At 54.1% G+C, this 55247-nt stretch carries 61 protein-coding genes, 2 tRNA genes, 3 pseudogenes and 1 riboswitch (2 of these 67 running past the window's edge); of the genes and pseudogenes, 35 read left to right on the top strand and 31 right to left on the bottom strand.

What is annotated here, in order from left to right; translation table 11 throughout:
• Positions 1-260 carry the final stretch of a shikimate dehydrogenase gene (gene aroE, locus Q3O12_RS10595; RefSeq protein WP_301670364.1) on the top strand. The gene continues 550 nt to the left of window position 1, outside the view, so 260 of the gene's 810 nt are visible here — the last part of the coding sequence; the start codon falls outside the window, past its left edge; its stop codon occupies positions 258-260.
• Between the two features lie 2 nt (positions 261-262).
• Complete coding sequence (mtgA, locus tag Q3O12_RS10590) at positions 263-964, top strand: monofunctional biosynthetic peptidoglycan transglycosylase (protein ID WP_301670363.1); 702 nt, start codon at positions 263-265, stop codon at positions 962-964.
• A gap of 206 nt (positions 965-1170) precedes the next feature.
• On the opposite strand, the gene Q3O12_RS10585 is transcribed toward mtgA, so the two are convergent.
• The 6 genes from Q3O12_RS10585 to Q3O12_RS10560 all read right to left on the bottom strand — a co-directional run bounded on the left by Q3O12_RS10585 (position 1171) and on the right by Q3O12_RS10560 (position 4909).
• Positions 1171-1246: transfer RNA gene (locus tag Q3O12_RS10585), tRNA-Phe, on the bottom strand.
• Positions 1247-1436: 190 nt separating this feature from the next.
• A complete protein-coding gene (gene lptB / locus Q3O12_RS10580) occupies positions 1437-2171 on the bottom strand; it encodes an LPS export ABC transporter ATP-binding protein (RefSeq protein ID WP_301670383.1) in 735 nt (244 codons plus the stop codon).
• Between the two features lie 73 nt (positions 2172-2244).
• Positions 2245-2775 (bottom strand): lipopolysaccharide transport periplasmic protein LptA, encoded by a 531-nt coding sequence (gene lptA, locus Q3O12_RS10575; protein WP_003676538.1) that lies wholly within the window; start codon positions 2773-2775, stop codon positions 2245-2247.
• Positions 2756-3337 (bottom strand): LPS export ABC transporter periplasmic protein LptC, encoded by a 582-nt coding sequence (gene lptC / locus Q3O12_RS10570; protein WP_301670362.1) that lies wholly within the window; start codon positions 3335-3337, stop codon positions 2756-2758. The genes lptA and lptC overlap by 20 nt, the downstream gene beginning before the upstream one ends.
• A complete protein-coding gene (locus Q3O12_RS10565) occupies positions 3334-3870 on the bottom strand; it encodes a KdsC family phosphatase (RefSeq protein WP_301670361.1) in 537 nt (178 codons plus the stop codon). Before Q3O12_RS10565 ends, lptC begins: the two co-directional genes overlap by 4 nt.
• Before the next feature lie 64 nt (positions 3871-3934).
• Positions 3935-4909: a KpsF/GutQ family sugar-phosphate isomerase gene (locus Q3O12_RS10560; protein ID WP_301670360.1), complete on the bottom strand. Its 975-nt coding sequence runs from the start codon at positions 4907-4909 to the stop codon at positions 3935-3937.
• 96 nt (positions 4910-5005) lie between these two features.
• On the opposite strand from Q3O12_RS10560, the gene tal reads away from it, so the two are divergent.
• The 5 genes from tal to gluQRS all read left to right on the top strand — a co-directional run bounded on the left by tal (position 5006) and on the right by gluQRS (position 7840).
• Positions 5006-6061 carry a transaldolase gene (gene tal / locus Q3O12_RS10555; protein WP_301670359.1) on the top strand — a complete coding sequence of 352 codons (1056 nt, stop codon included), beginning with the start codon at positions 5006-5008 and terminating at the stop codon, positions 6059-6061.
• Positions 6062-6073: 12 nt separating this feature from the next.
• Positions 6074-6208: a hypothetical protein gene (locus tag Q3O12_RS10550; RefSeq protein WP_257392230.1), complete on the top strand. Its 135-nt coding sequence runs from the start codon at positions 6074-6076 to the stop codon at positions 6206-6208.
• 97 nt (positions 6209-6305) lie between these two features.
• Positions 6306-6665: an immunity 8 family protein gene (locus Q3O12_RS10545; RefSeq protein ID WP_002221979.1), complete on the top strand. Its 360-nt coding sequence runs from the start codon at positions 6306-6308 to the stop codon at positions 6663-6665.
• 4 nt (positions 6666-6669) lie between these two features.
• Positions 6670-6936 (top strand): hypothetical protein, encoded by a 267-nt coding sequence (locus Q3O12_RS10540; RefSeq protein WP_234402970.1) that lies wholly within the window; start codon positions 6670-6672, stop codon positions 6934-6936.
• 16 nt (positions 6937-6952) lie between these two features.
• Positions 6953-7840 carry a tRNA glutamyl-Q(34) synthetase GluQRS gene (gluQRS, locus tag Q3O12_RS10535; protein WP_301670357.1) on the top strand — a complete coding sequence of 296 codons (888 nt, stop codon included), beginning with the start codon at positions 6953-6955 and terminating at the stop codon, positions 7838-7840.
• A gap of 69 nt (positions 7841-7909) precedes the next feature.
• On the opposite strand, the gene dusA is transcribed toward gluQRS, so the two are convergent.
• From dusA to Q3O12_RS10500, 7 genes are all read right to left on the bottom strand, one after another.
• The gene (gene dusA / locus Q3O12_RS10530) at positions 7910-8920 is read right to left on the bottom strand and encodes a tRNA dihydrouridine(20/20a) synthase DusA (RefSeq protein WP_301670356.1); all 1011 of its coding nucleotides are present in this window, start codon (positions 8918-8920) and stop codon (positions 7910-7912) included.
• A 30-nt stretch (positions 8921-8950) separates the two neighbouring features.
• The gene (gene dtd / locus Q3O12_RS10525) at positions 8951-9442 is read right to left on the bottom strand and encodes a D-aminoacyl-tRNA deacylase (protein ID WP_301670355.1); all 492 of its coding nucleotides are present in this window, start codon (positions 9440-9442) and stop codon (positions 8951-8953) included.
• A gap of 73 nt (positions 9443-9515) precedes the next feature.
• The gene (locus tag Q3O12_RS10520) at positions 9516-10274 is read right to left on the bottom strand and encodes a peptidylprolyl isomerase (RefSeq protein ID WP_118997059.1); all 759 of its coding nucleotides are present in this window, start codon (positions 10272-10274) and stop codon (positions 9516-9518) included.
• A 69-nt stretch (positions 10275-10343) separates the two neighbouring features.
• A complete protein-coding gene (locus Q3O12_RS10515; RefSeq protein ID WP_301670354.1) occupies positions 10344-11210 on the bottom strand; it encodes a peptidyl-prolyl cis-trans isomerase in 867 nt (288 codons plus the stop codon).
• Positions 11211-11258: 48 nt separating this feature from the next.
• Positions 11259-11537, bottom strand: coding sequence for a BolA family protein (locus tag Q3O12_RS10510; RefSeq protein ID WP_301670353.1), 279 nt, complete (start codon positions 11535-11537; stop codon positions 11259-11261).
• Positions 11537-11827 (bottom strand): YciI family protein, encoded by a 291-nt coding sequence (locus Q3O12_RS10505; RefSeq protein ID WP_025458291.1) that lies wholly within the window; start codon positions 11825-11827, stop codon positions 11537-11539. The genes Q3O12_RS10510 and Q3O12_RS10505 overlap by 1 nt, the downstream gene beginning before the upstream one ends.
• 2 nt (positions 11828-11829) lie before the next feature.
• Positions 11830-12360 (bottom strand): septation protein A, encoded by a 531-nt coding sequence (locus Q3O12_RS10500; RefSeq protein ID WP_107862914.1) that lies wholly within the window; start codon positions 12358-12360, stop codon positions 11830-11832.
• A gap of 287 nt (positions 12361-12647) precedes the next feature.
• Here Q3O12_RS10500 and Q3O12_RS10495 point away from each other — a divergent pair, with 287 nt between their 5' ends.
• The gene (locus Q3O12_RS10495; RefSeq protein WP_301670352.1) at positions 12648-15380 is read left to right on the top strand and encodes a motility hub landmark protein FimV; all 2733 of its coding nucleotides are present in this window, start codon (positions 12648-12650) and stop codon (positions 15378-15380) included.
• A 117-nt stretch (positions 15381-15497) separates the two neighbouring features.
• Here the strand turns inward: Q3O12_RS10495 and Q3O12_RS10490 are convergent.
• The 4 genes and pseudogenes from Q3O12_RS10490 to Q3O12_RS10475 all read right to left on the bottom strand — a co-directional run.
• Positions 15498-15605, bottom strand: a pseudogene (locus Q3O12_RS10490) (IS5/IS1182 family transposase); the annotation flags it as partial.
• Between the two features lie 53 nt (positions 15606-15658).
• On the bottom strand, positions 15659-16075 hold the full coding sequence (gene gloA / locus Q3O12_RS10485; RefSeq protein ID WP_301666907.1) for a lactoylglutathione lyase: 417 nt from the start codon (positions 16073-16075) through the stop codon (positions 15659-15661).
• A 20-nt stretch (positions 16076-16095) separates the two neighbouring features.
• The gene (gene lapB / locus Q3O12_RS10480) at positions 16096-17265 is read right to left on the bottom strand and encodes a lipopolysaccharide assembly protein LapB (RefSeq protein WP_301670382.1); all 1170 of its coding nucleotides are present in this window, start codon (positions 17263-17265) and stop codon (positions 16096-16098) included.
• Positions 17266-17275: 10 nt separating this feature from the next.
• Positions 17276-17590 (bottom strand): LapA family protein, encoded by a 315-nt coding sequence (locus tag Q3O12_RS10475; protein WP_019272175.1) that lies wholly within the window; start codon positions 17588-17590, stop codon positions 17276-17278.
• Between the two features lie 163 nt (positions 17591-17753).
• Between Q3O12_RS10475 and Q3O12_RS10470 the strand changes: the two genes are divergently transcribed.
• The 5 genes from Q3O12_RS10470 to ilvE all read left to right on the top strand — a co-directional run bounded on the left by Q3O12_RS10470 (position 17754) and on the right by ilvE (position 22284).
• On the top strand, positions 17754-18683 hold the full coding sequence (locus Q3O12_RS10470) for a choline kinase family protein (protein WP_301670351.1): 930 nt from the start codon (positions 17754-17756) through the stop codon (positions 18681-18683).
• Positions 18683-19561: a DMT family transporter gene (locus Q3O12_RS10465; RefSeq protein WP_301670350.1), complete on the top strand. Its 879-nt coding sequence runs from the start codon at positions 18683-18685 to the stop codon at positions 19559-19561. The genes Q3O12_RS10470 and Q3O12_RS10465 overlap by 1 nt, the downstream gene beginning before the upstream one ends.
• A complete protein-coding gene (locus Q3O12_RS10460) occupies positions 19558-20286 on the top strand; it encodes an NTP transferase domain-containing protein (RefSeq protein ID WP_301670349.1) in 729 nt (242 codons plus the stop codon). Before Q3O12_RS10465 ends, Q3O12_RS10460 begins: the two co-directional genes overlap by 4 nt.
• A gap of 114 nt (positions 20287-20400) precedes the next feature.
• Positions 20401-21204 carry a LicD family protein gene (locus Q3O12_RS10455; RefSeq protein WP_301670348.1) on the top strand — a complete coding sequence of 268 codons (804 nt, stop codon included), beginning with the start codon at positions 20401-20403 and terminating at the stop codon, positions 21202-21204.
• Positions 21205-21285: 81 nt separating this feature from the next.
• The gene (ilvE, locus tag Q3O12_RS10450) at positions 21286-22284 is read left to right on the top strand and encodes a branched-chain-amino-acid transaminase (RefSeq protein WP_301670347.1); all 999 of its coding nucleotides are present in this window, start codon (positions 21286-21288) and stop codon (positions 22282-22284) included.
• A 184-nt stretch (positions 22285-22468) separates the two neighbouring features.
• Here ilvE and fabI read toward each other — a convergent pair whose 3' ends face one another.
• The 3 genes from fabI to pgi form a co-directional block, all read right to left on the bottom strand.
• Positions 22469-23254, bottom strand: a complete 786-nt coding sequence (gene fabI / locus Q3O12_RS10445; protein ID WP_002223367.1) for an enoyl-ACP reductase FabI — start codon at positions 23252-23254, stop codon at positions 22469-22471.
• Positions 23255-23408: 154 nt separating this feature from the next.
• A complete protein-coding gene (gene dapD / locus Q3O12_RS10440; RefSeq protein WP_118847082.1) occupies positions 23409-24230 on the bottom strand; it encodes a 2,3,4,5-tetrahydropyridine-2,6-dicarboxylate N-succinyltransferase in 822 nt (273 codons plus the stop codon).
• Positions 24231-24441: 211 nt separating this feature from the next.
• On the bottom strand, positions 24442-26085 hold the full coding sequence (gene pgi / locus Q3O12_RS10435; RefSeq protein ID WP_301670346.1) for a glucose-6-phosphate isomerase: 1644 nt from the start codon (positions 26083-26085) through the stop codon (positions 24442-24444).
• 317 nt (positions 26086-26402) lie between these two features.
• On the opposite strand from pgi, the gene Q3O12_RS10430 reads away from it, so the two are divergent.
• The 5 genes from Q3O12_RS10430 (at position 26403) to Q3O12_RS10410 (ending at position 30966) form a co-directional block, all read left to right on the top strand.
• Complete coding sequence (locus Q3O12_RS10430; protein ID WP_301670381.1) at positions 26403-27722, top strand: MFS transporter; 1320 nt, start codon at positions 26403-26405, stop codon at positions 27720-27722.
• Positions 27723-27963: 241 nt separating this feature from the next.
• Positions 27964-29196 carry a type 4 pilus assembly protein PilG gene (pilG, locus tag Q3O12_RS10425; RefSeq protein ID WP_096109151.1) on the top strand — a complete coding sequence of 411 codons (1233 nt, stop codon included), beginning with the start codon at positions 27964-27966 and terminating at the stop codon, positions 29194-29196.
• Between the two features lie 73 nt (positions 29197-29269).
• Complete coding sequence (locus Q3O12_RS10420) at positions 29270-30130, top strand: prepilin peptidase (protein ID WP_301670345.1); 861 nt, start codon at positions 29270-29272, stop codon at positions 30128-30130.
• 1 nt (position 30131) lies between these two features.
• On the top strand, positions 30132-30764 hold the full coding sequence (coaE, locus tag Q3O12_RS10415; protein WP_301670343.1) for a dephospho-CoA kinase: 633 nt from the start codon (positions 30132-30134) through the stop codon (positions 30762-30764).
• The gene (locus Q3O12_RS10410) at positions 30757-30966 is read left to right on the top strand and encodes a DNA gyrase inhibitor YacG (RefSeq protein ID WP_301670342.1); all 210 of its coding nucleotides are present in this window, start codon (positions 30757-30759) and stop codon (positions 30964-30966) included. Before coaE ends, Q3O12_RS10410 begins: the two co-directional genes overlap by 8 nt.
• A gap of 84 nt (positions 30967-31050) precedes the next feature.
• Here Q3O12_RS10410 and pilB read toward each other — a convergent pair whose 3' ends face one another.
• The 4 genes from pilB to ispB all read right to left on the bottom strand — a co-directional run bounded on the left by pilB (position 31051) and on the right by ispB (position 34687).
• Positions 31051-32727, bottom strand: a complete 1677-nt coding sequence (gene pilB / locus Q3O12_RS10405; protein ID WP_301670341.1) for a type IV-A pilus assembly ATPase PilB — start codon at positions 32725-32727, stop codon at positions 31051-31053.
• A gap of 442 nt (positions 32728-33169) precedes the next feature.
• Positions 33170-33241: transfer RNA gene (locus Q3O12_RS10400), tRNA-Arg, on the bottom strand.
• A 20-nt stretch (positions 33242-33261) separates the two neighbouring features.
• Positions 33262-33708 carry a DUF441 domain-containing protein gene (locus Q3O12_RS10395; RefSeq protein ID WP_301670340.1) on the bottom strand — a complete coding sequence of 149 codons (447 nt, stop codon included), beginning with the start codon at positions 33706-33708 and terminating at the stop codon, positions 33262-33264.
• 4 nt (positions 33709-33712) lie between these two features.
• The gene (ispB, locus tag Q3O12_RS10390) at positions 33713-34687 is read right to left on the bottom strand and encodes an octaprenyl diphosphate synthase (protein ID WP_061694686.1); all 975 of its coding nucleotides are present in this window, start codon (positions 34685-34687) and stop codon (positions 33713-33715) included.
• Between the two features lie 223 nt (positions 34688-34910).
• On the opposite strand from ispB, the gene rplU reads away from it, so the two are divergent.
• The 4 genes and pseudogenes from rplU to ubiM all read left to right on the top strand — a co-directional run bounded on the left by rplU (position 34911) and on the right by ubiM (position 37040).
• Complete coding sequence (gene rplU, locus Q3O12_RS10385) at positions 34911-35219, top strand: 50S ribosomal protein L21 (RefSeq protein ID WP_002216394.1); 309 nt, start codon at positions 34911-34913, stop codon at positions 35217-35219.
• A gap of 24 nt (positions 35220-35243) precedes the next feature.
• A complete protein-coding gene (rpmA, locus tag Q3O12_RS10380; RefSeq protein ID WP_002212328.1) occupies positions 35244-35516 on the top strand; it encodes a 50S ribosomal protein L27 in 273 nt (90 codons plus the stop codon).
• Positions 35517-35560: 44 nt separating this feature from the next.
• Positions 35561-35692: pseudogene (locus Q3O12_RS10890) on the top strand (IS5/IS1182 family transposase); the annotation flags it as partial.
• Positions 35693-35855: 163 nt separating this feature from the next.
• The gene (gene ubiM, locus Q3O12_RS10375) at positions 35856-37040 is read left to right on the top strand and encodes a 5-demethoxyubiquinol-8 5-hydroxylase UbiM (RefSeq protein WP_301670380.1); all 1185 of its coding nucleotides are present in this window, start codon (positions 35856-35858) and stop codon (positions 37038-37040) included.
• A 192-nt stretch (positions 37041-37232) separates the two neighbouring features.
• On the opposite strand, the gene rpmG is transcribed toward ubiM, so the two are convergent.
• Both rpmG and rpmB read right to left on the bottom strand, forming a co-directional pair.
• Positions 37233-37388 carry a 50S ribosomal protein L33 gene (gene rpmG / locus Q3O12_RS10370; RefSeq protein WP_002212306.1) on the bottom strand — a complete coding sequence of 52 codons (156 nt, stop codon included), beginning with the start codon at positions 37386-37388 and terminating at the stop codon, positions 37233-37235.
• A gap of 31 nt (positions 37389-37419) precedes the next feature.
• Positions 37420-37653, bottom strand: coding sequence for a 50S ribosomal protein L28 (gene rpmB, locus Q3O12_RS10365; RefSeq protein ID WP_002216391.1), 234 nt, complete (start codon positions 37651-37653; stop codon positions 37420-37422).
• A 206-nt stretch (positions 37654-37859) separates the two neighbouring features.
• Between rpmB and Q3O12_RS10885 the strand changes: the two are divergent.
• Positions 37860-38003, top strand: a pseudogene (locus Q3O12_RS10885) (IS5/IS1182 family transposase); the annotation flags it as partial.
• A gap of 4 nt (positions 38004-38007) precedes the next feature.
• Here Q3O12_RS10885 and farB read toward each other — a convergent pair.
• Both farB and Q3O12_RS10355 read right to left on the bottom strand, forming a co-directional pair.
• Positions 38008-39534, bottom strand: coding sequence for a fatty acid resistance MFS efflux transporter permease subunit FarB (farB, locus tag Q3O12_RS10360; RefSeq protein WP_301670379.1), 1527 nt, complete (start codon positions 39532-39534; stop codon positions 38008-38010).
• Between the two features lie 23 nt (positions 39535-39557).
• Positions 39558-40712, bottom strand: coding sequence for an HlyD family secretion protein (locus Q3O12_RS10355; protein WP_301670339.1), 1155 nt, complete (start codon positions 40710-40712; stop codon positions 39558-39560).
• A gap of 393 nt (positions 40713-41105) precedes the next feature.
• Positions 41106-41150, top strand: a riboswitch (PreQ1 riboswitch).
• Positions 41151-41153: 3 nt separating this feature from the next.
• Here Q3O12_RS10355 and queF point away from each other — a divergent pair.
• Complete coding sequence (queF, locus tag Q3O12_RS10350) at positions 41154-41627, top strand: preQ(1) synthase (RefSeq protein WP_301670338.1); 474 nt, start codon at positions 41154-41156, stop codon at positions 41625-41627.
• 74 nt (positions 41628-41701) lie between these two features.
• Positions 41702-42388 carry a 7-cyano-7-deazaguanine/7-aminomethyl-7-deazaguanine transporter gene (locus Q3O12_RS10345; protein WP_301670337.1) on the top strand — a complete coding sequence of 229 codons (687 nt, stop codon included), beginning with the start codon at positions 41702-41704 and terminating at the stop codon, positions 42386-42388.
• Between the two features lie 447 nt (positions 42389-42835).
• Here the strand turns inward: Q3O12_RS10345 and Q3O12_RS10340 are convergent, their stop codons facing one another.
• A complete protein-coding gene (locus Q3O12_RS10340; protein ID WP_301670336.1) occupies positions 42836-44128 on the bottom strand; it encodes a DD-carboxypeptidase/endopeptidase Mpg in 1293 nt (430 codons plus the stop codon).
• A 77-nt stretch (positions 44129-44205) separates the two neighbouring features.
• On the opposite strand from Q3O12_RS10340, the gene Q3O12_RS10335 reads away from it, so the two are divergent.
• Complete coding sequence (locus tag Q3O12_RS10335; RefSeq protein ID WP_301670335.1) at positions 44206-45174, top strand: hypothetical protein; 969 nt, start codon at positions 44206-44208, stop codon at positions 45172-45174.
• Between the two features lie 72 nt (positions 45175-45246).
• On the opposite strand, the gene dxs is transcribed toward Q3O12_RS10335, so the two are convergent.
• Both dxs and xerC read right to left on the bottom strand, forming a co-directional pair.
• Positions 45247-47139 (bottom strand): 1-deoxy-D-xylulose-5-phosphate synthase, encoded by a 1893-nt coding sequence (dxs, locus tag Q3O12_RS10330; RefSeq protein ID WP_301670334.1) that lies wholly within the window; start codon positions 47137-47139, stop codon positions 45247-45249.
• An 85-nt stretch (positions 47140-47224) separates the two neighbouring features.
• Positions 47225-48142 carry a tyrosine recombinase XerC gene (gene xerC / locus Q3O12_RS10325; RefSeq protein WP_301670333.1) on the bottom strand — a complete coding sequence of 306 codons (918 nt, stop codon included), beginning with the start codon at positions 48140-48142 and terminating at the stop codon, positions 47225-47227.
• Positions 48143-48325: 183 nt separating this feature from the next.
• Here xerC and fba point away from each other — a divergent pair, with 183 nt between their 5' ends.
• From fba to Q3O12_RS10280, 9 genes are all read left to right on the top strand, one after another.
• On the top strand, positions 48326-49390 hold the full coding sequence (gene fba / locus Q3O12_RS10320; RefSeq protein ID WP_002260313.1) for a class II fructose-bisphosphate aldolase: 1065 nt from the start codon (positions 48326-48328) through the stop codon (positions 49388-49390).
• A 19-nt stretch (positions 49391-49409) separates the two neighbouring features.
• On the top strand, positions 49410-49970 hold the full coding sequence (locus tag Q3O12_RS10315) for a factor H-binding protein (RefSeq protein ID WP_301670332.1): 561 nt from the start codon (positions 49410-49412) through the stop codon (positions 49968-49970).
• Between the two features lie 145 nt (positions 49971-50115).
• Positions 50116-50793, top strand: a complete 678-nt coding sequence (gene tsaB, locus Q3O12_RS10310) for a tRNA (adenosine(37)-N6)-threonylcarbamoyltransferase complex dimerization subunit type 1 TsaB (RefSeq protein WP_301670331.1) — start codon at positions 50116-50118, stop codon at positions 50791-50793.
• The gene (gene rimI, locus Q3O12_RS10305) at positions 50790-51230 is read left to right on the top strand and encodes a ribosomal protein S18-alanine N-acetyltransferase (protein WP_301670330.1); all 441 of its coding nucleotides are present in this window, start codon (positions 50790-50792) and stop codon (positions 51228-51230) included. The genes tsaB and rimI overlap by 4 nt, the downstream gene beginning before the upstream one ends.
• Positions 51224-51964: a uracil-DNA glycosylase family protein gene (locus tag Q3O12_RS10300; RefSeq protein WP_301670329.1), complete on the top strand. Its 741-nt coding sequence runs from the start codon at positions 51224-51226 to the stop codon at positions 51962-51964. Before rimI ends, Q3O12_RS10300 begins: the two co-directional genes overlap by 7 nt.
• Positions 51965-52025: 61 nt before the next feature.
• A complete protein-coding gene (gene pyrE, locus Q3O12_RS10295; RefSeq protein WP_002241948.1) occupies positions 52026-52667 on the top strand; it encodes an orotate phosphoribosyltransferase in 642 nt (213 codons plus the stop codon).
• A gap of 73 nt (positions 52668-52740) precedes the next feature.
• The gene (locus Q3O12_RS10290; RefSeq protein WP_301670328.1) at positions 52741-53163 is read left to right on the top strand and encodes an MJ0042-type zinc finger domain-containing protein; all 423 of its coding nucleotides are present in this window, start codon (positions 52741-52743) and stop codon (positions 53161-53163) included.
• On the top strand, positions 53160-54470 hold the full coding sequence (argA, locus tag Q3O12_RS10285; protein ID WP_301670327.1) for an amino-acid N-acetyltransferase: 1311 nt from the start codon (positions 53160-53162) through the stop codon (positions 54468-54470). The genes Q3O12_RS10290 and argA overlap by 4 nt, the downstream gene beginning before the upstream one ends.
• A gap of 95 nt (positions 54471-54565) precedes the next feature.
• Positions 54566-55247 carry the 5' portion of a prolyl oligopeptidase family serine peptidase gene (locus tag Q3O12_RS10280; protein WP_301670326.1) on the top strand. 1337 nt of this gene lie beyond the right edge of the window, so 682 of the gene's 2019 nt are visible here — the first part of the coding sequence; the start codon lies at positions 54566-54568; its stop codon lies beyond the right edge, outside the window.

Below are 55247 nucleotides of genomic sequence, written 5' to 3'. Positions count from 1 at the left end.
TCATCAACGGCACGTCCGGCGGCTTGAGCGGTCAGCTTCCTGCCGTCAGCCCTGAAATTTTCCGCAACTGCCGCCTTGCCTACGATATGGTTTACGGCGACGCGGCGCAGGCGTTTTTGAACTTTGCCCAAAGCAACGGCGCGGCCGAAGTTTCAGACGGCCTGGGCATGCTGGTCGGTCAGGCTGCCGCTTCCTACTCCCTCTGGCGCGGATTTACGCCCGATATCCGCCCTGTTATCGAATACATGAAAGCCCTGTAACCATGTTCCGCATCATCAAATGGCTGATTGCCCTGCCCATCGGCATCTTTATCTTTTTCAATGCCTATGTGTACGGCAACATCATCACCTACCGTGCCGTCGCGCCCAGCAAAACCGCCTTTATGTCGATGCGGATGAAGCAGTTTGAACAAGAAGGACGCAATATCGCCCTGGATTACCGTTGGGTTCCCTACGACCGCATTTCCACCAACCTGAAAAAAGCCCTGATTGCTTCCGAAGATGCCCATTTTGCCGGACACGGCGGCTTCGATTGGGGCGGCATTCAAAACGCTATCAGACGCAACCGGAACAGCGGCGAAGTGAAGGCGGGCGGATCGACCATCAGCCAGCAGCTTGCCAAAAACCTCTTCCTCAACGAAAGCCGCAGCTATCTGCGCAAAGGGGAAGAGGCAGCCATTACGGCGATGATGGAAGCTGTTACCGACAAAGACAGGATTTTCGAACTGTATCTGAATTCAATCGAGTGGCACTACGGGGTGTTTGGTGCGGAAGCCGCGTCCCGGTATTTTTATAAGATACCCGCCGCCAAACTGAGCAAACAGCAGGCGGCGAAACTGACGGCACGCGTCCCCGCCCCGCTCTACTACGCCGACCATCCGAAAAGCAAACGGCTGCGCAACAAAACCAATATCGTGCTCAAACGCATGGGTTCGGCAGAATTGCCTGAAGACGACACGGACTGAGTGCCGCCGCAATATAAAATGCCGTCTGAAATATCATTCAGACGGCATGTGCTTTCTGCCTTTACCCTACCCTCTTCTCCAAAACGCAACGGGGCGGTCATTATCGCTTTTGTCCTTCTACATAATGGTCAGACACAAAACGTGTCCGACACGGACAACTTCCCAAAAACGGCAGGCAAAAAAATAACCGCTCATCAGCGGTTTTTTGGTGGCCAGAGGCGGAATCGAACCGCCGACACACGGATTTTCAATCCGTTGCTCTACCAACTGAGCTATCTGGCCTTTGTCTGTCTCGTTAAGAGATGCGTATTAAACCAAACTTCGGGACAACACGCAAGCGGATTTGTCGATATTTTTTACCCAACCGACTAAGTCGATGTTTTAAGTTTAAATTAATTTCACAGAAAAATAGTGCAAATCGGTTTTTTGCCGTTTGTTCGGCGATGTTCTGCTTTTCAGACGGCAAAACGCTTCAATATTTGAAGTTCTCACCCAGATAAACAGAACGAACCTGTTCGTTTCCGACCAAATCATCAGGTTTTCCCGATGCCAACACCGTGCCGTCTGAAATAATGTAGGCCCGATCGCAGATGCTGAGGGTTTCGCGTACGTTGTGGTCGGTAATCAATACGCCGATACCGCGCGACTTGAGAAATCCGATGATTTTCTGGATGTCGATGACGGCGATGGGATCGACGCCGGCAAAAGGCTCGTCCAGCAAAATAAAATGCGGTTTCATGGCAAGTACGCGGGCAATTTCGACGCGTCGGCGTTCGCCGCCCGACAAAGATGGGGCAGGATTATTGCGCAAACGCTCGATATTCAGGTCGGCAAGCAGTTTTTCAACTTCGTCGTCGATGCGGCTTTTGTCTTTGGTACTGATTTCTAAAATGGCGCGGATGTTTTGTTCGACGGTCATTTTGCGGAAAATCGAGGCTTCCTGCGGCAGGTAGCCGACACCCAGGCGGGCGCGTTCGTGTATGGGCAGGTGGCGCAATTCCTGCCCGTCTAGGGTTACGCTGCCTGCGTCGGCGGCGATGAGTCCGACTATCATGTAGAAACTGGTGGTTTTACCCGCGCCGTTGGGCCCGAGCAGTCCGATGACTTCGCCGCTTTCGATTTCGAGGGAGAAGCTTTTAACGACTTGGCGTTTTTTAAAACTTTTTTGCAGGTTTTGAACAACAAGGCGGCTGACGTTTGCGCTCATAAATATCTCTTCAATATCTTCGGTCGGCATATGCCGTCCGAACCGGGTTTATGTTTCAGACGGCATTTTGAGATTATTCGGATTTTTGCGTACTCGAAGGCTGGATGATGACGCTGACCCTGCCGGATTTGGAAGCGGATTTTGCGCCGGATTTTGTGCTGCCGCTGATGGTATAGACTTCGGTTTTGGTGTTGTAGGTAATCACCGCGCCTTCGGCGACATCGCCGCCTCGCTGTACTTTGGCATTACCGGTTAAGACTACGGTGCTGCCTGCAGACGAATAAGCAACGTTGTTTGCCTGACCGCGCACCGTCCCTTTGCCCCCGTCCAACGTTTGGCTGAAACGTACGGGCGAGCCGTCGGCCTTCATAAACTGTTCGCCTTTGCCATTACGCGTTACGTTGACGCGGGCGGCGGAAATATTGAGCGTCCCCTGTCTGATGACGACGTTTCCGCTGAATGTGGTGCTTTGGTTGGCTTGATCGAGCGAACCTTGATCGGCCTCAATCTGAATAGGCTGCCTGCTGTCGCTCTGAAGGGCAAAAGCGGGGGATGCCGAAAAAAATGCTATTAAAACAAAAATTTTACATATTTTTTGTATCATAAATCGTGGCTTTCACTTTAGATGAGAAGTTCAACAGGCCTGTTTTGTGGTCGTAAGTCATGCCGCCCGCCTGCCCGTGCGATACACCATATTGGAAACTGACAGGCGTATCGGTTTGGGCATATTGCGATTCGGTATCAACATGAAGCTTGTCGGTTTTTACCGCACCCGCCTGCCGCCTGCCGTCGCCGGTTTTGTTCAGGACGACATGGTTTTTAAAGAGAACTTGTTTGGTTTCGGTATGGTAAACGGCTTCGTCGCTGCCGACTTCGTACAACAGCCTGCCTTCTTGGAAGAAGGAAAGGTGCGGCGACTCGAAATGTATATCGCTGCTTTCCGGAAACTGTTTCGCGCCCTTTGAGCTCAAATGTTCTTTCAAGTATCCCTGTTCGTCAAACCGCCTGCCGTCCAAGCCGTCCATTGTGTATTGGGGTTCGTTGGGATTGAGCCTGACTTCCTCGATTTCGACTTCGCTGATACGACCCAACCATGCCGACAGACCGCCCAAGGCAACCGCCAATATCAATGGGAACGCAATTCCGTACCGCCATCTTACTTTCATTTGATGTACTCGTTCAAAGCCGCGCCCAGCGTACCTTTCGCGCGCATAATCAGGTCGCACACTTCGCGCACCGCACCCGCGCCGCCCGAACGTTTGGCAATATAGGTGGCGTGTTGCAGCGTAAACCAATGCGCGTCGGGGACGGCAACCGGCAATCCGCAGCGCACCATCACCGGCAAATCGACCACGTCGTCGCCGACAAAGGCACACTCGGTTTCTTCCACGCCTGCCTGCACGCGCAGCTCTTCATACGCGGCGCGTTTGTCCGAAATGCCTTTGAAGTAGTAATTTATGCCCAACTGTTTGACGCGGATACCGACGGAGGGCGCGTCCCGACCTGTGATAATCGCAGTCTGCACGCCGCTTGCCTGAAGCATTTTCAGACCGTGTCCGTCCAGTGTGTGAAACGATTTGATTTCTTCGCCGTTATCGCGGATAAAGATGCGCCCGTCGGTCAAAACACCGTCCACATCCAAGATCAGCAGTTTGATTTTGGCGGCGCGCGCCTGTAATTCGGGAGAAATTGCCTGCATGGGATTTCCTTGTTTTCAGACGGCATATCTTACCACAAATGCCGTCTGAAACGGCTGCGCCACCTTATACAATCCGTGCCGCCAAAAGGTCGTGCATATTCAGCGCGCCGATCAGCACGCCGTCTGCATCGGTTACCAAAAGACCGTTGATGTGGTTTGCCTGCATCACTTTCAACGCTTCGGCGGCAAGGCATCCGGCGGCGATGGTTTTGGGCTGCGTATGCATCATTTCCTCCACCTGAAGGCCGGCAAGGCTGTCGCGCCGTTGGAACAGGCGGCGCAAATCACCGTCGGTGAATACGCCTTTCAGACGGCCTTGCCCGTCCGTTACCGCCAGCATCCCCAGCCCTTTTTCGCTCATACTGACGATGGCTTCTTTTAAAGGCGTTCCGAGTCGGACGGCGGGCAGTCCGCCGCCTTTGTGCATAATGTCGGCAACGCGCAAAAGCAGGCGTTTGCCGAGGCTGCCGGCAGGGTGGCTCAAGGCGAAGTCGTCGGGCGTGAACGCGCGGGCGCGCAGCAGGACGACCGCCAACGCGTCGCCCAACGCCATCACGGCGGTGGTGCTGCTGGTCGGGGCAAGCCCCAGCGGGCAGGCTTCTTGCGAAACCGATGCGGTGATGTGGATATCGGCATAGCGCGCCATGGTCGAACCGGGGCGGGCGGTGATGCAGACAAGCGTGATGTTTTTGCGTTTGAGCGCGGGGATGATGGCGGTGATTTCGTCGCTTTCGCCGGAATTGGAAATGGCGACGACCACGTCGTTGTCCACAATCATCCCCAAATCGCCGTGTGCCGCTTCGGCGGGGTGGACGAAAAACGCGGGTGTGCCGGTCGAGGCCATCGTTGCCGCGATTTTGCGCCCGACGTGTCCCGACTTGCCCATACCCGTGATGACGATCCTGCCCGTGCAGTGCAGCAATGCATCCGCCGCAAGGGCGAAGTTTTCGTCCAATTCCGCCGCAATTTCGCGCAAGCCTTCCGCTTCGGTGTGCAACACTTCGCGTGCCCAGTCGAGATATTTTCCGTTTTCTGCCATTGCCATCCGCCTTTGCTGTAATAAAACTACCCAAAATTTCCGAATCGGGGTAGCATAAGCCTTTGAAACATACACATCCATCCAAAGGAATCAGAAATGACTATTTTATCGGACGTTAAAGCATTAGGACAACAAATCTGGCTGGACAACCTTTCCCGCTCGCTCGTGCAAAGCGGCGAATTGGCGCAAATGCTGAAACAAGGCGTGTGCGGCGTAACTTCCAATCCCGCCATCTTCCAAAAAGCCTTCGCCGGCGACGCGCTTTACGCCGATGAAATTGCCGCCCTCAAGCAGCAAAACCTCAGCCCCAAACAACGCTACGAAACCATGGCGGTTGCCGACGTACGGGCAGCCTGCGACGTTTGCCTTGCCGAACACGAATCCACCGGCGGCAAAACCGGTTTCGTCAGCCTCGAAGTTTCCCCCGAGCTTGCCAAAGACGCGCAAGGCACGGTTGGAGAAGCGCGCCGCCTCTACGCTGCCATCGGGTGCAAAAACGCGATGATTAAAGTGCCTGCCACCGACGCAGGCATCGATGCGCTCGAAACCCTCGTTTCAGACGGCATCAGCGTGAACCTGACCCTGCTGTTCTCACGCGCCCAAACCCTCAAAGCCTACGCCGCCTACGCGCGCGGCATCGCCAAACGCTTAGCAGCTGGACAAAGCGTTGCCCATATCCACGTCGTCGCCAGCTTCTTCATCTCCCGCGTGGACGGCGCACTGGACACAACACTGCCCGACCACCTCAAAGGCAAAATCGCCATCGCCCTTGCCAAAGCCGCCTATCAAGATTGGGAACAATATTTCACCGCCCCCGAATTTGCCGCACTGGAAGCCCAAGGCGCAAACCGCGTGCAGCTTTTATGGGCATCTACCGGCGTGAAAAACCCAGCCTATCCCGACACGCTCTACGTTGACAGCCTAATCGGCGCGCACACCGTCAACACCGTTCCCGATGCCACACTCAAAGCCTTTATCGACCACGGCACAGCCAAAGCCACGCTGACCGAAGGTGTAGAAGAAGCACAAGCGCAGCTCGCTGAAATTGCCGCACTCGGTATAGATGTCGAAACCTTGGCGGCGCGTTTGCAGGAAGACGGTTTAAAACAGTTTGAAGAAGCGTTTGAAAAACTGCTCGCTCCTTTGGCTTAGGCATTCCCCCCGATGCCGTCTGAAAGGCTTTCAGACGGCATCGCCCTTTTGACCGGACACAGTGCGGCATATCAAGGATTCACCCTAAAAATATTAATCAACAAGAAGTTAATGCACGACATTACCCACCAACACAAAAGGAAATAGAATCATGGCAAAAGCACTCGAAATCATTTCACCCGATGAAATTTATTCAGATCTAATTTTTAAGGATCCGGTACCTCCCCATACTATTGAATATAAAATGATTAACCTAGAATTGAAAGCCATCAATCTTTACGATTGTGCCTTTGAAGATTTCGTTCCCGAAATCAAAGACAATTTTTGTGTGGGAATTGATTTAGACATAGGAACTGATGATAGTGATGCTGCAGATATATTTTCTGTTCGCATATGCTCTCCTAAATGGATTTTGCATAATTGTTTCCAAAATCAAAGGGTTAAATGGGGAGCGGGTATGATGATTATGAATGAATTTAATCATTCTGTTATTAAATCGGAAATTGAGAAAATTCTTAAAGAATGTTCAAAAGAAACTTGGGAAAAGTCATTGACTTATTTACTTCGTTTTTTTTCGTGGGAATTTGAAGATTATCAGTGCTAATTAAATCAAAAACAGCGAAACCAAAACTTTTTCGCTGTTTTATTTTTCCATAAACTTTTCAAAATATACAGAATTGACGAAACTGGTTAGTAGAAATGCAAGTAATGAGAGAATTGCAGATAGAGCCTTTGATTTTTTCTCGCCTGCTCTTATGGATGATTCAGCTACCGAAGAGCAATATAATGCTCTATATGATTTAACCTTGCTTGAAGAGCCAGGGATGGAACTGAATAAAGATGAGATAATGGCTTTGATTAATAGTCTTAAATAAAGGGGCTGTACCGGATATGTACACAGGACGTTTCGCCCCCAGCCCGACCGGGCTGCTCCACATCGGCTCGCTGCTGACCGCCGTCGCTTCCTATGCCGATGCACGCTCAAACGGCGGCAAATGGCTGGTCCGCATGGAAGACCTCGATCCGCCGCGCGAAATGCCGGGGGCGGCAAGCCATATCCTGCACACGCTTGAGGCATTCGGATTCGAGTGGGACGGAGAAGTCGCCTATCAGAGCCGCCGTTACGCCCTGTATGAAGAAACACTATGCCGTCTGCAAACCGCCGGACTGGTCTATCCCTGCCATTGCAGCCGCAAAGACTGGCAGGCCGGGGCAAGGCGGGGCGCAGACGGGTTCGTCTATAACGGACGTTGCCGCCACCCCGGCCAACGCCCTGCACTGCAAGGCAAATATCCGGCGTGGCGCATCCGCGTCCCCGACCGCGTTATCGGTTTTTCAGACGGCATCGTCGGCGGTTACGCCCAAAACCTCGCCCGCGACATCGGCGATTTCGTCCTGCTTCGTGCAGACGGTTACTGGGCATACCAGCTCGCCGTCGTTGCCGACGATGCCGAACAGGGCGTTACCCACATCGTCCGCGGACAAGACCTGCTCGTTTCCACGCCGCGCCAAATCTATTTGCAGCAGTGTTTGGGCGTTCCGACACCGCAATATGCCCACCTGCCGCTCCTGACCAACGCACAAGGGCAGAAATGGTCGAAACAGACGCTCGCCCCCGTATTGGATTTAAACCGCCGCGAACAACTTCTCCGCCAAGTGTTCCGTTACCTCAAGCTGCCCGAAGCACCGGAAACCGACCGCCCTGCCGAACTGCTCGACTGGGCGGTGGCACACTGGGATATGGGCAAAGTGCCGAAACACGCCATTACCGCCCCCTAAACACCGCCCGACAAACGCACAAATGCCGTCTGAAACCTTCAGACGGCATTTCACACATACAGCCCCGCCCTATTCGCGCATATTTGCCCGTTCGACTTCTTTCCACGCTTCGAGAATCAGGCCGCCGTCGTTGTCTTTCAAGAGCGTTGCATCGGAAAGCATACGCCGCCAAGTCCGCGCGCCTTTCAAACCGTGCATCAGTCCGAGGCTGTGGCGGACGATGTGGCGCAAGATTGTGCCGCGTCCGGCTTGGATTTGGGCTTGGCTGTATGTGTAGAGACGCTGCACCAAATCGGCGTATTCAATCGGGCTGCGGGTGTCGCCGTAAAACAATCTGTCCCATTCGCGCATCACCATCGGGTTGTGGTACGCCTCGCGTCCGACCATCACGCCGTCAACGTGTTGCAGGTGTCCGGCGATTGCTTCGTTGGTGGTAATGCCGCCGTTGATGATGATTTCCAGCTCGGGAAACTCCTGCTTCAGGCGGTAAACATAATCGTATTTCAAGGGCGGAACGTCGCGGTTTTCTTTGGGGGAAAGACCGTCCAGCCAGGCGTTGCGGGCGTGGACAATAAAGGTTTTGCAGGCGGTTTTGTCGCGCAGCGTGCCGACGAAATCGGCAACGGTTTGGTATTCGGTCTGCCTGTCCACGCCGATGCGGTGTTTGACGGTAACGGGAATACCGACCGCGTCCTGCATCGCGTTAAGGCAGTCGGCAACCAGCCCGACTTCGTTCATCAGACACGCGCCGAACGAACCTTTCTGCACGCGCGGACTGGGGCAGCCGCAGTTGAGGTTGACCTCGTTGTAACCGTATGCCTCGGCGGCTTTGGCGGCTTTCGCCAAATCGGACGGGTCGCTGCCGCCCAGTTGCAGGGCGACGGGCTGCTCGCCTTCGTTGAACATCAAAAAGCGGTCTTTGTCGCCGTAAACAATCGCACCGGCGTTGACCATTTCGCTATACAGCCAAGTATTGCGGGTAATCTGGCGCGCCATATAACGGTAGTGCCTGTCCGTCCAGTCCAACATCGGGGCGACGGACAGGCGGCGGGGAGGAAGGGTTTGCGTGTTGTCGTTCATTGTCGATATTTCATCATTGCGGATTCAATTTCAATCCGGAACAACCTTCATTTTTGGGGAAATCCGCGTCATGAAAGAGTCCAGCAGTATGGTTACCGGCCCGTCGTTGCAGAGCGACATCTGCATATGCGTGCGGAAACGCCCTGTTTCGACATGAATTCCGTGTCCGCGCAACAGTTCCGCCGTTCGCAGGTAAAGCTGCTGCGCCTGTTCTGCAGGTGCGGCTTGCGAAAACGAAGGCCGCCGCCCGCTTGCCGCATCGGCATAAAGCGTAAACTGCGACACCAGCAGCACGGAGCCGCCGACATCTTTCAAAGACAGGTTCAGCTTGCCCGCTTCGTCTTCAAACACGCGCAAATGGGCAATTTTGTCGGCAATATATTGCGCATCTTTCTCGGTATCATCATGTGTTACACCGAGCAACACGACAAACCCGCCGTCAATTTTGCCGCAGGTTTCCGTGCCGTTTTCAGACACGACATCTACCTTCGCACCCGTCGTTTTCTGTATGACCGCACGCATAAGCCGTCCTCCTTACCTGAACGTGCAATGCCGTCTGAAAAGGCTTCAGACGGCATCGGTATCGGAAATGCCATTACGGTTTGACACCGTTTTCTTCCAAAAGGGCATCGATTTTCAAGCGGGCTTTTTCTTGTCTCAAACCCTGCTCCAATTGGTTTCTGACCAACTCGAAAGGTTGCGCGTCGGGGTTTTTCCCAACCTCGCTGAGTTTGAACAGATAATAGCGTTCGCCCAATTTGACCGGATTGCGGGTAACGTCGCCCCGATTCATCGCGGCAAACCGGGAAGCCAGCGGCTCGGGAAGCTGCTGCGCCATAATGAAACCGTCAAACGCCTGCTCGTTGTTCGGATAACGTTTCATTAATCCTTCAAAAGACAAGCCCTTCAGCAGAAGCTGCTGCGCCTGACGCGCCTCTTCTTCAGTGGCAAAGTTGACCTGCTGCAATTTGATCATACGGATTTGCTGTTCGTAAAACTTGTGCAGCTCGTCTTCGGAAACCGTTTCCGAACGTTCCAGAAAACGGACGTACTCCTCGGCATAAAAAGACGCTTCGGTGATTTTAAAGCGGTTTTGGACATCCTTATCCTTATCCAAACCTTCCTTCAATGCCCTGTTTTTCAAAACTTCCAAAGTTTGCAGCCGGCGGACGGCATCGTTTCGGACAGCCTGTCCGTCCGGTTTTTGGGTCTGCTCCGCATGCCGGTCTGCCTGCTGCATGATCTGCGCCACCAGCATATCCACCAAAGCCGGGTCGATTTCGGGTGCTTTGGCTGCCGCAAAACCTGCCAACATTGCAGCAATAACTGCGGCAGCGGTTTTTTTCTGTTTCATGGTATTCCCTGTCCTGTGCGGCGGCAAAACGCCTGTCTGAACGTTTTGCCTCCGTATCCCGTTTTCAGATTATTTTGCAGGTTTGATGTCTGCCTTGCCCAACAGCGCACCGACGGCACGGTCAATCCGTTCCGCCTGAAGGTTGCCGGCAATCTGTTCCTTCATTTCCTCAAAAGAAGGCACTTTCACATCGCGGCGGTCGTTGACATAATAAACGCCGTAGAAATCGCCGTTTTTCAGCGGCGTTGCCGTAAATTCGCCTTTTTTCAAGTCCTTAATTGCCTGATAAAGCGGCGGAACACCCTGTTCCAAATCTTTCAGCGGCACATATCCAACCGGCGCGCCGGTCTGTTTGGTATGGTCGTTGAGGGAATATTGTTTCAAAACAGCATCGAAACCTTTTTTCGCCTTCAGATCGGCAACCGCTTTTTTCGCATTTTCTTCCTTGTCAGTCAGGATTTCACCCAACTGAACTTCCTGCGTACCTTTGTAAAAACCGCTGATATTATCATATGCGGTTTTTACTTCCTGCTCGGAAACCGGTTGGGTTTTCGCAACGTGCAGCGCGTATGCCCTGCCGTTCAATTCGTATTCTAGAGCCGACCAGAGGGTTTTGAAGGACGGTTTCTTGTCGTCGCCCGACTTTTTCGCTTCGGCACGCAATTTGGCAAGCGCGTCTTTAAACTCTGCCGACTGGTCGAGTTTCAAACGTTTGACTTCCTGCGCGACCACGGTGTTGACCACTTCGTTTTCCAGCAGGGATTGGCGCAGTTGCGGCGTGTCTTCGGCACGGCTGTTTTCCGCACGGAATGCGGCAACCTGTGCGTCAATGACGGAACTGTCGATTTTCTGACCGTTGACGGTTGCCAGCGTTTGGGCAAACAGGCTGCCGGAACAGGCAAGCAGTGCAACGGAAGTCAGGATTTTTGCTTTCATAATCTTCTCTCTTTAAATTTTAAATTGAAATGTTCGGGCAGACTTCATTCAGTCCGCCGTATGGAAATACTCGTCAGGGGCGGCCGCCCGGATGCCGAGCGCGTGGATGATGCCGTCTGAAAACAAATCTTTGAGCAGCGATTTGACCGTTTTCTGGCGGTTCAGACGGCTTACGCCTTCAAAACGGCCGCTGACGACCAAAACGGTATAATGCCCGCCGCCGGTATTGCCCGCGTGTCCTTTGTGCAGATGGCCCTCATCGCCGATTTCCAATACCAAAGGATCGAGCGTCTGCAGGCGTTCGCGGATCAAATCGACAGCCGGCATTATTTGAACACCGCTTTAAACGGCTTGATCAGCACTTCGCTATACACGCCGGCATGGACATAAGGATCGTCCTCCGCCCAAGCCTGCGCCGCATCCAAAGACTCGAACTGCGCCACAATCAGGCTGCCTGAAACGCGTTCGGGATTGTCCGGCAACGGGTTTGGACCCGCCGTCAGCAGCCGGCCTTCCGATTTCAGCGTTTCCAGCCGTTTGAGGTGTTCGGGACGTGCCGCCATACGCGCTTCATGCACATTCTCCCCGTCTGTTGCCAGCAACATAAAATATTCCACAGTCAATCCTCCTTTTTCAGATAGGTACTCAGATAAATACCCTGAATAATAAAGAAAACAAGCATCAGCGCAGTCGAACCGAACATCTTATAGTTAACCCATTGCGCTTCAAACCGGGTAAACACAAACCAGTTGGCAATACCCATAAAAATCAGAAAACCGACCCACATATACGTCAATTTCGCCCATACGGCATCTGGAAGCTGAATCTCCCTACCGATACTCGCCTTCAAGCCGTTTTTACCCGCAAGGTGGCTGCCCAGCAGGAATAACGCCCCGCACCAGAACAATACTGTCGGCTTCCACATGATGAAGCGGCTGTCGCCCAAAACAATGGTTGCGCCGCCGAATACGACAATCAGCACCAGTCCGACCCACTGCATCGTATCCAGCTTTTTATATTTCCAATACAGAAAAGCCGCCTGAACCACACCGGCAACCAATGCGACCGCCGTAGCGGCAATCATATTTTTGGTAACGGTATAAGTGGCGAAAAACAGGATGACGGAAAAAAGGTCGCTGACGAATTTCATATCCAAATGATAAAGCAAATCAAATAATCGCTAATCATACAGGCAGAACCCTGTTTTTGCACCTGCAAAACCGACAAATTTTATTTTGGACGATGCAAATATGCACAGATGTTTTTGAAAAAAGATGAAGATATGACATAATTTGTAAAATTGGCTTTAAAATACAGCTTCGGCCGGGCCTCTGCCTATCCGCACCCTATCGTCCGTATTGCCGATGCCTGATGACGAAATTTACAGACTGTACGCGGCAGGGTCGCATCCCGCCGCCGAACCACAGGGGATACATCTTGAAAAACAACAGACGAATCAAACTGATTGCCGCCTCCGTCGCACTTGCCGCATCCTTACAGGCGCACGCGGGGCTCAGCGGGCTGGATGTCCGTTCCAACCTTGACGAACCTTTTTCCGGCAGCATTACCATAACCGGCGAAGAAGCCAAAGCCCTGCTAGGCGGCGGCAGCGTTACCGTTTCCGAAAAAAGCCTGACCGCCAAAGTCCGCAAGCTCGGGGATAAGGCCGTCATTACCGTTTCCTCCGCACACGCAGTCCGCGACCCCGTCTTGGTATTCCGCGTCGGCACGGGCGCGCAGGTACGCGAATACACCGCCATCCTCGACCCCGCAGGCTATTCGCCCAAAGCCGGACCCGCCTTTTCAAACAACGGCGCGGCAGCAGCGCCGGCAGAAAACCAAAGTGCCAAAGCACCCCGCAAGGCCGGCAAGAAAGATGCCGCCGATGCGTCGGGCAAAGCCGGGGCGCAACACGGCAAACCGGCGCGCAACGGCAAAACCTATGCCGTCCGCAAAGGCGAAACGCTCAAACAGGTTGCCGCCGCCCTCCGTCCGAAACATCTGACGCTCGAACAGGTTGCCGATGCGCTACTGAAGGCAAACCCAAATGTTTCCGCTCACGGCAAACTGCGTGCGGGCAGCGTGCTTCACATTCCGAATCTGAACAGGATCAAAGCGGCAGCACCCAAAAAAATCAAAGCGGAACAACCCAAGCCGCAAACGGCGAAACCCAAAGCCGAAACCGCATCCATGCCGTCTGAACCGTCCAAACAGGCAATGGTAGAGAAACCGGTAGAGAAACCTGTCGAAAAACCGGTTGAAAAACCTGAAGCAAAAGTTGCCGCGCCCGAAGCAAAAGCGGAAAAACCAGCCGTTCGACCCGAACCCAAACCCGCAGTGTCCGAAACTCCGGCTTCGGCGACAGAACGCCAACCCGAACCTGTACCCGCTGCAAATACTGCCGCATCGGAAACTGCTGCCGAATCCGCCCCCCAAGAAGCCGCCGCTTCTGCCATCGACACGCCGACCGACGAAATCGGCAACGCCGTTTCCGAACCTGTTGCGGAAACAGCCAGTGAAGTTGCTGCCGAACCCGTTGCCGAACCTGTCGAACAAGTTCCTGCCGAAGAAGAAACCGAAAGCGGACTGCTTGACGGTCTGTTCGGCGGTTCGTACACCTTGCTGCTTGCCGGCGGAGGCGCGGCATTGATTGCCCTGCTACTGCTTTTGCGCCTTGCCCGAACCAAACGCGCGCGCCGTACCGAAGAATCCGTCCCTGAAGAAGAGCTTGACCTTGACGACGCGGCAGACGACGGCATAGAAATTACCTTTGCCGAAGTCGAAACTCCGGCAACGCCCGAACCCGCTCCGAAAAACGATGTAAACGACACACTTGCCTTAGATGGGGAATCTGAAGAAGAGTTATCGGCAAAACAAACGTTCGATGTCGAAACCGATACGCCTTCCAACCGCATCGACTTGGATTTCGACAGCCTGGCAGCCGCGCAAAACGGCATTTTGTCCGGCGCACTTACGCAGGATGAAGAAACCCAAAAACGCGCGGATGCCGATTGGAACAAAATCGAATCCACAGACAGCGTGTACGAGCCCGAGACCTTCAACCCGTACAACCCTGTCAAAATCGTCATCGACACGCCCAAACCGGAATCTGTCGCCCAAACTGCCGAAAACAAACCGGAAACCGTCGATACCGATTTCTACAACAACCTGTTCCCAAACAACCATATCGACACAAAAGAAACAGCTTCCTCAAAACCTGCCGCACCCTCCGGACTGGCAGGCTTCCTGAAGGCTTCCTCGCCCGAAACCATCTTGGAAAAAACAGTTGCCGAAGTCCAAACACCGGAAGAGTTGCACGATTTCCTGAAAGTGTACGAAACCGATGCCGTCGCGGAAACTGCGCCTGAAACGCCCGATTTCAACGCCACCGCAGACGATTTGTCCGCATTGCTTCAGCCTTCTGAAGCACCGGCTGTTGAGGAAAATGTAACGGAAACTGTTGCCGAAACGCCCGACTTCCACACCGTTGCCGACGATTTGTCCGCGCTGCTGCAACCGTTTGAAACGCCTGATGTTGGGGAAACCGCAGCAGAAGCCATTGCCGAAATACCTGATTTCAACGCCACCGCAGACGATTTGTCCGCATTGCTTCAGCCTGCTGAAGCACCAGCTGTTGAGAAAAATGTAACGGAAACTGTTGCCGAAACGCCCGACTTCCACACCGCCGCAGACGATTTGTCCGCACTGCTGCAACCTGCTGCAGCACCGGCTGTTGAAGAAAAAGCAGCGGAAACCGTTGCCGAAACGCCCGACTTCCACACCGTTGCCGACGATTTGTCCGCGCTGCTGCAACCTGCTGAAGCACCGGCCGTTGAGGAAAAAACAGCGGAAATCACTTTGGAAACGCCTGATTCCAACACCTCTGAGGCAGACGCTTTGCCCGACTTCCTGAAAGACGGGGAAAAAGAAACGGTAGATTGGAGCATTTCCCTTGCGGAAGAGAATATCCCGAACAATGCAGATACCGGTTTCACTTCGGAATCTGTGGGTTCTGACGCACCGTCCGAAGCGAAATACGACCTTGCCAAAATGTATCTCGAAATCGGCGACCGCGATGCCGCTGCCGAGACAGTGCAGGAATTGCTGGAAGAAGCGGAAGGTGATGTACTCAAACGTGCCCAAGCATTGGCTCAGGAATTGGGTATTTGATTCCCAACTGCCCTTTCGCAGATCAAGGATGCCGTTTCAGACGGCATCTTTTTTTGCCTTATCTGTGTAACGGATAAAGTTTGAACCGGCACAGGCTCAAACAGCAAACCGCCGGCAATATAGTGGATTAAATTTAAACCGGTACGGCGTTACCTCGCCTTGCCGTACTATTTGTACTGTCTGCGGCTTCGTCGCCTTGTCCTGATTTAAATTTAATCCACTATAAAAAATGCCGTCTGAACCCCTAAAGGCTTCAGACGGCATTGGCGGCGGCGGTATCAGGCAGTTTGATAGGCAACCGAATCGTCGCCGCTTTTCTTTTGAATAAACTCGATTTTGTAGCCGTCGGGGTCTTCGACGAAGGCTATCACAGTTGTGCCGTGTTTCATCGGGCCGGCTTCGCGGACGACGTTTCCGCCCTGCCGCTTCACACGTTCACAAGACTCGTAGGCGTTGTCGACTTCAATGGCAATATGTCCGTAGGCATTACCCAAATCATATTGCTCCGTATCCCAATTGTGGGTCAGCTCCAAAACCGTGCTGTCTGCCTCATCGCCGTAACCGACGAAGGCAAGGGTAAATCTGCCCTCGGGATAATCTTTTCGGCGGAGCAGTTTCATGCCCAAAACGTTTTGGTAAAAATCAAGGGATTTTTCAAGATTGCCCACACGGAGCATGGTATGGAGTAAACGCATTTTTGTGTTCCTTTTATGTTTTATACTTCAATTTTGTTTGGCGTAAACGTCTGCCATTTGTTGCAGGCGGGACAGTGCCAGAAAAAGACTTGTGATTTGAAATGGCAGTTGCGGCAACGGTACATCACGCTGCGTTGGAGCTGCCTGCCCACCACAGAACGCATCATGTCCGCATCGGCTTTCCAAGTCGGATCCATATCGCTGATTCTTAAACCAAGCAGGCGGTAAACACCGTTCAAGTCCGGTTTGCGCCGAACAAGCTCGATAGCAGTTTGTGCAGCCTCTTTCTCCCCCCTGAGCAATAAGGATTTCTCGTACACGACGTTAATCAAATCAAGTTCCGGGAAGGTCTGCATATACCCTATCAGGCGATTTAATCCTTCTTCAGGCTTTCCTTGCGCCGCATAAGCGTCATAAAGTTTCTCTCCGACCATGCTCAAATAGGCATGATTTTGCTGCTCGATGGCGGCATACGCTTCAACCGATGCAGGAAAATTGCCCTGCCTGTATTCAATGTCGCCTAAAATCATATTGGCACGGGTACATCTTTTGTTGGCCTCAAGGGCTTTACCGACATTAAAACGTGCAACATCAAAATTGGACTTAAACAATGAAGCCTGTGCAAGTTCGCAATAAAACTGTGCGATTTCAAACTGATATGTCTGTTCGTCGTGACTGAGAAGTTGGGCGGTTTCAATCGCTTTTTCCCAATCCCTGTCCTGCTGGTAGATATTGAGCAGGTGCTGTCTGGCTTCACGCGCCATTTTACCGTCTTGCAGACTGAGGAAAATCTGTTCGGCACGATCAACCAACCCCGCACTTTGATAGTTTTGCGCCAATTCAAACAATACGCGCGCACGCTTGGCTCCGGTTGTATCGGGAGAGTCCAGCAATGTTTGGTGCATATTGATGGCTTTGTCGTTTTCGCCACGCTGACGGTAAAGCTTGCCGAGGGTGAGGTTCAAGTCGTATGACTGAGGCTGCTGATCGATGACCTCTGCCAATTCCCTGGCGGCACGTCCGCTGTTGCGGTCGACCAAAGCGTCCAAGCTTTTATAAAACCCCGAAGGAATGCTTTTTGCCTGCTTCAATACGGTCTTCATATCCACACGGGCGGCAAACCAGCCCATCGCGAAGAAAACGGGCAAAAGGATAATCGGCAGCAGGATAATCCACAATTCATTGTCCATATCGGCTTTCTCAAGGCTGTTTGGCAGATTCGGCAGCATTTTGTGCCGGTGGTGCAGTCAATTCCTGTCCGCTCAAGCGCGCACTTTTCTTCACTTCGGCACGCAGGCGGCTGTTTTCGCCGCGCAAGGACAGCAGCCGCCCGAACAGGGCAAACATTCCGAACACGATGCCGACGACAAACGCGCCGAACAATACGACAATCAGCGGCAAATCGAATTTCTGCCCCGGCAGGTAGGAAAAGGTAACGGCATCCGTATTAATGACGGCAAGCAGCAGGAAGAACAGCAGGATGATGATTTTGACGACGGTATAAATAAGTTTCATATGTGTTCCGCAGGTAAGACAGACGGGCGGCGCACCCAAACGGTGCGGCAGCCGGATTGTGCAAGTTTAAACGATTTGGACGCTTCCGGATAGGGAAGCCGCTGACACGGGCAGGCCGCAATGCTAAAATATGCAAAGACAAACTCCCCGCGCCGATACAAAAATGCCATGCAATCAATCAATCAATCAATCAATCGACAAAATTGTAGGCTTTGCCCTAACCTGCCGCAAGCCTGACGAAGTATTTGATTTTCTCACGCGCCACGCCGTCCCCTTCTCCCCCATCGGGGGGATGACCAACCAAAATATCCTGCTGGATCTGCCCGGCGGGAAATTCGTCCTGCGCCTGCCTCATTCTGCCCGCGCCGCCTTAATCGACCGGGGGCACGAGGCGTTCAACAATGATGTGGCGTACCGCGCCGGTTTGAATGTGGAAACGCCTGTTTTGGATGTGCAAAGCGGTGTGAAGCTGACGCGTTATCTGGAAAACTCCGCGCCCTTAAATCAAACGCAACTGCAAGACGAACGCTGCCTGCGCCTGGTTGCGGGCAACCTGCGCCGGCTGCACGGCGGAAACTTTGCCTTCCGCAACACATTCAATGCCTTTGACGCATTCCGCCGGTATTTTTCCTTATTGCAGGACAAGGATTTGTTCCTGAAGGCGGACGCGCGTATAGACAGGCTTGCGGATGCTTTTTGGCGGCTGGAAGGCGTATGCCGGAAACTGCCCCTTCGCCCGTGCCACAATGATTTGGTACCGGAAAATATGCTGTTGCAGGGGGAGGGGCTGTTTTTTATCGATTGGGAGTATTCGGGTATGAACGACCCCTTGTTCGACCTTGCTGCCGTTATCGAGGAGGGGCGGATGCCGTCTGAAGCGGCAGACTGCCTGCTGGAGGCCTATCTTGCGGGCGGGGATTCAGACGGCATCTCGGCGCGGGATGCGGCGGCGCGCCTGAACATCCACCGGTTCTGCCAAAACGTGCTGTGGTTTTTGTGGACGAAGGTTAAAGAGGAACAGGGCGAAGATTTCGGCAGTTATGCGGCACGGCGGCTGGCGGCGGCGTTTGAACTGTCGGAGGTGCTGCCGTGATGCGCGGCTATCTGTTCGGAGCGGCCTCGGCGGTATTTTGGGCGGCTTCCGGCCTGTTGTTCGACCGTTTGCCGTTTGCGCGCGGCGCGGCATTCGGACAGATGGTTTTCTTGCTGTTTTTGATTGATTTGTGTTCTTTGTCGGCAGTGTGGGCGGGCTTGGGGAGCGGCGGCCGGCCGGGGTTTCGCGGCGTTTTTTGGCGGCCCGTGTTGTCGGGGCTGCTCGGCGGGCCGGTCGGTATGTCGGCATACCTTTTGGGCATCCATTACCTGACGGTATATTACGCCGCGCCTTTATCGTCCCTGTTCCCCGTATTGGCGGCGGCTTTGTCGGCTTGGTTTTTAAAGGAACGCACAGGGACGGCGGCGCGTGCCGGTTTCGCGCTGGCGGTACTCTCTTCGGCGGGCTTGGCTGCGGATGCGGGCGGACGGGGCGGACTGAACGCTTTGGGGTTGGTTTGTATCGCGGTGTGCGTTTCGGGCTGGTCGCTCGAGGTTGTTTTGTCTGCCCGGACGATGCGTACGCTCTCCGGCCTTCAGGTTTATTGTTTGCGCCTGTGCGGATCGGTATGCGGCTACCTGCTGATCCTTGTCTGCCTGTCTGCCCGGGGGTTTTCTTTAAACCCCTCCGATTTGTACGACGCGCGCATCATCGGCATTATTGCCTTCGGCACGTTGTCTTATGCCTGTTATTATCAGGCGATTTATCTGTTGAAACCCCTCAAGGCGATGGCCTTGAACATCACCTACCCTGTTTGGGCGATGGTTTTGGGGTTCTTCGTTTACCGCCACCCGGTTCCGCCGTCCGCCATAATGTGGGCGGTTTTGTTGGGAACCGGCGCGGCATTGAGCCTGTGCGGGCGGAAAGGTGAAATATGAATGCCATTATTTTAGCGGCGGGTCTGGGCAGCCGATTTAAAGAAATGACGCAAACCGTCCACAAAGCCCTTTTGGACATCTGTGGCACACCCAACCTCGAAAGGACGCTGTCCTTCCTGCGCGAAGCCGGCATAAGCAATATCGCCGTCGTAACCGGCCATTTGCACCGGCAATTCGATTATCTTCAAGAAAAATACGGCTGTATTTTGATTCACAACGAAAAATATCGGGAATACAACAGCATCTATTCCTTTTCGCTGGCGCGTGATTTTTTCAACGGCTGCTACGTCGTCGATGCCGACGTGGTGCTCGGACGCAATATTTTTTTAAACCGCCCGCAGCACAGCACCTATTTCACCGTCGTCCGCGCCCGCACGCACAACGAATGGCTGCCCGTTTCAGACGGCATCGGACGGGTCGTCCGCATCGACATCGGTTCCCAGCCCCGCCCCAGCCTGTCGGGCGTGTCTTATTGGACGGCGGAAGACTGCCGCACCATCTTAAACCTGCTCGGGGCATACGCCGGCGCGGAACGCTTGGAAAACCCCAAACTCTATTGGGACAACATCCCGATGGAACACCTCGGCAAACTGGACATCCGCACCGAGCTGCTCGGCAGCGGCGACATATTTGAAATGGACGACCAAGAAGACTACCGCGCCATCTTGCGGCAGCTCGCCCCCCTTCGGCAGCGGCAATGTCCCGACGCGCAAGGCGGCACATAAAGCGCGCGACCCTGCCGTATTGCCCGAACAGGTTTGCCGCTGCGGATGACGGCATTCCAACCGTAAAGAAAAGCAATGCGCCCCTTTGACGGGGTGCAATACAAAGGAATTTAAATGAAAAAATTGACACTCAGGGAACAACAGCTCGTCTGCCTCGACATTTTGGACGATTTCCACGCCCTGTGCGAACGGCACGGCATCCGCTATTCGCTCGGCGGCGGCACACTGATCGGCGCGATACGCCACCAAGGCTTCATCCCTTGGGACGACGACATCGACGTTTATATGCACCGCGACGAATATCAAAAATTTGTCGGCGTTTGGCAAAAAACCGCGCACCCGCACTATTTTTTGGAAACCGCCGAAGACATCCGCGCCCGACATACCGGGGAAATGGCAAAAATCTTCGACCCGCGTGCAGAACTCATCGACGCATACGGCAAAAAAAGCCCTTTATTTATCGACATTTTCATTTATGACGGCGTGCCGAACGAGCCAAAAACCATTTTCCGTATGATGAAAAAACACCGCCGCATCAAGCTGCGCTTTTCTTCCTGCAAAAAAAGGTGGCTGAAGGCAAAAGAAGGCAGCCTGAAACACAAAATCCTCGGCAGCCTGAGCCGTTTCCTGTTCGACAAAATGACGCGCAACCTGCAACAGTTCCAAACCGCCTACCCGATTCGGGAATGCGGTTTCATCGGTTTGGTTTTGTCCGACTACGGCGGCTGGCGGAAATCCTATATGCCCAAAAAATATTTCGACAGCGTCGTCTATAAAACATTCGAGGGCAGGCAGCTTCAAGTGATGAACGGCTACCACGAACACCTGACGCAATATTACGGCGACTATATGCGGCTGCCGCCCGAAGAAGAACAGAAACCGCACCATACGTCCGAAGCATACCTGTTGTCCGAATGAGCGCGGCCGGCAGATTGTCATCCGTCCCCGATACGGATTAAAATGTCCGGATACATATCCGAACAAGAAAGGCTTTACATCATGAGCAGACCCGTACCCGCCGTATTCGGCAGCGTTTTTCACAGTCAAATGCCCGTCCTCGCCTACCGCGAAGGCAAATGGCAGCCGACCGAATGGCAATCTTCGCAAGACCTTACCCTTGCACCGGGCGCGCATGCCCTGCATTACGGCAGCGAATGCTTTGAAGGCTTAAAGGCCTTCCGTCAGGCAGACGGTAAAATCGTGCTGTTCCGCCCGACTGCCAACATCGCGCGTATGCGGCAAAGTGCGGACATCCTGCACCTGCCCCGCCCCGAAACCCAAGCTTATCTCGATGCTTTGGTTGAATTGGTCAAACGTGCCGCCGATGAAATTCCCGATGCGCCTGCCGCCCTGTACCTGCGCCCGACCTTAATCGGTACCGATCCCGTTATCGGCAAGGCCGGCTCTCCTTCCGAAACCGCCCTGCTGTATATTTTGGCTTCCCCCGTCGGCGACTATTTCAAAGTCGGCTCGCCCGTCAAAATTTTAGTAGAAACCGAACACATCCGCTGCGCCCCGCACATGGGCCGCGTCAAATGCGGCGGCAACTACGCTTCCGCGATGCACTGGGTGCTGAAGGCGAAAGCCGAATACGACGCAAATCAAGTGCTGTTCTGCCCGAACGGCGACGTACAAGAAACCGGCGCGTCCAACTTTATTCTGATTAACGGCGATGAAATCATTACCAAACCGCTGACCGACGAGTTTTTGCACGGCGTAACCCGCGATTCCGTACTGACGGTTGCCAAAGATTTGGGCTATACCGTCAGCGAACGCAATTTCACGGTTGACGAACTCAAAGCTGCGGTAGAAAACGGTGCGGAAGCCATTTTGACCGGTACGGCCGCGGTCATTTCCCCGGTAACTTCTTTCGTGATTGACGGCAAAGAAATCGAAGTGAAAAGCCAAGAACGCGGCTATGCCATCCGTAAGGCGATTACCGACATCCAGTACGGTTTGGCAGAAGACAAATACGGCTGGCTGGTTGAAGTGTGCTGATGCTTTAAACAAAAAAATGCCGTCTGAAACCCGTTTGACGTTTCAGACGGCATTTTCGCGTTCGGACCGTTTCCGCCACGCCTGCCGCAAGTCGGGCATTTCTCTGGAAATACGCTTCAGACGGCAAACCGCCGCCCGAAACCGATACGCGGCACGGACGGCGCACGGATTTGAAAACGGCGGATTATCCCTCGGTGCTCAAGGCATTGATGCTGTAACCGCCATCAACGTAAGTGATTTCGCCGGTAATGCCGGACGACAGGTCGGACAGCAGGAAGGCGGCGGTATTGCCGACTTCTTCGATGGTAACGTTGCGGCGGAGGGGATTGTGGGCGGCGACGTGTCCCAAGAGTTTGCCGAAATCGGCGATGCCGGAGGCGGCAAGCGTTTTAATCGGGCCGGCGGAAATGCCGTTGCAGCGGATGCCTTCTTTGCCCAAACAGGCGGCGGTAAAGCGGATGCCCGCCTCAAGGCTGGCTTTTGCCATACCCATCACGTTGTAATTCGGAATCGCGCGCACCGCGCCCAAGTAGCTCAGGGCGACGATGGCGGAGTTTCTGCCGCGCATCATCGGACGGGCGGCTTTTGCCAATGCGGGCAGGCTGTATGCGGAAATTTCGTGTGCGGTGTTGAACGCTTCGCGGCTGATGCTGTCGAGGAAATCGCCGCTCAAGGCTTCTTTCGGCGCGAAGCCGATGGAATGCACCAAACCGTCCAAGCCGTCCCAATGTTTGCCCAAATCGGCGAACACTTGGTTGATTTCGTCGTCGCTGGCGACATCGCAGCGGAACACGAGTTCGGAATCCAATTCCGCCGCCATTTTGCGGACGCGCTCTTCCAGTTTGTCCACAACGTAGGTAAACGCCAGTTCCGCGCCTTGTTCGCGGCAGGCTTTGGCGATGCCGTAAGCGATGGAACGCTCGGAAATCATGCCGGTAATCAGAATTTTTTTGCCTTGCAGAAAACCCATTTTGTATCCTTCAAATAGTGTTCGGTTCGTTCTAAACCGTTGATTATAGCAAATTGTCCCTGTTTCTGTGTTTTCACGTTGCAGCGTGCAAACGGCAATGCCGTCTGAAGCGGATTTCAGACGGCATTGGACGTTTCAAATACGGTTTAAGGCATCAGATGCCGCGCAACAATTCGTTCACGCTGGTTTTCGCACGGGTTTGCGCATCCACGCGTTTGACGATGACGGCGCAGTAGAGGCTGTGGCTGCCGTCTTTGGAAGGCATACTGCCGGACACGACAACCGAACCGGCCGGTACGCGGCCTTGATAAATTTCGCCGGTGGTGCGGTCGAAGATTTTGGTGGATTGACCGATGAACACGCCCATCGAAATCACGCTGCCTTCTTCGACAATCACGCCTTCGACGATTTCGGAACGCGCACCGATGAAGCAGTTGTCTTCAATGATGGTGGGTGCGGCCTGCAGGGGTTCGAGTACGCCGCCGATGCCGACACCGCCGCTCAAGTGCACATTTTTACCGATTTGCGCGCAAGAGCCGACGGTCGCCCAAGTATCAACCATCGCACCTTCGTCAACGTATGCGCCGATGTTGACGTAAGACGGCATCAGCACGACATTTTTCGCCACAAAGCTGCCGCGGCGCGCAACGGCACCGGGTACGGCGCGGAAACTTGCGGCGCGGAACTCGTCTTCAGACCAGTCGGCAAACTTGGTCGGCACTTTGTCAAAGTATTTGTTCACGCCGTCGTTGAGGACTTCGTTGTCTTGGATGCGGAAGGACAGCAACACGGCTTTTTTCGCCCATTCGTTGACTTTCCACTCGCCCACGCCCAAGCGTTCGGCGACGCGCAATTTGCCGGAATCGAGCTGGCGGATGGTTTCCAACACGGCTTCTTTGACTTCGGGAGCAACAGTGGACGGGGTGATGTCCGCGCGGTTTTCAAAGGCGGTTTCGATGATGTTTTGCAAAGACATAATGTTTCCTTATGTGAGATGTTTCGTGGGACGCTTGCCGGTATTTTCAGGCAGTATGTTCATTTGAAATGAATGCGCTATTGTGCCACGCAAACGCATATTCGTCAGCAATACGCGGGCGGTTGCCGAACATTGGCATTCCGGAATCGGGCGGGCGGCAGGCATATGTTGTTTTCCGCGCCCGAATCAATACAGAAAGGCGGCGGTACTTTTATGCCGCGCCGCCGCCTTTCAGACGGCATTCGCGGTAAAACGCCATCAGCCCTTCGGTCGAGGCATCGTGTACGGACGTTCCGCCTTCCAGTTCGCCGATGATGGTTTTCGCCAACTGTTTGCCGTACTCAACCCCCCACTGATCGAAGGGGTTGATGTTCCAGATTACGCCTTGTACAAAAGTTTTGTGTTCGTAAGCCGCCATCAGCATACCCAGATTGTAGGGCGTGAGGCGGTCGAGCAGGATGCTGTTGCTGGGGCGGTTGCCGGGGAACTCTTTGTGCGGCGCAAGGCGTTCGCGTTCCGCTTCGGGCAAATCTGCCAACTCGGCGCGGGCTTCGTCCAAGGTTTTGCCTTTCATCAGGGCTTCAGCCTGTGCAAAGGCGTTGGCAACGGTAAAACGGCTGCGTCCGTCCTCCACGCCCTGCGCCGTCATCGGGACGATAAAGTCGCAGGGAATCAGGCGCGTGCCTTGGTGGAGCAGTTGGAAATAGGCGTGCTGGCAGTTGACCCCTTCACCGCCGAACACGATGCCGCCCGTTTTGCACGCGGCGGGACTGCCGTCTGAAGCGCGGCTTTTGCCCAAACTCTCCATATCGAGCTGGTTCAGCCACGCCAGCAGCAGGCGCAGGTTGTGGCTGTACGGAACGGCAGTCTGCCCATCCGCGTGCTGGAAATTGTTATACCACACGGCAATCAGTGCCATTAAAACGGGGATATTATGACGCGTCGGCGTACTGAAAAAATGCCTGTCCATCGCGTGCGCCCCCGCCAACAATTCCCGAAAACACGCCCCGCCGACGGCGACCATCACAGGAAGCCCGACAGGCGACCAGACGGAATAGCGTCCGCCCACCCAGTCGTACATCGCAAACACACGTTCCGCCGCAATGCCGAAACTTTGCGCCGCTTCCGTATCGGCAGACACCGCGCAAAAATGGCGCGCCGTTTCGGATTCCGAAAACCCCGCACCGCGATACCACGCCTTGACCGCCTGTGCATTGAGCAGGGTTTCCGGTGTTTTAAAGGACTTGCTGGCAACGCAAAACACCGCCGTTTCAGGGTTCAGACGGCATAAAACCGCATCCAGGCAGGCAGGGTCGGCGTTGGCGGCAAAATGGACGGCAATATGCCGTCTGAACGGCTCGAGTGCCTGCACGCACATTGCCGGCCCGAGGTCGGATCCGCCTATGCCGATGTGGACAAAATCCGTAATCCGTTTCCCAGTTATCCCCTGATACGAACCGTCGTCCAAACTGTGTGCAAACTTCAACGCACGATTTAACTCGCGGCGGATTTCGGGCAACACGTCCCTGCCGTCCACATAAACGGCATCCGCACCGTCGGGCAGGCGCAACGCCGTGTGCAGCGCGGCACGCCCCTCGCTGCCGTTGACTTTCGCACCCGTCTGCAAATCATGCATTTTCCGTCCGAGCCCTGCCGCATCTGCAAGGTTACAGAGCAGTTGAAGCGTATCTTCCCCAAGCCGGTTCTTGCTGTAATCGAACAACATGCCGTCCAAACGTTCGTGCATACGGTCAAAGCGGTCCGGTTCGCAGGCAAAGCGGTCGCGCAAAAGGACATGACGCGTATCCTGATAATGGCGTTCGAGCGCATACCATGCACGGGTAAAAGCATTCATCTGTTTTCCTTGATTTTTCAGAACCGGATTAAAATGTAGCAGAATGTAGTTTAACAAACGGCAGCGGCTTTGGCGAATCACGGAAACACTACGCCCCGCTTTCAGACGGCAGTAGAATTGATTTTTATCAAGCAGGATACCGATGAAGGTGCAGGATGCAAAAAACTTGTGCTATTCTTTGTAATCAAATGAAAGACGGGGGTTATCGTCTGTAAGATACCTACAAGATGCCGCACGACGGCGCGGTTGGCAAAAGAAAGCGGCACACCGCTTCGCAAATTGTTGTTTCTTCCCATTTTCCTCAGGAGCAGGTCGATATGAAGGTTTCCCCACAAACGGCAATGACGCTTCGCCAAATCATGCTGATGAACTTCGGATTCTTCGGCATCCAATACAGCTTCGGTTTGCAGCAGACCGCCATCAACCCCATCTTCAGCTTTCTTCAGGCCGACCCCGCACAACTGCCCGTCCTCAATATGGCGGGCCCGATTACCGGACTGCTCGTGCAGCCCATCATCGGCGCGATGTCCGACCGCACTTGGATACCCGGCCTGGGTCGCCGCCGTCCGTATTTCCTCATCGGCGCAATCGGGTGCAGCCTCTGCCTCTTCATCTATCCGCACGTTACCGCCCTGTGGGTCGCCGTCATGCTGCTCTGGCTGCTCGACATCAGCAACAACACCGCCATGGAACCTTTCCGCGCCTTCGTTGCCGACACCGTTCCCGAGAAACAGCAGCCTACCGGCTTTCTGATGCAGTCCGTGTTTACCGGATTGGGCATCACGCTGGCAAACGTCTCCCTCTACATCTTCCAACAAATCGGCTGGCTCAAACAAACCTCCGAAGCAGGCATCCCCTACTGGGTATTCGGTTCTTTCTACATCGGCGCGGCCTGTTCCATCGGCTCGGTGCTCATTACCATCCTCTCCACGCAGGAAAAAATGCCCACAGGCAAAGAAGCCGCCGAGCTGAAAGCCAAAACGGGCAATCCCTTTGGCGCAGTCAAAGACATCTTCGCCGCCATCAAAGAAATGCCCAAAACCCTGTGGCAGCTCGCCCTTGTGTACCTCTTCCAGTGGTACGCCCTCTTCATCTACTGGCAATACATCTCCCACAGCATCGTCCAATCCGTCTGGCACTCGACCGCCGCCGACAAAGCCGCCTACGAACAGGCAGTCGCTTGGACGGGTCTGGTCAACGGTTTCTACAACATCGTAACCTTCGTTTCCGCGTTTGGACTGATGTGGCTCGCACGCAAATACGCCGCCAAATACGTCCACGCCTTCGCCGTTTCCCTTGCTGCCGCCGCACTATTGGCAATTCCCCATATTTCCGACAAATACCTCATGTTCGCACCCATGATCGGTTTCGGTGTAGGTTGGGCAAGCATGATGGGCGTGCCGTTCATGATTGTCGTCAACTCCATCCCCAAAGCGCGTTACGGCGTGTACATGGGCATCGTCAACATGATGATCGTCATCCCCATGCTGATCGAAACCGTAACCTTCGGTTGGGTTTACAACACCTTTCTCGGCGCGGATCCCGCCAACGCCATGACCTTTGCCGGCATTTTCCTCGCCGTCGCCGCCGTCCTGACGCTGGGCATCAAAACCAAAGGCAAACCGTCCGAATCCTGACGAATCCCGCCCCTGCCGTGCCGTCTGAAGGCAGCCGCCCTGCAAACGGCAGCCGGCCAGATTAATTACAGGCGAATAAATGCCGGACAGCCGCCTAATAAGGTATAATCGCATCCGATTCCGTCCCGTTTGCCGCCCGCAGGCGGGATGTCGGCGGTTTCCATCTTACCGGGAACACGCCGATACTGTTTTTTAACGATATTTCTTACATTTTATTCCAATTACTTTACGGGGCTAGAATATGGCTAAAAATGGGGGATTTTCTTTGTTCGCAAAGAAAGAAAAACGCTTTATCTTTGAAGGCAGGCATTCCGCCTCCGACAAACTGGTCAACGGCGAAGTATCTGCGTTTACCGAAGAAGAGGCGCGCAAAAAACTGGCCAAACGCGGCATCCGCCCGTTGCAGGTTACCCGTGTGAAAACAAGCTCCAAGCGCAAAATCACACAAGAAGACATCACCGTCTTCACCCGCCAGCTGTCCACGATGATCAAGGCGGGCCTGCCGCTGATGCAGGCATTTGAAATCGTGGCACGCGGACACGGCAACCCGTCTATGACGGAAATGCTGATGGAAATCCGCAGCAATGTGGAACAGGGCAGCACGTTGAGCCGCGCATTCTCGAACCACCCGAAATATTTCGACCGCTTCTACTGCAACCTGGTTGCGGCGGGCGAAACGGGTGGCGTGTTGGAAAGCCTGCTGGACAAATTGGCAGTCTATAAAGAAAAAACCCAGGCCATCCGCAAAAAGGTAAAAACCGCACTGACCTATCCAGTATCCGTCATCGCCGTCGCCATCGGTTTGGTATTCGTGATGATGATTTTCGTACTGCCTGCCTTTAAAGAGGTTTACGCCAATATGGGCGCGGAGCTTCCCGCACTGACCCAAACAGTGATGGATATGTCCGACTTTTTCGTCTCATACGGCTGGATGGTGCTGATCGCACTGGGCTTTGCTATATACGGCTTCCTTAAATTGAAGGCGCGTTCGATTAAAATCCAACGGCGTATGGATGCCATACTGCTGCGTATGCCGATTTTCGGAGACATTGTCCGCAAAGGGACGATTGCCCGCTGGGGCAGGACGACGGCGACGCTGATTGCGGCAGGCGTGCCTTTGGTCGATGTATTGGACTCCACTGCCGGCGCGGCGGGCAATTTAATCTATGAAGAAGCCACCCGGGAAATCCGTACGCGCGTCATCCAAGGTCTGTCTATGACTTCCGGGATGCGTGCAACGGAACTGTTTCCCAATATGATGGTGCAGATGTCATCTATCGGCGAAGAATCGGGTTCTTTGGACGATATGCTCAACAAAGCCGCCGAATTTTATGAAGACGAGGTGGACAATGCGGTCGGCCGGCTGTCCGCTATGATGGAGCCGATCATTATCGTGATTTTGGGCTTGGTCATCGGTACGCTCCTGGTGGCGATGTATCTGCCGCTGTTCAACTTGGGTAACGTGGTCGGCTGATTTGCCGCACAGATCCGGCGCGGATTCGCTCTGCGCCGGTTTGTTTTTGTTTTGAATACATTGAGAACAAAATATGTCTGATTTGTCTGTATTGTCGCCGTTTGCCGTACCTTTGGCAGCAGTTTTCGGTTTATTGGTCGGAAGTTTCTTAAACGTCGTCATTTACCGCGTGCCGGTCATGATGGAACGCGGCTGGACGGTATTTGCCAAAGAACATTTAAACCTGCCGCTGACCGATGAGGAAAGCCGCACCTTCAACCTGATGAAACCGGATTCCTGCTGCCCCAAATGCCGCGCACCGGTACGCGCGTGGCAGAATATTCCGATTGTCAGCTACCTGCTCCTGCACGGCAAATGCGCCTCCTGCCAAACCAAAATCAGCATACGCTACCCCTCTATCGAGCTGCTGACCGGCGTATTGTTCGGGCTGGTCGCCTGGCAATACGGCTGGTCTTGGATTACGCTGGGCGGATTGGTACTGACCGCGTTTCTGATTTCCCTGACCTTTATCGATGCGGACACCCAATACCTACCCGACTCGATGACATTACCCTTAATTTGGCTGGGGCTGATATTTAATTTGGACGGCGGCTTCGTGCCTTTGCAGTCTGCCGTTTTAGGTGCGGTTGCCGGCTATGGTTCGATATGGCTTTTATGCGCGGCATATAAACTGATTAAAGGCGAAATCGGTATGGGCAACGGAGATTTCAAACTGATTGCCGCATTGGGCGCGTGGCTCGGCATATCCGCATTGCCCGTGCTGATTTTTGTTTCCTCGCTGATCGGTTTGGTCGCGGCAATCGTTATGCGCGTCGCCAAGGGGCAGCATTTTGCCTTCGGCCCCGCACTGACAGTTTCGGGCTGGATAATTTTTACGGCAAACGATTCCGTATGGCGGGCGGTCAACTGGTGGCTGACCCATCCGGTGCTGTAAGATGACGGTATGGGTCGGACTGACCGGCGGAATCGGCAGCGGCAAATCGGCAGCCGCGCAATGTTTTGCCGATTTGGGCGTGCCGCGCATCGATGCGGACGCGGCGGCGCACTCGCTGACGGCTTCAGACGGCATCGCCCTGCCGGAAATCAGGCGGCTGTTCGGCGACACCGTTTTCGACACACAGGGTTTGTTGCGGCGCGACATATTGCGTAAAGAAATCTTTGCCTCCCCATCGCGAAAAGCCTTGCTCGAATCCGTGATGTTGCCGCTGATTTTCTTAGAAATCAAAAAACAGCAAGAAACCTTTACCGATGCGGCTTACGGCATTGTCGAAATTCCGCTGCTGACGGAAAAGCGTCAATTTATCAGCCTGATACGGCGTGTCCTGACCATAAGCGCACCTTTGGAAAAACGTATCGGCAGGGTGATGGCCCGCAGCGGGCTGACGCGCGGCGAGGTGGCGGCCGTCATCAGCCATCAGGCATCCGAATCCGAACGCCTGCTGCTTGCAGACGATGTGCTGCTCAATGACGGCAGCCTCAAAAGCCTGCGTGATAAAACAATGCGCCTGCACACGTTTTATTCAGGAATTTTCGCCTTAAAACCAACACAAGGAAAACACAATGGCTGAGTCGCGGCAAACACGCCTCCAGGTCGAATGTCCGACCTGTCAAACGGCAGTAGTATGGGAACCCGAAAACGCATTCCGCCCCTTCTGTTCGCAACGCTGCAAACTGATCGACTTGGGCGGATGGGCAGACGGGAAATATACGGTTTCCGGCCAAACGGAAAGTTTGCCGGAAATATCCGAACCCGACGGAGCATACCGCTGACCGCCCCTCCTTCCCGGCAAACACCCTGAAAGTCAAATGCCGTCTGAAACAAACACGCTTCAGACGGCATTTTCATTCTCAAACCTAATCGTTGGTATTTGCCGTTACCTCTTCCAATGAAGTAATGCCCTGCATAACTTTCAAAATACCGGCCCGGCGCAAATCCACCATACCCTCCTTATAGGCAACGTCCAAAATATCCACTTCCGTACCGTTGTTCATAATCACACGCTGCATTTCTTCGCTGATGGGCATAACCTCATACACGCCCGCACGCCCTTTATAACCCTGCCCCCGGCAACGGTCGCAACCGACGGCGCGGTAAAGTTTCCAATCTTTTGCAAGGTCCTCATCGGTGAAGCCGACTTCCTTCAAAGCAGAGGCAGACGGACGTTCCACTTCCTGTTTGCAGCTCGAACACAGCCTGCGTAAAAGACGCTGCGCCATAATCAGGCTGACCGAACTGGCAATATTAAACGGCGCGACACCCATATTCAGCATACGCGACAACGTCGCCGGCGCATTATTCGTGTGCAGTGTGGAAAACACCATATGCCCTGTTTGTGCCGCCTTAATCGCAATATCGGCAGTTTCCAAATCACGAATCTCACCGACCATAATGATGTCCGGGTCCTGACGCAGGAAAGACTTCAAAGCAGCGGCAAAAGTCAGACCCTGCTTATCATTGACGTTAACCTGATTGATGCCTGGCAGGTTAATCTCGGCAGGGTCTTCCGCCGTTGCAATATTTACCGACTCCGTATTCAAAATATTCAAACAGGTATAGAGCGACACCGTCTTACCCGAACCCGTCGGACCGGTTACCAGCACCATCCCGTAAGGACGGTGAATCGCCTCCAACAACAATTTTTTCTGAAACGGCTCAAAACCGAGCTGGTCGATGTTCAAAGACGCGGCATCGGAATTCAAAATCCGCATCACAACCTTTTCGCCAAACAGCGTCGGCAATGTGCTGACACGGAAATCGACAGGCTTGCCACCCTTTTGAAAGGTCAGCTGCATCCTGCCGTCCTGCGGTATCCGTTTTTCGGAAATGTCCAAACGCGACATTACCTTAATCCGGGAAGCAAGCTGCCCCCTTACCGCAATGGGCGGCTGAACCACCTCGCGGAGCTGCCCGTCCACACGGAAACGGATACGGGCATTATGTTCGTAAAACTCAAAATGGATGTCTGATGCCCCGCTGCGCAAGGCATCAGACAAAGTTTTATGGATAAACCTCGGAACAGGGCCGTCCTCAGCCTCCTCATTGTCAATATACAGGGTGTGGCTTTCCTCTTCCTCCTGCCCCTCCCCAAGCTCCTGAAGCAGCGATGTCGAACGCGAACCCACCCAATCGAGCAAACCCGCCAACTGGTCATCCTCGACAATGACCAACTCAACCTCAATCCCTGTGGCAGAAACGGTTTTCTGAATTTGCGGCATCTGTGTCGGATCCGAAACCGCAAAAAATACTTTGTTGCCCCGACGGAAAACCGGCACACAGTGGAACTCCACCATCTGCTCTTCCGTCAATATACCCATCAGCACCCTGTGGCGCGGATAGTAGCGCAAATCGAAAACCGAATAACTGAACACCCTTGCAATCAATGCCGCAAGCGACTTGGGCGAAATGACGCCGTCTGAAAACAGTATCGGCAACACTTCCTTACCCGCCTGCGACTCCTTGTAGTAATGCTCGGCCTGCTCAACAGTAACCACCTGGTTTTGAACCAGAATCCTCAGCAAACCTACGCTCATACGACCTTATCCCCAAATTTATTCATTGTTATACCAATATAACTTTTGTCATTGAATATTATCGGCGAACAGATTATCAAAAAAACAACCGCCTTGCAAATTCGGCATATTTCCATATATCCTAGCAAACGGGCGGCATACGCCTTTTCTCCCTTATATATTGCGCCCCATCAAAGGGTGCATTACTTTTTTAACCATCCCCGTTGACAGCCGAGTAAAAAGGTTTTTATGCCATCATCAAAATTAATATTTTCTTCTTCTGCCATATCATCCACATTAAAAAATGCGTCCCAAAAAAACATACCCCGTTTCCGGGCAGAAAAGTTTCCATACAATGCAAAACAAGCCTTTCATATCGCTGAAAGGCTTGTTTTACTTTGGTTTGCTATCGCCGATTATTACGCATTGCATCGGCTTGGAAACCCCGTTTTTAGGGCTTAAACCTCGCCAACAGGAATCGAACCTGTATTTTACGCTTAGGAGGCATACGTTCTATCCGTTGAACTATGGCGAGCCGAAATGAAAGGGGAGATTTTAACCCTTTCCGGCAACAAAAGACAAGATGCCGGCAGCAATCAACGGCCCGACAGGGATACCGCCCATAAATGCCACCCCGATGACCGTACCGATCAGCAAGCCCGTTATCAATACCGGCTGCTGTCCCATCAAAGGCACGCCGCGCCCGGCAATCCACGCTACAAAAATACCGATGGCGACGGCTGCCGCCATTTTAAGGTTGAGAAATCCGGCGGCAGGCGGTATCTGAATTCTGCCTGAAACCAAAGGGCTCAAAACGGACACGGTCAATATAATGATGCCGATATTCAAACCGTGTTTTTCAATCAGAGGGACAAACTGCACCAATGCCGTCTGCTGCATCAGCAGCAATATGGTTGCCGAAATCGTAATCGAATTGTTTTGGCTGATTACCCCCAAAAAAATCATCGCAACCAGAAACAGGGAAACAAAACTGACATTCATCGCCTCAAGACACCCTGACCAAAGATTCCTTCGCCAGCTGAATCATGGCATCCTTCACTTCGCTGTCGGGCAGGGCATCCAAGGCGGCAACGGCACAATCGACTGCTTTGCGCGCCTCGCCTATTGAATATGCCAAAGCATCCGAACGGACGACATAATCGTGGATTTTCTCAAAATAGCTGCGATCTGCATTTTCTAAAGCAGTACGCACATCATTTGCCACCTGTTCGGAACCTTGCCTCATCAAATAAATCAAAGGCAGGGTCGGTTTCCCCTCCGCCAAGTCGTCGCCGACGTTTTTACCTGTTTCTTCGGTTTCCCCCGAATAATCCAGCACATCGTCAATAATTTGGAATGCCGTACCGACGTACATACCGTAATCTTTCAAGGCCTGTTCGTGTTCGGGGGAAGCCTTGCCCAAAATTGCGCCGACTTGAGCGGCAGCTTCAAACAGTTTAGCCGTTTTATATTGGATGACTTGGATATATTGTTCTTCGGTAATGTCCGTATTGCCGATGTTCATCAGCTGCATGACTTCGCCCTCGGCAATAATGTTGGTTGCATCCGCCATCACTTCCAAAACGCGCATACTGCCCGAGGCAACCATCAGTTGAAAGGCGCGCGTGTATAAAAAGTCGCCAACCAACACTGCCGCCGCATTGCCGAACAGATTGTTTGCCGTTGCCCGCCCACGGCGCAAATCGCTTTCATCGACGACATCGTCGTGCAGGAGGGTGGAAGTGTGGATAAACTCGACCATCGCTGCCAGCGAATACAGTTTCTCGTCATCATAACCGACCGCCTTACCCGCCAAAATCGTCATAATCGGACGCAGGCGTTTGCCGCCCGCGCTGATGATATATGTACCGATTTGCGAAATCAGTGCGACATCGGATTGCACCGCACGGTTGATGACTTCATTGACTTTGGCAAGGTCTTCAGGCAGATGTCGCTGGAAATAGGGCAGATTCTCGAGCATGGCAGACTCTCAGGTTTACGTTTCCGTCAAACGGCAGATACCGCTTGAAAGCTGATTTAAATAGCGGGCAATTATATCAGCAAAGCCATCAGGGTACATCTTTTCAGACGGCATATGGTTATCCGAACCGCGCAAACTTTGACAAAACAGGCAAATAACAATACAATGCCAAGCTTCGCACAATGGTGTGCGGATATTAACCATAACCCTTATGGAGTTGAGTATGTACGCGGTCGTAAAAACCGGCGGCAAACAGTATAAAGTTTCCGTCGGCGAAAAATTGAAAGTAGAACAGATACCAGCCGAACTCGACAGCCAAATCGAACTGACCGAAGTTTTGATGATTGCTGACGGCGAATCTGTAAAAGTTGGCGCACCTTTTATCGAAGGTGCAAAAGTAACGGCTAAAGTAGTGGCACATGGTCGTGGCGAAAAAGTCCGCATCTTCAAAATGCGCCGCCGCAAACACTACCAAAAACGCCAAGGCCACCGCCAAAATTTCACCCAAATCGAAATCGTGGCAATCGCCTAACCTTAAAACTTAGGAGCATTACAAATGGCAAGTAAAAAAGCAGGCGGCAGCACCCGTAACGGTCGCGATTCAGAAGCCAAACGCTTGGGCGTTAAAGCCTACGGCAACGAGCTGATTCCCGCAGGTTCCATCATCGTACGCCAACGCGGTACCAAATTCCACGCAGGCGACAACGTAGGCATGGGCAAAGACCACACTTTGTTCGCCAAAGTTGACGGTTATGTCGAATTCAAAACCAAAGGCGCGCTGAACCGTAAAACTGTCAGCATCCGTCCTTACACCGGTTCTGAAGAATAATCCAACCGATACCTGAAGCCGCATCTTTTCACGATGCGGCTTTTTATAGTGGATTAAATTTAAATCAGGACAAGGCGACGAAGCCGCAGACAGTACAAATAGTACGGCAAGGCGAGGCAACGCCGTACTGGTTTAAATTTAATCCACTATACATACCCCACACCCGATTTGATACACATTAAGCTGAAAGTAAAAATCCGCATACACCCTCCCCTGCATATTTCTTCAACAGTGGGTTTTGATATAATCGCCTATCTGTTACAGATAGTTCAAACGGCATTCAAGCCCTTACCAATGCCGTCTGAAATCATCGGCATCCGCCTATGCAAAGGATATTTTATGAGTTTACACAGCGACATCCTCGTCGTCGGCGCAGGTCCGGCGGGTTTAAGTTTTGCAGCCGAACTTGCCGGCAGCGGTTTGAAAGTTACCCTGATCGAACGCAGCCCACTGACTGTTCTGCAAAATCCTCCCTATGACGGACGCGAAATCGCCCTGACCCATTTTTCCCGCGAAATCATGCAGCGTTTGGGTATGTGGGACAAAATTCCCGAAAACGAAATCTACCCTTTGCGCGATGCCAAAGTGCTGAACGGACGTTCCGATTACCAGCTCCACTTTCCCCAACCGACTGAAGCGCGCGGCGAACCTGCCGACTGTTTGGGCTATCTGATTTCCAACCACAATATCCGCCGTGCCGCCTATGAAGTCGTATCACAACTCGACAATGTCAGCATTCTGACCGATACGGTTGTCAAAGAAGTCAAAACATCTGACAACGAAGCACAAGTCATTTTGGAAAACGGCAAAATCCTGACTGCACGCCTGCTTTTGGCAGCAGACAGCCGTTTCTCACAAACCCGCCGACAACTCGGTATTTCTTCAGATATGCACGATTACAGCCGAACCATGTTCGTCTGCCGCATGAAACATACTCTTTCCAACCAACATACCGCTTACGAATGCTTCCATTACGGGCGCACCATTGCCCTGCTGCCCTTGGAAGAACACCTGACCAATACCGTCATTACCGTCGATACCGATAAAATCAACAGCGTTCAAAACCTTTCGCCCGAAGAATTGGCCGCAAGCGTAAAAGAACAGCTCAAAGGCAGGCTCGGCAATATGGAACTGGTCAGCAACATCCACCATTACCCACTTGTCGGTATGATTGCCAAACGTTTCTACGGCAAACGCAGCGCGCTGATTGGCGATGCCGCCGTCGGTATGCACCCCGTTACCGCACACGGTTTCAACTTGGGTCTGTCCAGCGCGGATATTCTGGCCAAACTGATACTCGAAGCCGAACAGCGCGGTCAGGACATCGGCGCGGCTTCCTTGTTGGAAAGATACAGCAGCAAACATATGCTGCACGCCCATCCGCTTTATCACGGCACCAATATGATGCTGAAGCTGTTTACCAACGAAACCGCACCGGCAAAACTGTTGCGCGGCTTAGTATTGCGTGCCAGCAACAATTTCCCGCCGCTGAAAAAGCTGATTACTAAACAACTGACTGGTTAAAATCATATAAAAAATGCCGTCTGAAACATGTTCAGACGGCATTTTTGTGTTACGAACCGTTTTGCGGTTTCCATATCCTTGGCAGACGGTTTGCAGCAGATTCGCATACGGCAGATGTTTCAAGCAGAAGGGAAACACGATAAAAATAAAAAAGCCTCCGAACAATCGGAGGCTTTGTTTGCCAAACAGAAATTATTTCAGTTTAGTTTCTTTATACACTACGTGTTTGCGGGCAACTGGGTCAAATTTTTTGATTTCCAATTTGCCGGGCATAGTGCGTTTGTTTTTGGTAGTGGTATAGAAATGACCAGTACCTGCACTGGATTCCAGTTTGATTTTATCGCGCATTGCAGTAATCCTTAATTAAATAGTGTTTAAATTAAGCTTCACCGCGAGCACGCAAATCAGCCAATACGACATCAATGCCTACTTTGTCGATGGTACGCAATGCAGCGTTAGAAACGCGCAGGCGAACCCAGCGGTTTTCACTTTCTACCCAAAAACGACGTGATTGCAAGTTGGGCAAAAAACGGCGTTTGGTTTTGTTGTTGGCGTGCGATACGTTGTTGCCGGACATCGGGCGTTTGCCGGTCACTTTGCAAACTCGTGCCATAATCAGTCTCCAAACTTCTAAAATAGTAAAACGCGATTTATACCACGAAAAACAGTGTTAGTTCAAGTGTTTTAAAGAAAAACTGCTGTTTTGCGCGGGTAAGCCGCCCGAGTGTCGCATCTGCGGAACGTTTGCAGGTGCAAAACAGATGGCACGCGATTATAGCGGATTTCGGGAACTGCTGCATTCAAAATGCCGTCCGAATATATAGTGGATTAAATTTAAATCAGGACAAGGCGACGAAGCCGCAGACAGTACAGATAGTACGGCAAGGCGAGGCAACGCTGTACTGGTTTAAATTTAATCCACTATATTTCCAGTATTTTCAGACGGCATTTCAAGTTTTCAAATCCCTCAATGTCCACCACCGCCACTGCTGTGGAACGGCGGTTTTGCCAGCCATATGACAGGAATCATGATGATGAACAGCAGGCTGCCCGCCATAAAGATTTCGTTCGAGCCGATGATGAAGCCCTGTTGCGTGATGGTGTTGTTGATGATGCCTAGGGTTTGACTGTCGGAAATGCCTTGTTGGGACAAATGCGCCGCCGTTTCGTGCAATGTTGCGGAATAGGGCGTGATGTGTTCGGCAAAGCGTGTATGGTGCAACGCTTCACGCCGTTCCCACAGGGTACTGACGAATGATACGCCGACACCGCCCATCAGCACGCGCAAGAAATTCGACAAGCTGCTGGCAGCGGCAATCTGCCCTCCCTTCATGTGTGACAAGGTGATGGTGGTCAGCGGCAGAAAAAACATGGCGACACCGACACCTTGCCAAAACTGAGGCCAGATGACGTTGCCGATATCCATATCGGCATAAAAATCCGTACGCCAATAGAAAGTAAAGGCAAAGGTCAGGAAGCTGGCAGTTACGAGCAGGCGCATATCGGCCTTGTTGCCGAATCTGCCGATAATGGGTGACAGGAAAACAGGAAGGATGCCGACAGGTGCGGCGGCAAGCCCTGCCCACGTGGAGGTATAGCCCAGGTTGGTCTGCAACACTAACGGCAGTAGGGTCAGCGTCCCCATATACACCATAAAACCCAATGATGTGGCAATTACGCCGACGGTAAAATTCCGATCTTTAAACAGCGATAAATCGACAATCGGATATTTTTCTCCCAATTCCCAAACAATAAAATACGACAAGCACACCAGTGCGGTTATGCCCAATGTGATGATTTCGCCCGAAGCGAACCAGTCGAGTTCCTTACCCCTGTCCAGCATCATCTGTAACGCGCCGATACCGACTACCATCAATGTAAGCCCGACATAGTCGGTCGGCATTTTAACGGTTTCCGTTTCCCGATATTTCAAATGTTTCCATGTAATCCATGCCGATATGATGCCGATGGGGATGTTGATGAAGAAAATCCAACCCCAATGCCAGTTTCCGGAAATCCAACCGCCGAGTATCGGCCCGAGAACAGGGGCGACAACGACGGTCATTGCCCACAATGCCAGTGCCAGCGTCCGTTTTGCGGGCGGATAGGATGCCATTAACAGGCTTTGCGATAAGGGAATCAGCGGCCCGGCGATAAAGCCCTGCAAGATGCGGAAAACAACCAGCGACTGAAGGTTGGGCGCGATGCCGCACAGCCACGATGTGATGACGAAACCGACGGCGGCGGCGGTAAACAGTTTGACCTCGCCGATACGTTTTGCCAAAAATCCCGTTAACGGCACGGAAACGGCGTTTGCCACAGCAAAAGAAGTAATAACCCACGTCCCCTGAGTGGTTGCCGCACCGAGGTTGCCGGCGATAACGGGAACGGCGACATTGGCGATAGTCGTATCTAAAACCTCCATAAATACGGCAAGCCCCAAAGACAGCGTAATCCATGCCAATGCCGCACCTTTAAGCGGTGGATAATCCATTGCGTTCTCCGTTTCAGACGGCATCAATGCGCGTATTGCTCAAGAATTTCGTCCACCAGCCTGTCAGCTTCCGACCAATCCGTGCCTTCAGTTTCCGGCAACACGGCATCCGGCGTTTTTGAAATAGGCGCGCCTGCGGCGGAAGTATCCACTTTAACTGTCATCGACAAACCGATACGCAACGGATGCCTGTCCACATCTTCGCGGTTCAGCACGATACGGACGGGGACGCGCTGCACCACTTTAATCCAGTTGCCCGTTGCGTTTTGCGCCGGAATCAGCGAAAACGCGCTGCCCGTACCTGCCGAAAACCCTGCCACCCTGCCGCGATAAACGGTTTGTTTACCGTACAAATCGGACACCAGCTCGGCAGGCTGTCCGATTTTCATATGCCGCAACTGCGTCTCTTTAAAATTGGCATCAACCCACACATCCGACAACGGCACCACCGCCATCAGCGGCGCACCGGCCGCCACCTGCTGTCCAACCTGTACTGAACGCTTTGCCACCTGACCGTCCACCGGCGCGCGGATTTGCGTCCGCTGAAGGTTCAACCACGCATCTTTCAACCTGCTGACTGCCGTCTGAACCGCCGGCTGTTCGTGCAAAGCGACCTGACCACCCAAAGCCGCACGTGCCGAAGATTCTTCCGCCAAAGCCGCCTTAACTGCCGCCTGAGCCTGAGACACTGCCGCACGGGCGTGTGCCAGCTCTTCGGCAGACACCGCGCCCGACTCCGCCAAAGCAGACCGGCGGCGTAAATCATCCTGCGCACGTGCCAAATCCGCTCGGCGCAAAGCAACCTGCGCCCCCGCCTGAGAAGTGGCGGCATTTTGCTGGCGGTTTTGCCGCACCGCCTGAATCAGCTCGTTTTTTGCCCGCTCATACGCCAACACATAATTGCCGTCGTCCAATACGGCCAACACATCGCCTTTCTTCACAACATCCGTATCATCATGCAACACCTTCCGCACCGTACCGCCCGTTTGCGGCGTAACCTGAACCACGCGTCCGACAACATAAGCGTCTTCCGTTTCCTCTTCGTGCTGCCACCATAAAAAAAACGCCGACCCGGCGGCTACGGCGGCAAGCGCGAACAGCAGCGTCAATGCCGTCAGGCGGCGTTTGCGTTTGGCTTGCGTGTTTTGAAGTTTTGTTTCGTCCGTGTGCGTATCCATAAGATTGGGTTCCGAATTTCCTGATTTCATATAAACAATGTTCTTTCAATAGGAGGCAGATTCTATATCCGCGCAATAACGCAATCAAGTCAGTATTTTAGATGCAATATTCAAAAAACAACGCTTCAGGCGGCAAAACTGAAAATATATTTCGTTTATATAGTGGATTAACAAAAATCAGGACAAGGCGACGAAGCCGCAGACAGTACAAATAGTACGGAACCGATTCACTTGGTGCTTCAGCACCTTAGAGAATCGTTCTCTTTGAGCTAAGGCGAGGCAACGCCGTACTGGTTTAAAGTTAATCCACTATATATGACACGGAAAACACCGCCGTCCAAACCATGCCGTCTGAAGAAAACTACACAGATACCGCCACTTATATTACAATCGCCGCCCGTGGTTCGAAAACCTCCCACACTAAAAAACTAAGGAAACCCTATGTCCCGCAATACCGAAGAGCTGCAAGGCATCTCGCTTTTGGGCAATCAAAAAACCCAATATCTGGCCGAATACGCGCCCGAAATTTTGGAAGCGTTCGACAACAAACATCCCGACAACGACTATTTCGTCAAATTCGTCTGCCCCGAATTCACCAGCCTCTGCCCCATGACCGGGCAGCCCGACTTCGCCACCATCGTCATCCGCTACATTCCGCACATCAAAATGGTGGAAAGCAAATCCCTGAAACTCTACCTCTTCAGCTTCCGCAACCACGGCGATTTTCATGAAGACTGCGTCAACATCATCATGAAAGACCTCATCGCCCTGACGGATCCGAAATACATCGAAGTGTTCGGCGAGTTCACACCGCGTGGCGGCATCGCCATTCATCCTTTCGCCAATTACGGCAAAGCAGGCACCGAGTTCGAAACATTGGCGCGTAAACGCCTGTTTGAGCACGACGCACAATAAACCATCCTTCCCATATTTCAGACGGCATTCCTTCGATACGATATGCCGTCTGAACGCCTTTCCGAAAGATTTTTATGTACGCATTGACTGCCGCACAGCAACAGAAGGCACTCTTCTGGCTGGTGCTTTTCCATATCCTCATCATCGCCGCCAGCAACTATCTGGTGCAGTTCCCCTTCCAAATTTTCGGCATCCACACCACTTGGGGTGCGTTTTCCTTTCCCTTCATCTTCCTCGCCACCGACTTGACCGTCCGCATTTTCGGTTCGCACTTGGCACGGCGGATTATCTTTTGGGTCATGTTCCCCGCCCTTTTGCTTTCCTACATCTTTTCCGTTTTGTTCCACAACGGCAGTTGGACAGGCTTGGGCGCGCTGTCCGAATTCAACACCTTTGTCGGACGCATCGCCTTGGCCAGCTTTGCCGCCTACGCGCTCGGACAAATCCTTGATATTTTTGTGTTCAACAAATTACGTCGTCTGAAAGCGTGGTGGATTGCCCCGACCGCATCAACCGTCATCGGCAACGCCTTGGATACGTTGGTATTTTTCGCCGTTGCCTTCTATGCAAGCAGCGATGAATTTATGGCGGCAAACTGGCAGGGCATCGCTTTTGTCGATTACCTGTTCAAACTCACCGTCTGCGGTCTGTTTTTCCTGCCCGCCTACGGCGTGATACTGAATCTGCTGACGAAAAAACTGACGGCCCTGCAAACCAAACAGGCGCAAGACCGCCCCGCGCCCTCGCTGCAAAATCCGTAAAACAGCCCTGCCGGGAATCGGGACGGTTGGGTTTTCTTTTATTTGCAAACACTGCCGGAACGGATAAATTCGGACTCCCGCCACTTCGTCATTCCCGCGAAAGCGGGAATCCGGTGCGTTGGGTTTCAGTCATTTCCGATAAACTCCTGCCGCGTTGTGTTTCTAGATTCCCGCTTTCGCAGGAATGACGGCAGTGCTTTCTTGGCTTATTTTCATTTTAATCAACTGCATAGTGGATTAACAAAAATCAGGACAAGGCGACGAAGCCGCAGACAGTACAGATAGTACGGAACCGATTCACTTGGTGCTTCAGCACCTTAGAGAATCGTTCTCTTTGGGCTAAGGCGAGGCAACGCCGTACCGGTTTTTGTTAATCCACTATAAATGCCGTCTGAAAACCTGTTTGCAGGTTTTCAGACGGCATTGTTTTCGTCGCCGGTTCAAACTTCAATCCGATTGAGACACGGTAACCGGTATGCCGCGCAAGCGCGTAAGCAGCGCGTCCGCCTTCTGTTTCTGCGCGGCAAACGCCGCCTTGTCCGCCTGCGTCAATTCGGGTGTCGGCAATGCGACCGAAACAGGATTGACGGGCTGCCCGTTGATGCGCGCCTCGTAATGCAGGTGCGGCCCGGTCGAACGCCCTGTCGAACCGACAAAACCGATGACCTCGCCGCCGCGCACATTGCCTTCCGCCTGCGAAAACGCGCTCAAATGCGCATACAGCGTTTCCACACCGTTGGCGTGGCGTATCATCACCGCGTTGCCGTATCCGCCCTTCCGGCCTTTAAAGGTAATCACGCCGTCGGCGGAAGCCCTGACCGGCGTTCCCTGCGGTGCGGCATAATCGATGCCCGTGTGCAGCCGCCAAGTGTGCAGGATGGGGTGCATACGGTAGCCGAACGGCGAAGAAATGCGCGTATAGACCAGCGGCTCGATGTTGAAGCCGCCTTTTTCCTGCAACACCCTGCCGTCTTCATCGTAATAATTGCCGCCCCCTCCGCCTTCCTTGTCCGAACGGTAATAGAACGCCTGATGCCTTGTACCGCCCTTGACGACTTCCGCCGCCAGAATATCGCCCGTCGCCATCTGCTGCCCGTGGAAATACAGACTGTCGTAAAGCAGGCGCACGGCATCGCCTTCCTTCAAACCGTCAAGGCTGAAGCGGCCGGCGAAAATCCCGCTTAAGGATTCGCGGATTTCGACGGGTACTTCCGCCTGCGCCAACGCGCCGCGCGCCGAAGTTTTGACCACGACCGAACGCAGCGTCGGCAAAACCTTCATATCCGCCTCAGAAGCCGACCGCCGCCATTCGCCGCCTTTTTTTTCCAAAGCAACCAGATTGCGCTCGCCGTCTTCGTCGGTAAAAAACTGCACTTCGCGCGCACTGCCGTCGCCGCCGACCAAAACATGAACCGACTGGTCGGCACGCAAATGCCGCAAATCGGCTTCGCCGCCATATTTTTCCGTGATTCGGGCAATCTCGTCCCGCGCCATACCCGAACGCGCCAGCACGTCCGCCAGCGAGTCGCCCGGCTGCACCGCCTCCTGCACCCAATATGCCGTCTGAACGCCGCTGCCGCCCCAAGACAGCGGCGGCAGATTTTGTTCCACGCGCTGCGGTCTGACGCGTCCCGTCCTCTCTGTCAAAGCAATGTATGCCGCCGACACCAAAATAATCGAAACGGCAAGCGCGCGCAGCGCGTATTTCCGATGTTTTGCCGAAAGTGGGAAGACAGCCATATTGTTCCTTTTTGACGGCGTTTGCGCCGAATCCTCTATAATGTTGCGCCTGACCTGCATTTCTGAAACGTCAAACGATGAAACTCACCCTCGCCATTCCCTCGCTCAATTTGGATAAAGACGAAACCCGAATACCTCTCTGCCTGCACGCCTTCAACAAAATCCTGCAATACGGCTCGCTGCACCGCCAAAGCTGCACGGCTTCGGCATTTTACGCGCGTTATTTGTGGTGCGGCAGACTGGCGGAACGCGCGGCGCAAAGCCTGAATATGCCGTCTGAAGCCGTTGCGCTCACCACGCCCGTTTGGCAAAAAATGGGGCTGCATCAGGCAAATGTCCTGACGGCGGAATATCTGAACGTCGGTACGGATGAAGCCGAACGCCTCTGCCGCGATTTGTCTGAATTTTACGCCGATACTCCCTGGCATTTCACGCCCGTCCTGCCCGAATTATGGCTGATTTCCCTTCCCCGCGCGTACCGCTGGGGCGCGAAGCCCGTTTTGGACTTGGGCGGATTGTTGGGCGCGGACGATCAGCCGGACGGAGAAGATGCGTTGGAATGGCTGCGCGTCCAAACCGAAATCCAAATGTGGCTGGCGGCGCACCCCGTCAACCATAACCGCAAGAAACGCGGGCTGCCCGAGTTGAACGGCTTATGGCTTTGGGACGGCACAAACGGCGGCGCGCAAGGCGGCACGCTTTTCGCCGATACGGTTTGGAGCCGTTTCCACCCCGACCGCCGCGCATTGCCCGACAACTTCCGCGCCTATGAAGAAACGGCGGCACACCTGCCCGACACGCACCATATCCTGTTTATGGACGATTTGCGCCTGACCGCCCTGACAGGGGACAGGGAACGGTATGCGGCAATATTGCAGCAGTGGGAAGAACGCTGGTTCGCACCGATCTACGAAGCCGTCCGCACCGGCAAAATCAAACGGCTGGACATCGCCACAGACGGATTAAACGGCGGCACGCTGACGTTTACCGCTGCGGACAGGTGGAAGTTTTGGCGCGGCGCGAAAGCCTTTGGCGGAATCTGGTGAACACGCCCGCCGCAACCGCAACAATGCCGTCTGAAGCCCGAATCGGGTTTCAGACGGCATTTCCGTATCCGTTCAGACCTGACGTGCCGACCAACCGTTCACACGCCGTTCTACCGCTTCGGCACTCAAGCCCAAATCGTCCAACAGTTTTTTCGGGTCGCCGTGTCCGGTTACGGTATCGGCAACGCCCAGCAGCAAAACGGGTTTGCAGATGCCGTGTTTCGCCAATACTTCCAGAACCGCGCTGCCTGCGCCGCCCTGTTCGGCGTTTTCTTCAAGGGTAACGATGCGGTCGTGGCTTCGGGCAAGGCGGACGATGAGTTCCTCATCTATCGGTTTGACGAAGCGCATATCGGCGACGGTGGCGTTCAGTTTTCCGGCAACCGCCAATGCGGGGGCGACCATGCTGCCGAAGGCGATGAATGCGGTTTTCTCGCCTTGGCGGCGGATGATGCCCTTGCCGATTTCCACGGTTTCCAGGCCGTCTGAAACGGTTGCGCCCGTACCTGTACCGCGCGGATAACGGACGGCGGACGGAGAGTTTGCCTGATAGCAGGTTGAGAGCAGCAGGCGGCATTCGTTTTCATCGCTTGGTGCGGCAATAATCATGTTTGGAACGCAACGCAAAAAGCTCAAGTCGTACAAACCGGCATGGGTCGGGCCGTCTGCACCGACAATACCTGCGCGGTCGATAGCGAACAAAACAGGCAGGTTTTGCAAAGCAACGTCATGTACCAACTGGTCGTAAGCGCGTTGCAGGAAAGTAGAGTAAATCGCTACGACAGGCTTGATGCCTTCGCATGCCAAACCACCTGCAAAGGTAACGGCGTGTTGCTCGGCAATGCCGACGTCGAAATAGCGGTCGGGGAATTGCTGTTCAAACTCAACCAAGCCGCTGCCCTCGCGCATGGCAGGCGTGATGGCAACCAAACGCTCGTCCGCCGCCGCTTGGTCGCACAGCCATTGACCGAACACTTGCGTATAGGTCGGTTTGGCCACGGCAGGTTTGACTTCCGGAGCAGACACTTCGCTTGGCAGCTTAGCGACAGCGTGGTATTTGATAGGATCGTTTTCGGCGAATTTGTAGCCGTTGCCTTTTTTGGTGATGACGTGCAGCAACTGAGGGCCTTTGCGGCCGCGCAAGTCTTTTAATACGTCCACCAGATTTTCAACGTTGTGGCCGTCCACCGGGCCGGTGTAGCGGAAGCCGAAGTTTTCAAACAGCGACAGCGACTGTTTGGCGTGTTCTGCTTCGCCTGCCAAGGTTTTGATTTTGTGTTCGACTTTTTGGGCAAACTCCATCGCGCCGGGCAATTTGTCCAATACTTTGCTCGATTGGGCTTTGATGGTGCTCAACAGGCCGTGCATATCGCGCACGACGTTGCTGGCAAGGTATTTCGGCAACGCGCCGACATTGGGGGAAATCGACATTTCGTTGTCGTTGAGGATGACCAGCAAATCGACATCCATATCGCCTGCACAGTTTAGGGCTTCAAACGCCTGACCCGCCGTCATGGCGCCGTCGCCGATGATGGCGACGCTGCGGCGGTTGTTGCCCAACTGTTTGTCCGCAACGGCCATGCCCAAAGCCGCGCCGATGGATGTGGAAGAATGCCCCACGCCGAACGCGTCGTATTCCGACTCGCTGCGTTTCGGAAAACCGGCCAAACCGCCGTATTGGCGCATGGTGTGCATTTGATTTTTGCGGCCGGTGAGGATTTTGTGCGGATAGCTTTGATGGCCGACATCCCAGACCAAATGGTCTTCGGGCGTGTCGTACACATAATGCAGCGCAACCGTCAGTTCGACCGCGCCCAAATTGCTGGCGAAATGCCCGCCGGTCTGCCCGACAGATTCCAACAGAAACTCTCGCAACTCGGCGGCGACTTGGGGCAACTGTTTTTTATCCAGGCGGCGCAGGTCTTGCGGGCTGTCAATCAGGTCGAGTAGGGGGCTTGGGTTCATGGTGTGTCTTTTTTTATGTGTCGTCCGGGTGCAACGGTCAATTATATATCAAGAGTGTGCGGCTGACGGCTGATTTTGCCGTATGTCATTCGTCCTGCCGCTTGGCGCGCGGGTGGGCTTCGTCATAGAGGCGGGCGATGTGGTCGAAATCGAGCTTGGTGTAAATCTGCGTGGTCGAAAGGCTGCTGTGTCCGAGCAGCTCCTGCACCGCCCTGATGTCGCGCGAAGCCTGCAACAGGTGTCCGGCATAGCTGTGGCGCATCATATGCGGCGAAACGTGCCTGCCGTCGCCGTGTTTCACCGCCCACGATTCGAGGCGTTTTTGGATTTGGCGTTGGCTCAGGCGCGTGCCGTTCCTGCCGGTAAACAGGGCTTTGCCGTCCGATGCCGTCTGACGCAGCGGCAGATAGTTTTTCAGGGCTTCCACGCTTTTGCCGGTCAGCGGAACCTGCCGCTGCTTGCGCCCTTTGCCGGTAACGTGTACCCAACCTTCATCCAGCCATATATCCGCCGTGTCCAAGCCGTGTATCTCGCTCACGCGCAAACCACTGCCGTACATCAGCTCGAACAGCGCGTGATCGCGCACCGCCAACGGGTCGCCGCCGTCCACGGGCAAATCCAGCATCCGGTTTAGCCATTCCTGCGACAGGGCTTTGGGTACGCGCTCGGGCTGCTTCGGCGGTTTGATGTCGGCGGTCGGGTCGGCGTGCATCAGCCCGCGTTTGACCAGCCAGGCGCAATACTGCCGCCACGCCGACAGCTTGCGCGCCAGCGTCCGCGCATTCAAACCGCGCTGCGACAGCCGCCGCAACGCCGCCGTAAAATCGCGGCGCGACAAGTCCTGCGGCACGCCGCCTTCAGCTTCAGACGGCATTTGTGCCAACAGCGCAAACAGTTCTTCCAAATCGCGCCGGTATGCGGCAACCGTATGCTCCGATTTACCCTCGCGCGCGATATTTTCCAAATAAGCGTCCAAGTATGCCGCAAGTCCGTCCAAACCCATTCCCACACCTAAAATAACATTAGAAACATTATCATAAATCGGAATATCCGAATCCCGAAACGTCAAAACCCGACAAACCTGCATACTGGCATCGTTAATATAAAATCAATGAGCCGTTTATGGTTTTTTGCCGTAAAAAACATTATAATCCGCCTTATTTACCTATTGCCCAAGGAGACACAAATGGCACTCGTATCCATGCGCCAACTGCTTGATCATGCTGCTGAAAACAGCTATGGTCTGCCGGCGTTCAACGTCAACAACCTCGAACAGATGCGCGCCATCATGGAGGCTGCAGACCAAGTCGACGCCCCCGTCATCGTACAGGCGAGTGCCGGTGCGCGCAAATATGCGGGTGCGCCGTTTTTACGCCACCTGATTTTGGCGGCTGTCGAAGAATTTCCGCACATCCCCGTCGTCATGCACCAAGACCACGGTGCATCGCCCGACGTGTGCCAACGCTCCATCCAACTGGGCTTCTCCTCTGTGATGATGGACGGCTCGCTGATGGAAGACGGCAAAACCCCTTCTTCTTATGAATACAACGTCAACGCCACACGTACCGTGGTTAACTTCTCCCACGCTTGCGGCGTATCCGTTGAAGGCGAAATCGGCGTATTGGGCAACCTCGAAACCGGCGAAGCAGGCGAAGAAGACGGTGTAGGCGCAGTGGGCAAACTTTCCCACGACCAAATGCTGACCAGCGTCGAAGATGCCGTACGTTTCGTTAAAGATACCGGCGTGGATGCACTCGCCATCGCCGTCGGCACCAGCCACGGCGCATACAAATTCACCCGTCCGCCCACAGGCGACGTATTGCGTATCGACCGCATCAAAGAAATCCACCAAGCCCTGCCCAATACACACATCGTGATGCACGGCTCCAGCTCCGTTCCGCAAGAATGGCTGAAAGTCATCAACGAATACGGCGGCAATATCGGCGAAACCTACGGCGTGCCGGTTGAAGAAATCGTCGAAGGCATCAAACACGGCGTGCGCAAAGTCAACATCGATACCGACTTGCGCCTTGCTTCCACCGGCGCGGTACGCCGCTACCTTGCCGAAAACCCGTCCGACTTTGACCCGCGCAAATACCTGAGCAAAACCATTGAAGCGATGAAACAAATCTGCCTCGACCGTTATCTTGCGTTCGGCTGCGAAGGTCAGGCAGGCAAAATCAAACCGGTTTCCTTGGAAAAAATGGCAAGCCGTTATGCCAAGGGCGAATTAAACCAAATCGTCAAATAACAGGTTGCTTGTAAACAAAATGCCGTCTGAACCGCCGTTCGGGCGGCATTTGATTTTTGCTTCTTTGACCTGCCTCATTGATGCAGTATGCAAAAAAAGATACCATAACCAAAATGTTTATATATTATCTATTCTGCGTATGACTAGGAGCAAACCTGTGAACCGAACTACCTTCTGCTGCCTTTCTCTGACCGCCGCCCTGATTCTGACCGCCTGCAGCAGCGGAGGAGGCGGAAGCGGAGGCGGCGGTGTCGCCGCCGACATCGGCACGGGGCTTGCCGATGCACTAACTGCGCCGCTCGACCATAAAGATAAAGGTTTGCAGTCTTTGATGCTGGATCAGTCCGTCAGGAAAAACGAGAAACTGAAGCTGTCGGCACAAGGTGCGGAAAAAACTTATGGAAACGGCGACAGCCTCAATACGGGCAAATTGAAGAACGACAAGGTCAGCCGCTTCGACGACGAGAAAGGCAGTTACTCCCTTGGTATCTTTGGCGGGCAAGCCCAGGAAGTTGCCGGCAGTGCGGAAGTGGAAACCGCAAACGGCATACAGCATATCGGCCTTGCCGCCAAGCAGTAACCATTGTGAAAATGCCGTCCGAACACGATAATTTACCGTTCGGACGGCATTTTGTATTGCACCGTCCGACGGCATGCCCAAGGGGGAGATCCCTATTTTCAGGCCAACCGCTATATAATGCCGTCTGAACCAACGAGAGAATGCCATGCAAGCTGATTTTAACCGTCCCGTCCTGGCCGTCGATACCGGTACTTCCCGTTTGTCGCTCGCGCTGCGTGCCGACGGCGAAACCCGTCTGTTCCATCAGGAAGTCGGCAGCCGCCAGTCCGAACTGATTCTGCCGGAAATCCGCACCCTGTTCCGCGATGCGGGCATTACCGCCGCCGATTTGGGTGCGGTCGTGTATGCACAGGGTCCCGGCGCGTTTACCGGACTGCGTATCGGCATCGGTGTGGCTCAGGGTTTGGCAACGCCGTTTGATACCCCTTTAATCGGCGTACCCTCGCTCGATGCCGCCGCCTCTCTGCCGCCGCCGCAAAGCTGCATCCTTGCCGCTACGGACGCTCGTATGGGCGAAGTGTTTTATGCATGGTTCGATACGCTGAACTGCCGCCGTTTGAGCGATTATCAGGTCGGGCGGGCGGCAGACATACGGCTGCCGGAGGGATGTGCCTTTTCAGACGGCATAGGCAGCGCGTTCTCGCTGGAAGAGGCTCCGCCGTTCTCAGGCCGGCCGGATATGCCGACTGCCGCCGACTTTCTCGCATTGGCAGCCAAGGGCAACTATCCTGCCGTCCATGCCGCAGACGCCGGTTTGCTCTACGTCCGCAACAAAATCGCCCTGACTGCCAAAGAACAGGCCGAACGGAGAGCGCGCCCGTGAATATCCGCTGTGCCGTTTATGCCGATTGCGCGGCACTGGCCGCACTCGATGCCGTCTGCAACCCGTCCGCATGGACGCAACGCCAATTCGAATCCGCACTCGTTTCGCCGTCCGAACAGGTTTTCCTTGCGGAAAAAGACGGCAGGTTGGCCGCCTTTATCGTTTGGCAGAACCTGCCCGAAGAATCCGAACTGCACCTGATTGCCACTGCTTTGGAATACCGCCGCCGGGGTGTCGCGTCCGCACTGCTCGAATATTGGTTCGCACATCTGCCCGAAGGCACGCAACGCCTGCTGCTTGAAGTCCGCACGGGCAACATCGGCGCGTACGCGCTGTATGCGGCACACGGCTTTACCGATGCGGGCAGGCGGAAAAACTATTACCGTACAGCCGACGGTAAAACCGAAGATGCCGTCTTAATGGAGAAAATATGTTAAGCGCGCGCTACCTCCACCTGCACGAAGCCTTGGGTTTGGGTCCGATGTGGTTGAAGCGGGGAGCCGTCGTCCTGCCGTCAGCAACATTGCTGGGAAGCCCGACACAAATCCGCCCGCAAAAGCAAACCGTCCTCAGCATTCCGCAGCGTCCGTCCGAACAGCATACCGGTCAGGCACGGCTCAAAACCATGAAAGTGTTGGAAACAACCGCCGTACATACGCGCAAACCCGTGCCTGAAACCGAAACGCCTCTGTCCGGTGTTTCAGACGGCATCGCCCCCGTTCCCGCCGCTTCGGGCATAACCAAACTTGCCGTCGTCAGCCTGTGTCCGCCGACCGAGGATATGGTTTACGGGCAGCTGTTCCACGGCAAAGCGGGTGTCCTGCTTGACAACATACTCAAAGCCGTAGGATTGGATGCCGTTTATGTACACAAGACCAGCTGGGTGAAAACCGCCGCCGTCGGCAACCCGATGCCGTCTGAACAGGCCATCGCGAATGCGCTGGGTCAAATCGCCAGGGAACTCGACGGCTGCCGCGCCCCGGCCGTCCTTTTTCTCGGGCAGGCTTTTGTCCAGCCTGAACGGCAAACGATGATTGAAACTTTGTGCGGCAGCCGTCCCTTCTTCATCATCGACCATCCCGCCCGGCTTTTACGCCAACCCGAACTTAAAGCCCGAAACTGGCAGGTGTTGAAACAGTTGAAACACGCCTTGCAGGCAGGCGGCAGTTGAAGCAGGCCGCACGGGGCGGTAGAATCACAACTGCATCGCAATACCTGACAGAAAGCAAAAAATGACCGATTTCCGCCAAGATTTCCTTAAATTCTCCCTCGCCCAAAACGTCTTAAAATTCGGCGAATTCACCACCAAGGCAGGACGGCAGTCGCCTTACTTCTTCAATGCCGGCCTCTTTAACGACGGCTTGTCCACGCTGCAACTGGCAAAATTCTATGCACAATCCATCATTGAAAGCGGCATCCGATTCGATATGCTGTTCGGCCCCGCCTACAAAGGCATTATTTTGGCGGCGGCAACCGCGATGATGCTGGCGGAAAAAGGTGTGAACGTCCCGTTTGCCTACAACCGCAAAGAAGCCAAAGACCACGGCGAAGGCGGCGTGTTGGTCGGTGCGCCGCTTAAAGGGCGCGTGCTGATTATCGACGATGTGATTTCCGCCGGTACATCCGTACGCGAATCAATCAAACTGATTGAAGCGGAGGGTGCAACCCCCGCCGGTGTCGCCATCGCGCTCGACCGTATGGAAAAAGGCACCGGCGAATTGAGCGCGGTCCAGGAAGTGGAAAAACAATACGGTCTGCCCGTCGCCCCCATCGCCAGCCTGAACGATTTGTTTATCCTGTTGCAAAACAACCCCGAATTCGGACAGTTCCTCGAACCCGTCCGAGCCTACCGTCGGCAGTACGGCGTAGAATAAAAACAAAGCATATGTCGTCTGAACCGCCTTACGCCTCAGACGGCATCAAACCTGACACACACGAGGAAATACCATGCCCGCCTGTTTCTGCCCCCACTGCAAAACCCGTCTCTGGGTCAAAGAAACCCAGCTCAATGTCGCCCAAGGCTTCGTCGTCTGCCAAAAATGCGAAGGGATGTTTAAAGCCAAAGACCATCTGGCAAGCACGAAAGAACCTATATTCAACGATTTGCCCGAGGCTGTTTCGGATGTCAAACTCGTTCACCGTATCGGCACGCACGCTATTGGCAAGAAACAGATTTCCCGCGACGAAATCGCCGATATCCTCAACGGCGGTACAACCCTGCACGATACGCCGCCTGCGCCTGCTGCCGCACCGCAGGTTGCCGTACCGCCCGCCGCGCCCGCCCGTCAGGAAGGGTTCAACTGGACTATTGCCGCCCTGTTTGCCCTTATCGTCCTCATTATGCAGCTTTCCTACCTCGTCATCCTATGAGCGCGCCCGACCTCTTTGTCGCCCACTTCCGCGAAGCCGCCCCCTACATCCGCCAAATGCGCGGCAAAACGCTGGTCGCCGGCATAGACGACCGCCTGCTCGAAGGCGATACCTTAAACAAGCTCGCCGCCGACATCGGGCTGTTGTCGCAACTGGGCATCAGGCTCGTCCTCATCCACGGCGCGCGCCACTTCCTCGACCGCCACGCCGCCGCGCAAAACCGCACGCCGCATTATTGCCGGGGCTTGCGCGTTACCGACGAAACCTCGCTCGAACAGGCGCAGCAGTTTGCCGGCACCGTCCGCAGCCGTTTTGAAGCCGCATTGTGCGGCAGCGTTTCCGGGTTCGCGCGCGCGCCTTCCGTTCCGCTCGTATCGGGCAACTTCCTGACCGCCCGTCCGATAGGTGTGATTGACGGAACCGATATGGAATACGCGGGCGTTATCCGCAAAACCGACACCGCCGCCATCCGTTTCCAACTCGACGCGGGCAATATCGTCTGGCTGCCGCCGCTCGGACATTCCTACGGAGGCAAGACCTTACATCTCGATATGCTTCAAACCGCCGCCTCCGCCGCCGTCTCGCTTCAGGCCGAAAAACTCGTTTACCTGACCCTTTCAGACGGCATTGCCCGCCCCGACGGCACGCTCGCCGAAACCCTCTCGGCGCAGGAAGCGCAATCGCTGGCGGAACACGCCGACGGCGAAACGCGACGGCTGATTTCGTCCGCCGTTGCCGCGCTCGAAGGCGGCGTGCATCGCGTCCAAATCCTCAACGGGGCCGCCGACGGCAGCCTGCTGCAAGAACTCTTCACCCGCAACGGCATCGGCACGTCCATTGCCAAAGAGGCCTTCGTCTCCATCCGGCAGGCGCACAGCGGCGACATCCCGCACATTGCCGCCCTCATCCGCCCGCTGGAAGAACAGGGCATCCTGCTGCACCGCAGCCGCGAATACCTCGAAAACCACATTTCCGAATTTTCCATCCTCGAACACGACGGCAACCTGTACGGTTGCGCCGCCCTAAAAACCTTTACCGAAGCCGATTGCGGCGAAATCGCCTGCCTTGCCGTCTCGCCGCAGGCACAGGACGGCGGCTACGGCGAACGCCTGCTTGCCCACATTATCGATAAGGCGCGCGGCATAGGCATAAGCAGGCTGTTCGCACTGTCCACAAATACCGGCGAATGGTTTGCCGAACGCGGCTTTCAGACGGCATCGGAAGACGAGTTGCCCGAAACGCGGCGCAAAGCCTACCGCAGCAACGGACGGAACTCGCATATTCTGGTGCTTCGCCTGCACCGCTGACCGCAACGGAAAGCCGCCGCAGAAATGCCGTCCGAACCCCGTTTCAGACGGCATTTCCCCGATGATAAAGACCTGCCCGACCCTCAAGGACTCCGATGAAATCCTACCCCGACCCCTACCGCCATTTTGAAAACCTCGAATCTCCCGAAACGCAAAACTTCGCTGCCGAAGCGAATGCCGAAACGCGCGCGCGTTTTTTAGAAAACGACAAGGCGCGCACGCTGTCGGACGGCATTTTGGCGCAGTTGCAGGACACGCGGCAGATTCCGTTTTGTCAGGAACACCGTGCACGGATGTACCATTTCCATCAGGACGCAGAGTATCCGAAGGGCGTGTACCGCGTGTGTACCGCAGCGACTTACCGTTCCGGCTATCCCGAGTGGAAAATCCTGTTTTCAGTGGCGGATTTCGACGAGTTGCTCGGCGACGATGTGTATCTGGGCGGCGTGTCGCACTTGGTGGAGCAGCCCAACCGCGCGCTGTTGACTTTGAGCAAATCAGGCGGCGATACGGCGTACACGCTGGAAGTGGATTTGGAAGCAGGGGAATTGGTAGAAGGCGGTTTTCACTTTCCGGCAGGCAAAAACCATGTGTCGTGGCGCGATGAAAACAGCGTGTGGGTGTGTCCGGCTTGGGACGAACGCCAGTTGACCGAATCGGGCTATCCGCGTGAGGTGTGGCTGGTGGAGCGCGGCAAGAGTTTCGAGGAAAGCCTGCCGGTGTATCAAATTGCCGAAGACGGGATGATGGTGAACGCGTGGCGTTATCTCGATCCGC

This window comes from Neisseria benedictiae (assembly GCF_958267435.1).
GTDB lineage: Bacteria > Pseudomonadota > Gammaproteobacteria > Burkholderiales > Neisseriaceae > Neisseria > Neisseria bergeri.
Note: the sequence above shows the minus strand (reverse complement) of the source record. Positions and strands in the feature narration are given on the sequence as shown.

Coding starts and splice junctions, on each gene's coding strand:
- mtgA (WP_301670363.1), top strand. CDS start 263: ATGTTCCGCATCATCAAATGGCTGATTGCCCTGCCCATCGGCATCTTT.
- lptB (WP_301670383.1), bottom strand. CDS start 2,171: ATGAGCGCAAACGTCAGCCGCCTTGTTGTTCAAAACCTGCAAAAAAGT.
- lptA (WP_003676538.1), bottom strand. CDS start 2,775: ATGATACAAAAAATATGTAAAATTTTTGTTTTAATAGCATTTTTTTCG.
- lptC (WP_301670362.1), bottom strand. CDS start 3,337: ATGAAAGTAAGATGGCGGTACGGAATTGCGTTCCCATTGATATTGGCG.
- Q3O12_RS10565 (WP_301670361.1), bottom strand. CDS start 3,870: ATGCAGGCAATTTCTCCCGAATTACAGGCGCGCGCCGCCAAAATCAAA.
- Q3O12_RS10560 (WP_301670360.1), bottom strand. CDS start 4,909: ATGGCAGAAAACGGAAAATATCTCGACTGGGCACGCGAAGTGTTGCAC.
- tal (WP_301670359.1), top strand. CDS start 5,006: ATGACTATTTTATCGGACGTTAAAGCATTAGGACAACAAATCTGGCTG.
- Q3O12_RS10550 (WP_257392230.1), top strand. CDS start 6,074: ATGCCGTCTGAAAGGCTTTCAGACGGCATCGCCCTTTTGACCGGACAC.
- Q3O12_RS10545 (WP_002221979.1), top strand. CDS start 6,306: ATGATTAACCTAGAATTGAAAGCCATCAATCTTTACGATTGTGCCTTT.
- gluQRS (WP_301670357.1), top strand. CDS start 6,953: ATGTACACAGGACGTTTCGCCCCCAGCCCGACCGGGCTGCTCCACATC.
- dusA (WP_301670356.1), bottom strand. CDS start 8,920: ATGAACGACAACACGCAAACCCTTCCTCCCCGCCGCCTGTCCGTCGCC.
- dtd (WP_301670355.1), bottom strand. CDS start 9,442: ATGCGTGCGGTCATACAGAAAACGACGGGTGCGAAGGTAGATGTCGTG.
- Q3O12_RS10520 (WP_118997059.1), bottom strand. CDS start 10,274: ATGAAACAGAAAAAAACCGCTGCCGCAGTTATTGCTGCAATGTTGGCA.
- Q3O12_RS10515 (WP_301670354.1), bottom strand. CDS start 11,210: ATGAAAGCAAAAATCCTGACTTCCGTTGCACTGCTTGCCTGTTCCGGC.
- Q3O12_RS10510 (WP_301670353.1), bottom strand. CDS start 11,537: ATGCCGGCTGTCGATTTGATCCGCGAACGCCTGCAGACGCTCGATCCT.
- Q3O12_RS10500 (WP_107862914.1), bottom strand. CDS start 12,360: ATGAAATTCGTCAGCGACCTTTTTTCCGTCATCCTGTTTTTCGCCACT.
- gloA (WP_301666907.1), bottom strand. CDS start 16,075: ATGCGTTTACTCCATACCATGCTCCGTGTGGGCAATCTTGAAAAATCC.
- lapB (WP_301670382.1), bottom strand. CDS start 17,265: ATGGACAATGAATTGTGGATTATCCTGCTGCCGATTATCCTTTTGCCC.
- Q3O12_RS10475 (WP_019272175.1), bottom strand. CDS start 17,590: ATGAAACTTATTTATACCGTCGTCAAAATCATCATCCTGCTGTTCTTC.
- Q3O12_RS10470 (WP_301670351.1), top strand. CDS start 17,754: ATGCCATGCAATCAATCAATCAATCAATCAATCGACAAAATTGTAGGC.
- Q3O12_RS10465 (WP_301670350.1), top strand. CDS start 18,683: ATGCGCGGCTATCTGTTCGGAGCGGCCTCGGCGGTATTTTGGGCGGCT.
- Q3O12_RS10460 (WP_301670349.1), top strand. CDS start 19,558: ATGAATGCCATTATTTTAGCGGCGGGTCTGGGCAGCCGATTTAAAGAA.
- Q3O12_RS10455 (WP_301670348.1), top strand. CDS start 20,401: ATGAAAAAATTGACACTCAGGGAACAACAGCTCGTCTGCCTCGACATT.
- ilvE (WP_301670347.1), top strand. CDS start 21,286: ATGAGCAGACCCGTACCCGCCGTATTCGGCAGCGTTTTTCACAGTCAA.
- fabI (WP_002223367.1), bottom strand. CDS start 23,254: ATGGGTTTTCTGCAAGGCAAAAAAATTCTGATTACCGGCATGATTTCC.
- dapD (WP_118847082.1), bottom strand. CDS start 24,230: ATGTCTTTGCAAAACATCATCGAAACCGCCTTTGAAAACCGCGCGGAC.
- pgi (WP_301670346.1), bottom strand. CDS start 26,085: ATGAATGCTTTTACCCGTGCATGGTATGCGCTCGAACGCCATTATCAG.
- Q3O12_RS10430 (WP_301670381.1), top strand. CDS start 26,403: ATGAAGGTTTCCCCACAAACGGCAATGACGCTTCGCCAAATCATGCTG.
- pilG (WP_096109151.1), top strand. CDS start 27,964: ATGGCTAAAAATGGGGGATTTTCTTTGTTCGCAAAGAAAGAAAAACGC.
- Q3O12_RS10420 (WP_301670345.1), top strand. CDS start 29,270: ATGTCTGATTTGTCTGTATTGTCGCCGTTTGCCGTACCTTTGGCAGCA.
- coaE (WP_301670343.1), top strand. CDS start 30,132: ATGACGGTATGGGTCGGACTGACCGGCGGAATCGGCAGCGGCAAATCG.
- Q3O12_RS10410 (WP_301670342.1), top strand. CDS start 30,757: ATGGCTGAGTCGCGGCAAACACGCCTCCAGGTCGAATGTCCGACCTGT.
- pilB (WP_301670341.1), bottom strand. CDS start 32,727: ATGAGCGTAGGTTTGCTGAGGATTCTGGTTCAAAACCAGGTGGTTACT.
- Q3O12_RS10395 (WP_301670340.1), bottom strand. CDS start 33,708: ATGAATGTCAGTTTTGTTTCCCTGTTTCTGGTTGCGATGATTTTTTTG.
- ispB (WP_061694686.1), bottom strand. CDS start 34,687: ATGCTCGAGAATCTGCCCTATTTCCAGCGACATCTGCCTGAAGACCTT.
- rplU (WP_002216394.1), top strand. CDS start 34,911: ATGTACGCGGTCGTAAAAACCGGCGGCAAACAGTATAAAGTTTCCGTC.
- rpmA (WP_002212328.1), top strand. CDS start 35,244: ATGGCAAGTAAAAAAGCAGGCGGCAGCACCCGTAACGGTCGCGATTCA.
- ubiM (WP_301670380.1), top strand. CDS start 35,856: ATGAGTTTACACAGCGACATCCTCGTCGTCGGCGCAGGTCCGGCGGGT.
- rpmG (WP_002212306.1), bottom strand. CDS start 37,388: ATGCGCGATAAAATCAAACTGGAATCCAGTGCAGGTACTGGTCATTTC.
- rpmB (WP_002216391.1), bottom strand. CDS start 37,653: ATGGCACGAGTTTGCAAAGTGACCGGCAAACGCCCGATGTCCGGCAAC.
- farB (WP_301670379.1), bottom strand. CDS start 39,534: ATGGATTATCCACCGCTTAAAGGTGCGGCATTGGCATGGATTACGCTG.
- Q3O12_RS10355 (WP_301670339.1), bottom strand. CDS start 40,712: ATGGATACGCACACGGACGAAACAAAACTTCAAAACACGCAAGCCAAA.
- queF (WP_301670338.1), top strand. CDS start 41,154: ATGTCCCGCAATACCGAAGAGCTGCAAGGCATCTCGCTTTTGGGCAAT.
- Q3O12_RS10345 (WP_301670337.1), top strand. CDS start 41,702: ATGTACGCATTGACTGCCGCACAGCAACAGAAGGCACTCTTCTGGCTG.
- Q3O12_RS10340 (WP_301670336.1), bottom strand. CDS start 44,128: ATGGCTGTCTTCCCACTTTCGGCAAAACATCGGAAATACGCGCTGCGC.
- Q3O12_RS10335 (WP_301670335.1), top strand. CDS start 44,206: ATGAAACTCACCCTCGCCATTCCCTCGCTCAATTTGGATAAAGACGAA.
- dxs (WP_301670334.1), bottom strand. CDS start 47,139: ATGAACCCAAGCCCCCTACTCGACCTGATTGACAGCCCGCAAGACCTG.
- xerC (WP_301670333.1), bottom strand. CDS start 48,142: ATGGGTTTGGACGGACTTGCGGCATACTTGGACGCTTATTTGGAAAAT.
- fba (WP_002260313.1), top strand. CDS start 48,326: ATGGCACTCGTATCCATGCGCCAACTGCTTGATCATGCTGCTGAAAAC.
- Q3O12_RS10315 (WP_301670332.1), top strand. CDS start 49,410: ATGCCGTCTGAACCGCCGTTCGGGCGGCATTTGATTTTTGCTTCTTTG.
- tsaB (WP_301670331.1), top strand. CDS start 50,116: ATGCAAGCTGATTTTAACCGTCCCGTCCTGGCCGTCGATACCGGTACT.
- Q3O12_RS10300 (WP_301670329.1), top strand. CDS start 51,224: ATGTTAAGCGCGCGCTACCTCCACCTGCACGAAGCCTTGGGTTTGGGT.
- pyrE (WP_002241948.1), top strand. CDS start 52,026: ATGACCGATTTCCGCCAAGATTTCCTTAAATTCTCCCTCGCCCAAAAC.
- Q3O12_RS10290 (WP_301670328.1), top strand. CDS start 52,741: ATGCCCGCCTGTTTCTGCCCCCACTGCAAAACCCGTCTCTGGGTCAAA.
- argA (WP_301670327.1), top strand. CDS start 53,160: ATGAGCGCGCCCGACCTCTTTGTCGCCCACTTCCGCGAAGCCGCCCCC.